Genomic DNA, 57,671 nt, shown 5'->3' on the forward strand with positions numbered 1-57,671 from the left:
GCGATTGTGGCAAGGATGGTTCAAACTACAAACCATCCTTGAAGGCTATGAGCTAGCCAAGTCTCTTGAGCTCTGAGATGTGATCAAGAGACAGGCTTTTACAGCGGGCTTTCGTCGTTCTGGGCGACTCAAATTAGGTGTTCGGTGATTCAAACTATTTATGATGGTATGTGGCGTGAGTTTTGTGTGGCGCTACAACATCAGCAATGCCATATCGACTCGAATATACATAACCCCGCCGATACCCGTCGAGGCATTACTGCACTGGCCTACATTACCGCCAACAGCCGCGCGGTGAGCGATGAAATTACGGCACTACTTGAGCAATTAAAACGCATTGAACCAAGTCAGTACTACTATCCAGCCAATGAACTGCACTTAACCCTGTTATCCATTATCTCTTGCATCGATGGATTTAAGCTATCAGACATCGAGCCTGCGGCCTATGCTGCAGGCTTTAGCGATGCATTGGCGCAATGCGAACCGATTGATATTGAATTTCGCGGCGTCACCGCTTCACCGGCCTGCATTCTGATTCAAGGCTTTCCAATTGGTGATGGTTTAGCGGCGCTGCGGGAGCAACTGCGGCGCAATTTCAAATCGTCTGCACTTCGCTCCAATATTGATAGCCGCTACAAACTGATGACTGCTCACACAACCGCGGTCCGCTTCTGCACACCTTTGCAGAATGCGACGCGGTTGCTGGATTGCTGCGAGCAGTTTCGAAATCATCATTTCGGCACGGCGAGGCTGAGCAATTTTGAGCTGGTTTTTAATGACTGGTATCAGCGTTGGTCGGTCACTCAATCATTAGCCAAGCTTACCCTTGGTTAATCTGGCAACGCGATAGCGGCACACTAGATAGTACGCAGCTGGGATCACCAGTAGCGTTAACACCAGCGAACTTACCATACCACCAACCATGGGGGCAGCGATCCGTTGCATCACTTCAGACCCTGTGCCAGTAGCGAACATGATCGGCAGCAAGCCGATAATAATTGTTGATGCCGTCATCAATTTCGGCCTTAACCGGAGGACAGCACCGGCTAACATGGCGCCACGTAAACCTTCGGTCGTCAACGCCAACTGTTTGTGCTGACAGTCAGTCAACCAATCCTCATAAGCATGCTTGAGATACAGCATCATCAACACACTGGTTTCAACGGCCACACCCGCCAAGGCGATAAAGCCAACGGCAACCGCCACTGAAAAATTGAGGTTGAGCCAGTAGAGCAGGCCGATACCGCCGATAAGTGATAGCGGCAGGGTCATTAGCACGATTAGCACATCACTGATTCGGCGGTGATTGAGGTACAGTAGCAACACGATAAGTGCCAATGTTAGTGGGACCACATAGGCCAGCTTTTGTTGGGCGCGTTGCATGTATTCATATTGACCCGACCAAGTGAGCGAATAACCCGGCGGCAGAGTGAGCTGTTGCTCAATCACTTGCTGGGCATTGGCAACGTAGCTACCAATATCAATTCCAGTGACATCTAGATAAGTCCAGCCGTTGATCCGAGCGTTTTCGCTCTTAATCATTGGGGCGCCATCTTCGAGTCTAACCGTCGCCACATCACCAAGAGCAATACGTTGACCGGCTGGTGTCACGATTGGCAGCTCAGCAAGTGTTTCTGGCGAATCGCGATATGACTGCGGGTAACGAATGTTAATCGGGTAGCGCTCTAAACCTTCGATCGTTTCAGCAATGGTGACACCGCCGACTGCTGCCGTCACCACCTGCTGAATATTGGCGATGTTTAAGCCATATCGAGCGGCTTTCGCTCGGTTGATATCGAGGGTGATATAGCGCCCGCCAGCGACTCGCTCGGAATAGACCGAAGCGGTGCCGGGCAGGGGGCCTAACAATGTTTCGAGTTGTTGGCCGATCTCTTGGATCACCGCGATATCGGCGCCGGCGACTTTGATCCCGACCGGCGTCTTGATACCGGTTGCCAACATATCAATGCGAGTTTTAATCGGCATTACCCAAGCGTTGGTTAGCCCCGGAAAATCGACCAGTTGATCCAATTCTTGTTGCAGCGATTCGGTCGTCACGCCAGGCCGCCATTGAGATCGAGGTTTGAGCTGAATAAAGGTCTCAATCATCGTCATTGGCGCCGGATCAGTGGCTGTGTCAGCTCGGCCAACCTTGCCAAACACATTGGCTACTTCCGGTACCGTGCGAATTAACTTATCGGTTTGTTGTAGCAATTCTCGGGCTTTGCCAATGGAGATGCCGGCATAGGTGGTCGGCATATACATTAAGTCGCCTTCATCAAGAGGCGGCATAAATTCAGAGCCAATTTTGTTGACCGGCCAAAAACCAATCACGGTAATGATAACGGCGATGAGCAACGTACTTTTGGGGTAGCTGAGTACCGCTTTGAGTAGTGGCGTGTAGCCTGCCATTAACAGCCTGTTTAATGGGTTTCGTGACTCGGCAACAATTTTGCCTCGAACAAAATAGCCCATCAGCACAGGCACCAAAGTAATGGCGAGTATCGCCGCTGCTGCCATGGCGTAGGTTTTGGTGTACGCCAGCGGTGAAAATAACCGACCTTCTTGCGCTTCTAGGGTAAATACAGGCAAAAAGCTGACGGTAATAATCAGTAGCGAGAAAAACAATGAAGGGCCGACTTCAATGGCTGACTGTGTCACCAACTGCCAATGATTACGGGCTTTTTCACCGTCTCGTTCAATGTGCTTGTGCATGTTTTCAACCATGACAATGGCACCATCGACCATCGCGCCAATCGCAATTGCGATGCCTCCGAGAGACATGATGTTGGCGTTCAGTCCCTGCCATTTCATGACAATAAATGCCGCCAAAATTGCGACTGGAATGGTCAGTACCGCCACCAAAGAAGAGCGCACATGAATTAAAAACAGTAAACAAATAATGGCGACCGCGATGAACTCTTCGGTAAGTTTGTGCCACAGGTTGTTCACGGCTCGCTCGATCAAACCGGAACGATCATAAACAGGGACGATTTCAACGCCATCGGGCAAGCTCGGTTTGAGTTGTTCGAGGCGCTCCTCAATGGCCTTAATCGTTGCTTGGGCGTTTTCGCCAAAGCGCATGACGATAATGCCGCCAACGGTTTCACCCTCACCATTGAGTTCAGCAACACCACGGCGCATTTGTGGGCCGAGCTTGATGTCAGCAATGTCCTTGAGTAACAGCGGGGTACCATGATTATTGACGCCAAGGGGAATATGGCTGAGATCGTCAATCGACTGGATATAGCCAGTTGCTCGCACCATGTATTCGGCTTCGGCCATTTCAATGACTGACGCCCCCACTTCTTGGTTTCCTTGCTCAATCGCGGTTTGGATCAGGCTCAATGGCAGGCCAAATGCACGCAATTTTTCGGGATCCACATGCACCTGATACTGTTTCACCATGCCACCAACGGTTGCCACTTCTGACACACCAGAAACCGCTTGCAGTTCGTATTTCAAAAACCAGTCTTGTAATGAGCGCAGTTGCGCCAAATCATGCTGGCCGCTGCGATCTACTAATGCGTAGATATAAACCCAGCCGACTCCGGTGGCATCAGGGCCAAGCTCCGGTGTGGCCGCTTGCGGTAACCGAGGGCTGATCTGACTGAGGTATTCCAACACGCGGCTACGCGCCCAGTATAAATCGGTGTCGTCGTCGAATATGACATAGACGTATGAGTCACCGAAAAATGAAAAACCGCGGACCGTTTGTGCTCCAGGCACCGATAGCATGGCCGTGGTCAGCGGGTAGGTGACTTGCTCTTCTACTACTTTGGGGGCTTGTCCTGGGTAGCTGGTTTTGATGATCACCTGGACATCCGATAAGTCTGGAATGGCATCGATGGGCGTTTGTTTTAACGACCAGATACCGGCGCCGATGAGCACTAGAGTCAGCAACAGCACGGTAACTCGATTGCTGATGGACCAACGAATGATGGCTGCGATCATTTTTGGTCTCCATGATGCTGACTATGGTCCATGTTTTTATGCTGACTATGGTCCATGTTTTTGTGCTGGCTATGGTCCATGTTTTTGTGCTGGCTATGGTCCATGTTTTTGTGCTGGCTATGGTCCATGTTTTTGTGCTGGCTATGGTCCATGTTTTTGTGCTGGCTATGGTCCATGTTTTTATGCTGGCTATGGTCCATGTTTTTATGCTGGCTATGGTCCATGTTTTTATGCTGGCTATGGTCCATGTTTTTGTGCTGGCTATGGTCCATGTTTTTGTGCTGACTATGGTCCATGTTTTTGTGCTGGCTATGGTCCATGTTTTTGTGCTGGCTATGGTCCATGTTTTTGTGCTGGCTATGGTCCATGTTTTTATGCTGGCTATGGTCCATGTTTTTATGCTGGCTATGGTCCATCCCCATGACGTGGATCGCTGTGATACTAAAGCCTTGCTCTATTTCGGTCATTTCGAAATGCATGCGAACGCCGGGCTTCAATTGCGATAAATCAACAGCTTCAGCAACCACAAAATCCATCACCATCGCAGGCATCTGCCATGCTTCAACAGCCTGATGATCGACGGTTGCAGTGCGCCGGCTGCGATCGACTGACGTTACCACGCCTTCGGCCCAAGCACTGACAGGCTTCGCTTCCTGATAAATCGACATACGGCTGAAGTCTGAGCTGATGCTTGATTCAGAATCCAGTAAAAACTGTGCTGAGGTAACAATTTGGTCGCCCGCTTCAACACCACCAATGATTTCAGCCTGATGCTGATTCACTCTGCCTAAATCAACCGCTACCGATTTAAACTTGCCATCACCGAGCGCTAGTACCAGTCGATCTTGATGGCCGGTGCGGATCACCGCTTCAGTTGGCACCACTAACTGCTCTCCGGTCGATTGAGTGTGGATACTGATTTGCGCAAACATGTTGGGCTTAAGCGTTTCGTCGGGGTTGGCAAAGCGCAAACGAACTTGAGCGGTACGATTGGTCGGCTCTAATGCCGGATAAATGTAATCAACCACGCCTTGCCAATTACGGCCAGGCAAATAGTCAAGTGTCATGGTTACCGGATCACCAATCTTCACCAAATTGGCTTGGCGCTCGAATACCTCGGCGGTTACCCAGACTTCATTTAATGGTCCTAACGATAAAATGGTATCGCCGGGCTGAACGAAGTAACCCTCTGAGACTTCGAGCATTTCAACGATGCCGGTTTGTGGCGCATAGATGGTAACAGTTTGTGATGCTTTGCCAGTTTTAATGACTTGATTAATTTGCCGCTCAGGTACGTGCAAAGCACGCAGGCGCTCTTTGGCCGCTTCGATCAGGGCAGGATCGACTTTGTCTAACGTCAGCAGTAGCTCTTTTTGAGCATTCACTAGCTCAGGTGAATACAGTGAAAACAACGGTGTGCCTTTTTCCACACGTTCGCCGGCAACTTTAATATTGAGCGTTTCTAACCAGCCCTCGACACGAGGGTGGATGTGGATCAGGGTGTCCTGATTAAAGCCGACATAGCCTACGGTGGTGATGGTGTCCGACAACCGCTTTCGCTCAACAGTGGCGGTGCGGACAGCTAGGTTATTTTCAACTTCGGGAGAAATCTTGATGGTGCCAGGGCTATCCGCCTGATCACCTTGTTCGGCGTAAACTGGGACTAAGTCCATTCCCATTGGCGACTTTCCGGGACCATCTCGGCGATAGTTAGGATCCATTGGTGCCACCCAATAGAGGGGCTGGTCTTGTTCTGATGATTGTGCTGGTTCAGCAGTATTTGCTTGCAATAAGTGGTAGCCGAGCACGCCAACGGCAATGCCAAATCCGGCTGAAAGAAACATCGAAACGATTCGATTCATTGTTAAAACCTCATAATTAAAAACACGTAACGACTCCCCATTGGAGTAAATGCAACGCGAGGTTCTAATTCAGTAATCGTTGAGTGGTAATAAACAGCGGCGGATAGCCGGAATTGGGTGGTTCGGTTTCGGGTTTGCCGCGGTAAAAACTGAGCATAGCGTTCATCACTAACATCAGTGATTGCGATGACCATAGCGCCAATGCAGCAAGCATCAGGCTGATAAAGGCGGCTCCGTGGCTGGTCAGCAATTTGGTCATTGGCTGATCGGCTTTATCAGCGCAGTGAGCTGGATCTTGCGCCATGGCTGTCGAATGATGGGGGGCTGACGATTGGTGGAAGGTTGATTCGGCGGCTTGTTGATGGTGCAAATGGTGCTGCGGCGATACTTGGACCTCAGCTTTTACTTGGTTGGATTGAGTGCAAACAAATCCCAAACACACCACGAACCACAGCAATAAAATCACCGCGGTTGGTTTCTGGTATTTGTGGATTAATGTTGGCGTCAAAGTTTAAGGCACCTGAATCAAAGACAAACTTAGGTTCGACTATAGTGTGCGCTATTTATCGCTGAGTAGCGAACAGAAAATGTAAAAAATTATGGTAAGTCAAAGAACAAGCAGCGATGACTAAGACAAGCCACCACTGCTAGCGATTACTTAAGGTTTGAGTAGCACCACAACGCTGCCGTCGACATCGGCTTCGTCGATGTAGCCCACTGCACCTGGGGTTGCTGCGACTGCAGCTTTCATGGCAACAGCTGAACTGTGCTCAGAAGGAGCTGATGCTTTACCGGTGAATACCAGTCGAGACCAGTATGACTTGAGCTGGGCATCACTCTTGCCCGTCACTTTCTGGTGAAACTCGGTCCGCAATGGGTTGCCTGCAGCAAGCTCATTGACGGTGACTGACATGCCGCCTGGTAACTTTTTCGATTTTGCCAGATAAATGGCTTCCGCTTGATCTTTACTCAACTGGTCGGCTGTTGCTGGGTTACCAATCATAACCACCGCAGCAGAGCTGACCTGGGTAATAACAGCTAAGGAGGCTGCCAACAAAATACGTTTAATCATCACTCTCTCCTTAGAAAATTACGTCGAATACAACAGAGTAAATGGCTGCATCGTCAAATTGTTGGTCCACGTACGGGATCGGGTTGCCGCCAATACTTGTGATACTGACATTGTCGCTAAATCCAGCCGCAGTGCTACCAAAGTCGTCAAGTAAAGTGGCATCAAACTTCAATGCCATCGCTGGAGCGAAATCCCAGCGTAAACCAAGTGAGTATGCGGTGCGCTCAGAATCGAGCGGATTGCGCAGGCCTAATTCTGGTGGGTATGCGCGTTTATTGTCGTCCTGTGTTTCCGAATTGGCATACATTACGTATGGGGTAAATACATCGTAACGATAGGCGAGTGACACGTAGTAAGAGTCGTAATCAGGGAATGCGCCATCAACTTCAGCACGAGTCCATTCGCCCATGAACAGCCAGTCGCCATTATCCCAGCTGGCACCAAAACCAAGGAAGTCGCCATCGTTATCATCCAACATTGGATCGTCGGATTCTAGGCTGGTGGTAGCGATCGATGTGCGGAAGCCAAAATTGCCGTAAGACAGCTCAACGGCCGTACCCATGATCTCTGTCATTTCTGTATCGCTACTAACATCAGATTGACCAACAAAGGGTTGCAGGGTGAGGGTAGCGCTGCCGATATCGAATGAGGTTCTTAGGTCAAAACCTTCGTAAGTCGAGCTAGGTACGTAGTTGTACACCTCGACTGAGGGGCGGGCAAATGGGTAGGCGTAGCCCACTTCTAAATAGTCGGACAGCATGAAGATCGGTAGGCGCAGTCGGCCACCGCGAACCATTACATCATTATCAAAGGTGTAGGAAATATAAGCCCACTCAACTTCTGGATCCCAGCTATCAACGCCGCGGCCGACCAGCTGGACGACAGCTTGGGCTTGGTCGTTAATATCAAAAGACATTTGCAGGGCGACCATGCTATCTGGTGCAAAGTCAATTTTGTCATCTTCGAAACCGCCATAGCCATCGGTGTCGTAACTGACCGTATATTCTAAATCTTCTGTTGCGATACCGAAGCCAACCGAGGCAAAGCCATTAATGGTGAAACGGTCAAGCAGATCACTGGAATTTTGTTGTGCTTGAAGAACTGCGACTTGTTGTTCGAGTTGTTTAATGCGCTCTTGATCCGATGCCTCGGCTGCCACTGCAGGCAAAGAGCAGCATGCTAAAGATGCAAGAGTTGCCGTCATCAGCTTATTAGTTGTCATAGTTTCGTTCTCTAGTGGTGTGTTTAACAGGCCCCATTAGCCAGTGGGGCCTAAGTTCGGACTAAACCTTAAATTGGCCAGTCACGGAAGTGAGTTTTTGCGTCACCGAGCGAATTGCTTGGCTGATTTGATCCAGCTCTGATGTACTTGTCGTCGCCTGATGAGCCATTTGTTGAATTTCGTCAACTAAATCCTGAATTTGTTGTGATGTCTGGTGTTGTTCACCTGTGGCCGTCGCGATCTGGTCATTCACTACGGTAATGGCCGCGACTTTTTCGGTGATAGTTGCCAGCGATTGACCGGCCGAAGAAGATTGTTGAACACTGCTGGTGGCCATTGAATTGCCGCGATCCATGGCTTGTACCGCTGATTTCGCTGTGGTTTGTAATTCTTCCAGTACCGATTGAATTTCGTGTGTTGATTCTTGAGTGCGCGAGGCGAGGGTACGGACTTCATCGGCAACCACTGCGAAGCCGCGGCCTTGTTCGCCAGCTCGAGCAGCCTCAATGGCGGCGTTCAATGCCAATAGGTTGGTTTGATCGGCAATGCCGCGAATGGCCTCAAGAATGTCACCGACATTGTTGGTGTAACCCTCTAAGTCGGCAATGACCCGAGCAGTTGACTGCATCTCAGTGGCAAGCAAATTAATCGATTCAATGGTGGAGTTGACCACGGCACTGCCTGATACCGCCTCTTGGTCGGCTTTGGAAGCTGCTTCAGATGCGTCTGAAGCGTAATCTGCAATGTGTTTTACCGAGCCAAAGAGCTCATTTAACGCGTGAGTGGTTTGGGTTATTGCTTGTCCTTGCGAGCCAATTTGTTCGTTTGTTTCGGTGCTGGCTTGGGCCAATTGATCGGCGACGCGGCTCAGCTCGTCAATAGTGCTGAGCGCTTCACTTAAGCTCTGCTGCATTTTATCGAGGAACAAATTAAAGAAGTGCACCAGTTTCGCCATCTCATCACGACCGACATATTCCAGTCTTACGGTCATGTCACCGTCACCCTCCGCAATGTCGCGCAGTGAGCGGGTCAATTGTTTTAGGTTGGTCGATATCTTGGCGCTAATCACCAAGGTAATGGCAACAATTACCAAAATGGCGATGATGCCGGTGATCAAGGTCGTTTGCAGACTGGTCTCGCCGCGCTCATTGAGTTCTTCGATTAACGCATCGAATTTAGCTTGGCTTTGTTGCTGGAAATTTTCCAACAAGCCCTGCAGCTCATTTAACTTATTGGCGGTTTCTGCGGCTTTCGCGCCAATGGTTGCAAAGTCTGCCGTGCCGTCAATCATCGAGGCTGCGATGGCTCGCGATTGCTGGTAGTAGTCTTTGGCTTGTTGTTCTATTTGCGATACTTCATTCGCCCTGTAGGTGACGAGTTGTTTTTGGCTGGCGAACGATTTTAGCAAGGCATCAAATTGTTCATCTGTCACCTGTAGCGATTCTTCATCGCCGATGGTGACCGCGGTGTTAAGCCCTTCAGCAATCCGTTCGAGCTGTACATTGTTAAATGTAGCGCGCTCTAAAACGGGGTAATAAATGGTGCTGACTTCGTGAAGAATTTGATTGGAACGGTTAGCCGCCGAAGCACTAACAAACATTAAAATTAGGAATCCGATTAATGCGAAGATACTAATCAGAAAGATTTTATTTCGAACAGAGAGATAGTTCAGAAACGTCATCAAGGGCTCCGGTCACCAGCAATCCTTGCTAAATATTTGTTAAAGGTATGATGTTTAACGCGGATTCTAGCATGTAGTATTCATTACCCCTAGTTAAATCTACGTTAACGCACTGTTATCGTTAGCTTATAGCGTAGAACTGATTTTTCATTTATGGAAATAAAGTTATCGGCGGTATTCAATAGTTAGACATGTAGCAACTTTCACTCTCGGCTTATTTACTTTTAGTTGAGAATAGTTGCTAAAAAGATGACGTTTGGTGCGCTTTGTTAGACTAATTGTTTGACGACTAATATTAATTATTAATGGTGGAATGTAGTTATTTTGTGGCTTTTATGTGAGCTTCTCTTTTGGTCTGACCAGATAAAAATGCCTTATCGCTTTCAACATGGAATCAATGGGGAATAACGAATAAGGCAAAAGGTTGGGGTAACTATTATTTGCTTTGGTTTTGTTCGAGTTGGTTGAAGAAACGCAGTGTTGTAGCGATATGGCGATTCCAATAAGGCCATTCATGGCCGCCGGAATAAACACTAAATTCGTGCTCAATATTGAGTTCAGATAAGTGTTTCGATAGTTCCATGTTACTGGCGAATAGTGAATCTTCCTCACCACAATCCATTCGCAGCGGCGCAACCTTGGCTCGATTGCGGCTAAACCAATGCAGCAAGTCGGCTTCATTGGCATCTGCGCATTGGTAATCACTCACCGGATACTCAACAAACTGTTGCAAATCGGCCAGTGACGTCACCGATGAGTGCGCTGACAAGCCAGCGAATCGCTCAGGGTATTTAGCACCGAGCCGCAAGGTGCCGTAGCCCCCCATAGATAATCCGGTCAGATAAACGCGGCTGTTGGTGGTCACGCACTGGCAATGCTCAACGGCCGTATCAATCACGTCATCAACAATCCAGCGCTCAAAATTACCTTGTGGCAGAGGTAGATAGGCTGAGCCTTCCCAAAGGCCGCCGTCAGAGGGCATCACCAACACAAAATCACCCAAGCCTTGTGCTTTAAGCTGTTGATAGACTTGATGAACGCCGCCTAAGCGCATCCACACCCAATGTGAACCATAAACGCCATGCAGCAGCACAACGATAGGTACGTCGGTTTTGCCGCTTGCCACCGAGTTGTAAATACTGATGTCGCAGCGGCCTTGAATGTGGCTGCTGTTGACTGTGATGGTCGAGACATTGGCTTCGCTATATGCCGTATCCGACACTTCGAGTCGCTGGATCGCCATAGCTAGTCCTGCCCTTGATCGAATACCACAACACCCTTGGCTATCCGTCCGTTCAGCATGTCATCAAAGGCTTGCTCCATTTGCTCAAGGGTGTAGGTTTTGGTCACCAGTTCATCGAGCTTCATTTGTTTGTTGTCATAAAGGCTCAGAATGCGGCTGAAATCGCGCTCTGGATTGCACATGCCATACAGTGGGTTGATGTACACCTTGTCCCATTCGAATAGCTCGCAGTCAAAGTCAATGCGCTGTTCAATGCCACTGACTTGTACTGCCGTACCGGCGCTACGAATGAGAGTTAATGGTGCCGAGCCAAGTGCAGGGATGGCGGTGCACTCAAAGGCATAGTCAGCGCCGCGATTGTCGGTAAGAGCTTGTACTTGTTGTTTGACATCGATGAAATCCAAATCGCCTTTGTCGGTAATGACACCGTGAGTTGCACCAAACTCTTTCGCTTGTGTGAGCCGCTCCTCATTAATGTCGATGGCAATAATTTTGGCTGCACCGGATTGTTTGGCCGCTTGGATCACGTTTAGGCCTACGCCGCCACAACCGATTACGCACACGCTACTGCCCACTTTGACATTCGCTGCATTGACCACAGAGCCCCATCCTGTCATCACCCCACAACCGATAATTGAGGCTGATTCAAACGGAATGTCGCTGTCAATTTTCACCACGGCTTGAGTTTTTACCACGGCATATTCGCTCATGGTGCCCAGGTGAAATGAGCGCTCAATCGGACTGTCGTGGTGATGGCTACTGTCAAGGTGAGCATGGCCCTTTAAGTCACAGCCGCACACCGGCGAGTTGTTTTCGCAAATGTGCAGATTGCCTTCGCGACATTGAAAACATTCGCCACAGGGAATCGCCCAGTTGAGAATAACCTTGTCGCCAACGGCAAGCTCGGTGACATCTGGGCCGATCGCATCAATGATGCCGGCACCTTCATGGCCAACAATAAACTCTTTATCCCAGTTTTGAATACTGTCCCAATCGGTGTGGCAGATGCCGGCTGCCATGATTTTGATTCGGACTTCACCGGCTGCCGGTTCGCCTACGGTGATTTGTGAGACTTTGTAGTCGCCTCGGCCATTCGAAATAAGCGCTTTTACTTGTTTCATGTTTCTCTCGTTGGTTGGTCAGAGGTATTGTTATTCAGCCGTTGCATTTTCATTTGCAGGTCATTTACCCTGTCAATGTTGTTGGCCATTTAATGTTTCGGGTGTTTATGAAAGACGTCTATTGCGAACCTTTTTGTATTGAAAAAGGTCACCAATTTGAAATTCATCACGTCAGTTATAAAGCCCATGATCCGTATTCCTGTTATTTCCATTTTCATGAAGTTCACGAATTTATTCTGTTTGACGATATCGATGGTGATTATTTTTATAGTCAGGGCCGTTCAAAGTTGGCCAATGACGATATCGTTTTTACGCCGGCATTAGAAAATCATGATTTTGAAGTCTCCAATGCCGCAAAGTCTTGGTATATCTTGCAAGTTGAACCTGGCTATTTTCAGGCTAATGGCCTTGACCAATGGCAACTGCTATTTAAGCAAGGCGTTCATTTACGGTTACCACAACAACACATTGCTGAGGTCAAGCAGCTGGCTCGTTGGCTGCTTGAAAGCTATCAGCAAGATCCGTTAAGCGAAAAAAGCACGACATTGCTCAAGCTGTTGATCATCTGGATCGCTGAACATGGCCAACCGGTAAAGCGCGATGTGATTGCGCCGATGCACCACATTGCCGGATTCGATAAACTCAAGCCGGTGATGCTGAAATTTCAGCAAGACAGTGCAACCTATTTGTCAATGACCGAAGCCGCTGCAATGTGCCACTTATCGGCTTCTCACTTTTCTCGTTTATTTAAAAAAATATATCGTCTTAGTTTTTCCGAATATTTACTGCGTTATAAGTTGTATAAAGCAGCACGATTATTAAGTTCTGGTCACCAGTCCATTGGTGATATTAGTGATGCACTTAACTTTTCAAGCACTTCACATTTCATTGCCCAATTTAAAAAACAGTTTTCAGTGACGCCGCTGCAATATCAGAAAAAAATTCAGATGCGTTTATCCGACTCCAAATAAACGCCAACAAAAAGCACTAGCTGGTCAAATTTGCCAGATTCAGTTCGACACTGGCATCGACAATATTGGCCTTGTTCAGTGCCTGCTGAGTTTTGATGAGCTTGGTACCTAGCACATAAGCTTTGGCATGGTTGACGGCATCGACTGCAACGAGTTGGTCTTGTTTGAAGTACCAGACTGAGAACTTGTTGGGCTCCGGCTCTTGTCGTTTGATGGCTTCGTCGTGGTCATCCGATAAGCCAACCATTTGTAACTTGACGTCATATTGATCGGACCAAAACCAAGGGATTGCATCGTAAACCTTGGCTTTGCCACACAGGTGAGCGGCAGCGACTTTGGCCTGATCGACTGCGTTTTGAACCGACTCTAAGCGAATCTTCCGGTCATAATGGGGGTTGTGATGGTAGCTGCAGTCACCAATGGCATAAATCTCAGGATTGCTGGTTTGGCCGTACTGATTCACTTCAATGCCGTTATTGAGCTGGATCCCAGCTTGCTCTGCTAAGACTGTATTGACCCGCACGCCAACGCCAATGATGATTAAATCAGCAGCTATTTCACTTCGATCCGAGCAGCGAACAATATCGCCATGGGGGCCAGGCTGAATGGCCTCAACCTGTTTATCGGTGGCGATGTTAACCCCGTGTTGCTGATGCAACTCAGTGAAAAATTCTGACATCTGGGCTGTGGTGACGCGGGCCAGAATGCGGCTTTCGCGCTCAATTACCGTGACATCTGCCGCCATTTTTCGAAGCGATGCCGCTGTTTCCAAGCCGATGTAGCCGCCACCAATGACCGCAACACGGCAACGGTTTTGCGCTGCCAACTGGTTGTAGGCGTCGCGAATACGATTGACGTCTTCGGCGTTGCGCAGAGTAAAGACGTGCTTCGCAGAATTGAGTCCGCTGATTGGTGGCACAAAAGCGCGGGCTCCGGTCGCCAAAATTAACTTGTCGTACCCGAGTTGTTCACCGCCGCTTAGCGATAACTGTTTGGTTGTCGCATCAAGCCGCTCAACGACAACGCCTAACTTGAGCTCAATGTTGTGTTGCTGATAACTGACGGCGGGTTTGAGCAAGTGGCTGCTGATGTCATCATCCGACGTCAAGTAGGCTTTTGACAGAGGCGGCCTGTGATAGGGCAGGTTGCTGTCGCCATCAATGAGGACGATTGGTCCGCTCCAGCCTTCTTTACGCAGAGCGAAGGCGGCATTGACGCCGGCATGACTAGCACCAATGATGACGCAGGTTTGGTTTAGATCATCAGACATAACAAGATTCTTCGTTGAGACGGTTGTTGTTTTTTGTTGTCGGGATTAACCGGCAACGGTAAGGGTGACGCCGTCGAGTTGCTCGCTGATCTCGATTTGGCAACACAGACGGCTGTACTCGTTTGCATTGTCATCAAGCTCAAGCATGTCCTGCTCAATTTCGCTGGCGGCACCTACTTTGGCGACGTCTTCGGGAGCTACATGAACGTGGCAGGTGGCACATGAGCAAACACCGCCGCAGTCACCATCAATACCGGCGATATTGTTGCTGACCGCCAATTCCATTACCGAGCCTTGCTCAGCTTCTAAGGTCACCGATTCGTTGTCTGGGGTAATAAACGTAATTTTTGCCATGATCGTTATCGCTCTATGTTGATTAATTGGATGGGTCTAGTTGCCAGTGAAAGTGACATTGAGGCTGTGGAAGCCGACTTTGCGCTGGAATTGCTGCCAATCCTCGATGTTTTCTTGACAGTCGTGGATGTCAATTCGGGCGACTTTCGCGGCCAACTGAGTCAGTAAGATCTGCAGAATCTGGCGAGCGTGGGTCGCGCCCAAGCAGTTGTGGTGGCTAAAACCGAATGCCACATGAGGATTGACCTTGCGATCCAGTTTGACCTCGTTGGGTGAGTCAAACACGGTCTCGTCTCGGTTGGCCGAGGCCCAACATAAGGAAATGCGGCTGTCGGCTTTGGCTGCGTGTTGACACACTTGCGAGTCTTCGGTCACCACGCGGCCCATATGGGTGAGCGGCGAAAAATAGCGCACTAATTCTTCTACCGCTTTGCCGGTATTTTCTGGGTGTTGCTGGATGTAGCGAAGCGATTCTGGATGCTCAGCAAAATAAGCGATGGTATTGGTGACCGCATTGATCACCGTATCGCGACCGCCGGCGAAGGTTAAAATCATCACTCCTTTGACTTCTTCTTTGGTCAACTTGCGACCTTGAAAATCACTATTAAGCAGCACGGAATATAAATCGTCTGTTGGATTTGCCGCTGCTCGCTCGATTTGTTGATCAATGTAGTCGTACAAGATGTTGGCTTTAGAAGCATCTAAGGCACTGTCTTCGCTGCGAAATACATGGGTGCCCCAACTAATCCAGGTGTCAGATTCGGCAAATGGCGTATTCAATAGCAGGGTTAGCGCTCGCGACTGCAGGCATAAGGCAAACTCTTCGACCACTTCAACCCGATCTTGCTGGATGACATCATCAATAAGTGAGCCGATGATGTCGCTGAGCTGGGCTTGGTACGCTGGCTCCAATGGCCGTTTAAACCAAGGCTCGACGACGGCGCGGTAATCGCCATGGTCAGGTGGGTCGACCTCAAACGGAATTTGTCGGGTATCGCGAATGTTCACTTCGGAAGGGACAACAATTCGACCCGCTTCGGCGCCAGATTGAAATTTTTGCCATTGATGGGCACACTTGCGGACGTTCTTTAAACCCAGCACCATAGTGACTGGATCGTTTTGGTCATCGATGGTGCTGACGCCATCGGTCTGGCGGGCTTGCTCAAAAGGATCTGGAAATTCGCTGCGGTTCATCGTGCCCCTCGTTATTTTTATTTCTTGATCTACATCATTTAAATGTCATTTTATTGGCGAATTTTTCACTAAAATAGGCTTTTTTCGGCCAAAAATATCATCTATATGCTCTATCTGGCCTTAGTGTGAACTGCCGCACTTGTTTCTGATTGTTAACAAAGTTGGCAGTAGGTAGTTGGCGAAGAGGAGATTTGGAAGTAAGAGCAATCGATATCACAATAAAAAAGCGATGCGCTGAGGCATCGCTTTTCGGTTGTGACGAAGGGCTGAAGAAAACGTTATTTGAATTTAACCGCGGTGCCGCTGACACTGACCATCATCATGCCGCCTTGCTGGCCGACGACTTCGTAGTCGATGTCAATGCCGACGATGCCATCGGCTCCGAGCGCCTTGGCTTTTTGCTCCATTTCGTCAAAGGCGATTGCGCGGGCTTTGCCCATTTCTTCTTCATAAGCGCCAGCACGGCCGCCAACAATGTCACGAATGGCGCCGAAAATATCTTTAAAGATATTGGCGCCCAAAATGGCTTCACCAACGACCACATCGAGGTAGTCGCTTATCTCTTTACCCTGAACAACCGAAGTAGTGGTTTTCAGCATGTCAGACTCCGTTCTATCAATTAACTGATTGAGTCACTGAGCTTAGCCGTAAGTTTGCACCGCGTAGTCATAACATTGTTTCAAAATGCGAATTGCGCGACTGTCGTCAGCATGGCTTTCGCTCAAACTTTGAATGCGCGCCATCATTTGCTCTAAAGTCAGCCAATCCGAGTCCGGCTCGAAGATCCGCTGGCGGCAAAACTGCAGCCATTGTTGCTGCTCTGCATCGGATAGGGTCGATGGATAATTGCGGGCCTTATATCGAAACAGCAGGGTATTGAGCCTTGGATCATCAAATAAGGTATCGAGACCAGCGAGTTGTTCGGGTTGTTGTTGGTGCAGCCAATCCATCTGCTGTTTGTCTGGGTTGCTAATAAAGCCATCGTAAAGGGCAATATCGGCATCGGCTGGTGGCCGCTCGGCGGCTCCTTGGCGCTCCAATTCTAGCCACTCAGTTAGTTTGGCGAGTAGTGGATGCCAGTTCTGTTGCAGCAGTTTGAGCCGTTCTAAGCACGCATTGCGGTCGATGCCGATGCGCTCAGCATCTTCTGGGCGCAGGGTTTTAGCCGGCGCAATTACTGGACACTTGTTCGATTGCACCCACTTTAATGGGATCGGCTGCAGGCCTTGCTCTAACAATTGCTGCCGCGGCGTGTATAAGCGCTCCTTGATGGTGGCCGCATCCAACTCTAACAAGGGGGTGATGTCCATGGTCAGATTGATCATCAAGAACTTGGTTTTTTGGCGGCTGTCTTGCAGTACCGGCATCACCCAAGCACAGCAGCCTTGGGCTGGTGAAATTCGGCCACTGATATGCATTAGCGGTTGTGGGCCGCTCGGGTGAGTCATGGCATCGTTAATCATTGCCTCAATGGCTTGTTTGCCGCGATTATCAAAAAAGTACTGGTAGAGCTTGGGTTGCTTGTCTTTTATCAGCTTCGCCATGGCGATGGTGGCATGGACATCGGATAAGGCATCGTGGGCATTTTCGTGGGCCAGACCATTGGCCTGAGTCAGCAGCTCCAGCTTAAAACTAACATTGCCCTCATCATTAGTTGGCCATTCGATACCTTCAGGACGAAGGGCGTAAGTGGCCCTCACTAAGTCGATCAGATCCCAGCGGCTATTGCCGTTTTGCCATTCACGACCATAGGGCTCCAACAGGTTGCGATACAAGCTATGACGGGTCACTTCATCATCAAACCGAATGGTGTTGTAACCCAGCGAGCAGGTGCCGGGTTCGCTCATGTGTTGCTGAATTTTGCGCATGAATTCGCATTCAGGCAGGCCTTTTTGTTGGGCGATTTGCGGTGTAATGCCGGTCACTAAACAAGCCTCGGGCGCTGGCAGATAATCAGGTGCTAATTGGGCAAATAGCTCAATAGGGCGGCCAATTGGATTGAAATCGGCATCGGTACGAATGGCGGCAAATTGCACCGGACGGTCGCGGCGAGGGTCAACGCCCCAGGTTTCATAGTCGTGAAACAAAAAGGTTTGGCTCATGGCTGGCTTTTGATCGATCAGTGATGAGTGGATAGCAAGGTGGCGATGAGTGTAACACGGCGGCCACGACATCGCCGCTACCTTACTTTGACGGCAGTGCTGTTGTGTTATTTAAATTGGCTCTAACTCTGTAGTTACCGTCAACCGGACGTGTTTGTTGAACTTGCTATTAGTCAGATAACCACAGTGGCCTAGCATTATTCGAGCTGGGAAAATTCAAGCCAGTTGTAATTCATCAAAAATCCTTGTTGGCCGGTGAACTTAACATATAAGTCATGCTGGCCCTGTTTGCTTGTTGCTTGGCTAACAAACGACTGCCATTGGTCCCAACCACCGGTGTCGGAGACTTCAACTTGAGCGATTGGAGTTGTGTCCATTGAACCTTGATACAGCAATATGGTGCCGCCAACGCCATTGCTTGCTGCTCTGACGGTTAGCCGTAATTCGCCACCGTCGCCAAAATCGATATTGTCGTACCTCAAATAATCGCCTGAATTGATGTAGCCAATTTGTTCGGTGCCGTTGGCGACAGGCTCTACCACCACGCCATCACTGACTTGAAAGCTCGCCGCTTCAATGCGCTGATGAATGCTACGAGCGGGAACCGGCTTTTCAAAAACAGCACTAATGCGATCGCCGTTGGCAATAATGGGGAGCTGATTGACGGAAACATCATTGATTTTCCAGCCGGTAAATATCGAACCGTCAGCTGGCTGAGCCTCTAGCTCGAGTTTGTGAAGGTCATTAATAGTGAGCAGCGGCATGGGCTCGAAGTGCTGATAATCGTGGCCATTGATGCGCACAGTGCCCTCGCCACGGCCTTCGATGTAAAACTGCGCCGTGTTGGGAACATCGAAGCGGATCCAATTTAAGTCAAACAACGGTTGGTCGTCAGTGGCACTGGTAAAACTTAAATGTAAGTTTTGTTGGCCAGTCACTGCGGTTAATAATTTGCCACGCACGGTTTGCCATTGCGGCTTGCCTTTGTTGGCTGGCACGTCGATGCGGCCGATTAACAAGCCTTCTGCATTGTCTAAGCGAATATTGATCGTGCCGCTATGATAATTGTTATTGATTCGAGCCGAGACGGATTGATAGCGACGCTGTTCAAAATCAACACCAGAGTAGGTCAGCCAGCTGCCATCGGTAATGCCGGTGACGTACATTCCCGCAGGCTCGTGCTCGCGATGAATTGGTGTTTGCAGGCCGGAGCTGGCATCAAACCGATCCACTTGAATCATCTCCGCCGCACTTCTGATGCCGATCCCTCGTCGGGTCGGCTGCACCTTTTGAATGCTGCCATCGGTATTGAAGAACAGCTTGTCGGCAGCCATTGAGCGAAGTGACGCATCAAATGACAAATCATGGTGGTGGTAAAACAAATACCATTGGCCTTGGTATTGAACGATGGAGTGATGATTAGTCCAGCAATCTGGCCACATATCCATAATCACACCACGATAGGTATATGGGCCAAGTGGTTTGTCGCTGGTGGCGTAGGCGATTTCTTCGTTGCCATGTTCGTCAACTGGGTAGGTTAGGTAGTAAAGGCCATTGCGTTTAAAAACAAAGGGGCCCTCTTTGTACTTTTTGGATAGGTTGCCAATAATGACCGGCTCTTCGGCGCCTTCCATCATATTGTCTTTGAGCCGCATGGCTTTGATTTCGTGATTGCGAGCCCAGAACAAGTATGACGTGCCATCGTCGTCAATCAGCACATTCGGATCGATGCCTGCGGTGCCAGCAATTGGCTGCTGCATCGGCACGTAAGGCCCAGTGGGTTGCTCCGCAATCGCAACGCCAATTTGGTCCTGAGCTGGGAAATAGAAGTAGTACTTACCGTCTTTTTCAACCGCATCTGGCGCCCACATTTCAAACGAATTGGGTTCGATCCAACTGATTTGATCTTGATGCAGGATGACGCCGTGATCCTTGAAATTCATCAGATCTTGGCTTGAGAACAGGTGGTAGTCCGGCATCATAAAGCCGTGCAGGCCTCGCAGGCCGTCATGTTCAACGATGTCGTGGGATGGAAACACATACAAGGTATCGCCAAACACCCGAGCGGTTGGATCGGCAGTGTAGATATGGGTGACTAGCGGGTTGTCCGCCGTAGAAATTCCGCTCCAGCACAACCCAAGTGCGGCGACAACGGACGGTAAAGTTCGATTCAGCATAAAACCACCTTGTTTCTTCCTTTGCTTGATTTGACCTTATGAGGATAATTGTTAACGGTAAACCATTCACTATTTAATTGGTTTGATGCGTTTCGTCAGAGCTAAACCGTGACTTGATTCATGGAACTGTGGTTAAAACCCGATCCTATGGAGCTTGCGCACCGGAGATTTGGCCGATGATCGTCATGGCTGTGATCTGCGCCATTCAAATTGGCCAGAAGCGGTTTCACGCAAGGTTGGGGTTGTTATGTTTGCGAGTAATCACAGTAAACCTTGGCTTCACGCCAAAATTCTTAGGGCGAACTATCCGTGTCATTTGATAAATTTGTTGTTTTAGCAGCAGTTATGTTGACCAGTGTTTACTCCGTTGGAGTTGAAGCAGAAGCAACAGGTTGGCGATTGATCGATGATTTTGAAGATCCCGCTTCGATGAATCATTGGATTAAAGCCGACACCGATAATCAAACTGAGCCGCATGTACCCAATCCACAAGTTACTGAACGTCGACAGCAAGCTAATGGTAACCACTACCTGCTAAAGAAACCTGCAGCTGACGGCGTGGTCGGCAATCGCAAGGCATTGACCTATAAAAAGCTGCCTGAGCCTGTCGAAGTGGGCGAAATCTACACCTTTTATGGTCGTTTCCAAGTCGAGAGCTTTCCCAATAATCATATTTTCGGTTTGTCCGATTTAGCGCCCAAGGGTATTGAACAACATGCTTACAACGCCTTTGAACCGAGCTTGAGAATTACTGATAAGGCCGAGTCGAATGGTGATAAAAATGACGGCACCCTGATGGTCAAGCTTGGCAAAGGCTATGACAAGGTGGTCAACCCTGAGACCGGACAACCCGCTCAGCCGCTTGCGCCTGGCGTTTGGTATCAGGTGTGGATGGTGATGGACAACCGACCTCGAAATGAAGGCGGTCAGCGCTACGATGTGTTCCTAAAAGGCGGTGAATTTACTCAGCAAACCAAAGTATACAGCGGCGCAGACTATCGGATGAAACGGCAACAACCACTGATCTACTTTTTAGCCAACTGCAATACCGGGCCGGTGAAAAAGCCATATGGTAACGGTGGGGTCCGTTATGACGATTTGTACTTGGTTAAAGGTAAAGTACTGAGTTCACCTTTCGTGCAATAGTTTGGTTTGTAGTTTTGACTCTTTCGTGTTCAGGGCAACACTGGCGCAGGTTTAGATTGTTTACGCTGCCATTGCGATAGTGCAGCGGTCATCGGTTTTTCGGCGAGCCAATATGCAATCACACCAATCATTGTTGATACTAGGGTGTAAGCGATGAATAGTGGAATGATTGACCACATCGATGCTGAATAAAGTCCTAATTTGCTTGCGATAACATGTAGAGCGGGCAAACTCAGTACATGCGTTAAATAGATGGAGTAAGAAGCGTCGCCAAGTAGCAGCAAAAGGCGATTATTACTGGTGATGTTACGATTTAGCACAATCGCCATGAATACCAAAAGCATTGGCAATCCAAAAGATACGAACCGATCCATATCCCGCAGCACATAAAGGCCAGCAAAACCCACTAATAGCAAACAAATCGATGTGGCATTGCTAACCGGTATCTTTGCTCGGTAAAGGTATGCCAGCACAACTCCTAAGCTAAATTCGGTTAACAACGGGGAGGTGAAAAAGTCTCTCATATAGCTGCTTTGCCCAGGCAACAATAGACCCAGCAGCGTAGATAACAATAAAGCGGTAGCAATGATCTTTGGCGTGTGAGTTGCGGTGGTCGCTATCATTAAACCAAACAAGACATAAAAGTACATTTCGAACGACAGCGTCCAGCCTGTGTAAACCACTGGGTAATCCTCTAGCGATATGAATAACAAGGATTTTATGGTGTGAAGCAAGTCGAAGCTATGGGTGGAGAATGCACTGGGGAACAGAAGCAGTAAAGCCGCGTAAGCCAAGGTCGTGAGCCAGTACATTGGGACGATTCGGATGATACGCTTGGTCAAAAATTCAGTTGTTGTTTGGTCTGGTTTATTTAGAAACGTGTGGGTGATGATAAAGCCACTAATGATAAAAAACAGATCAACACCACTGGCGCCCAATTGAGCGACAAACCAGTCTTGTTCGACTTTGATCGCAGAATGGTAAACGACTACATAGAGCGCGGCTAATCCCCTCAAGACTTGGATACTATTGATCATTCGATATTCCCTTCATCACGCTCGGGCGTCCTTAAATCTTTGGTCTGATGATATAAACCGAATGAAAAATACTCAAGTTAGCGCTTCTCGTTGTCATGTACCGGAGAAATCATACTTTTGCTTGCCATAGCGCTATTTTGATAGCATGCGCGACTAGTTTTTATGTCGTCGCATATGCCCGCTACTGTGGGCTGACTCGTTAGCTCAAAGGTAGTTGCTTCATGGCGCAATCAAGCCAATCGTCAGGCTCCAGTTTTAATCAGCAAATCGACCAGTGCATGCTTGCCGATCAAGGTAAGTTGCGCGGCCGTTGGCATGGTTTGAAAAAGATCCGTGATGACAACAAGCGCGAGCAGGTGCGAATCAAGATCCTTGCTTCGGTTGAAGAGTCGATTTCGCGCCGCCAAAGGCGAGCTGAGAATCTACCTCAAGTCAGTTATCCGGAGCAATTACCGGTTAGCCAAAAACGCGATGAAATCGCTCAGGCGATTGTTGATCATCAGGTGGTGATTGTTGCCGGTGAAACCGGCTCGGGTAAAACCACCCAGTTGCCTAAAATATGCGTCGAGTTAGGTCGTGGCATTGGTGGTTTGATTGGTCACACCCAACCTCGACGTTTGGCTGCTCGCAGCGTCGCCAGTCGAATTGCAGAAGAAATGGGCAGTAAGATCGGTGAGCACGTCGGGTTTAAGGTTCGCTTCTCGGATCACACCAGCGCCGATAGCTACATCAAACTGATGACCGACGGTATTTTGCTGAACGAAATTCAGCAAGACCGATTACTGCGCCAGTACGACACCATCATTATCGATGAAGCTCACGAGCGCAGCCTTAACATTGATTTCATTCTCGGCTACCTAAAAGAGCTGTTGCCAAAGCGCCCTGATCTCAAAGTCATCATCACCTCGGCGACCATTGATCCGGAACGCTTCTCCAATCATTTTGACAAGGCGCCGATTATTGAAGTGTCAGGTCGAACCTATCCGGTTGAATTGCGTTACAGGCCGCTAGCTGAGGAAGATCAAAGCCGAGATTTGCACGATGCCATTGTCGGGGCCGTGGATGAGCTCTGTGCCGAGGGGCCGGGCGATATTCTGATCTTCATGAACGGTGAGCGCGAGATCCGCGACCTAGCCGATACCCTAAGCAAGCAGAATTATCGCTCGACTGAGATCTTGCCGCTTTACGCTCGGTTGTCCGCCGCCGAGCAGCAACGGGTGTTTAAACCGGCTCAAGGTCGACGTTTGGTGATTAGCACCAACGTTGCTGAAACCTCATTAACAGTGCCGGGTATTCGCTACGTCATTGACCCCGGAACCGCGCGGATCAGCCGTTACTCGGTCCGCTCTAAGGTCCAGCGGTTACCCATCGAGGCAATTTCGCAGGCCAGCGCCAATCAGCGCTCAGGTCGTTGTGGCCGAGTTGCTGAAGGTATTTGTATTCGCCTCTACAGTGAAGAAGATTTTGCCGCCCGAGCAGAATTCACCGAGCCGGAGATTTTACGAACCAATTTGGCTTCAGTGATCTTGCAAATGGCGATGCTCAACTTTGGCGATATTGAAGCCTTTCCGTTTGTAGAAAAGCCCGATACCAAAACGGTCCGTGATGGTATTCGACTGCTTGAGGAAATCGGCGCCGCCGAGTTTTCTGGCCGCGGTGCGGTCAAGCTAACCAAACTCGGGTTCAAACTGGCGCGCTTCCCGGTTGATCCACGTTTGGCGCGAATGCTGGTTCACGGCGCAGAGAATAATGCAGGCAAAGAGTTGGCGGTGATTTGTGCGGCGCTAGGAACTCAAGATGTGCGCGAACGACCATTGGATAAACGTTCGCAGTCTGATCAGTGCCATGCCCAATGGAATGATAAAAGTTCTGATTTTATTGCCATGTTAAACCTTTGGCAGGGACTCGAAGAGAAGCAGCGTGAACTGAGCAATAATCAGTTTCGCAAGTGGTGCCGCAGCCAGTTTATTAACTACCTGCGGGTCCGTGAGTGGCAGGATGTCTATCAGCAATTAACTACCCATTTGGCGGAGATGGATTTCAAACTGAACGACGAGCCCGAAGGCTATGCCCAAGTTCACCAGTCGATATTGTCAGGCATGCTCAGCCATGTCGGTGAACTCAACAAAGACCGTGATTATCAGGGCGCTCGCAATCGGGTGTTTACCTTCTTCCCCGGTTCGTCATTGGGTCGCAAACGACCGAAGTGGGTGGTTGCCGCTGAGTTGGTCGAAACATCGCGTTTGTATGCCCGCTATGTGGCTGATATCGACGTCAGTTGGTTGGAGCCATTGGCCCAGCACTTGGTGAAGCGTAGCTACTCAGAGCCGGTATTTGAAGAGAAGCGCCAAGATGTGGTGGCCAGCGAAAAACAAACCTTGTTTGGATTAACCATTGTGCCGAGTCGCAAGGTCAGTTTTGGTCGTATCGATCCGGTAGCAGCGCGAAACCTGTTTATCAAAGAAGCTTTAGTAGCCGGAAAACTTCGACTAAACGCGCCGTTCTTCCAGAAAAATCAAAACCAAATTAAAGCCATTCAGCAGCAAGAAGCGATGATTCGGCGCCGTGATTTGTTGATTCACGATGACGAACACGCCGATCTGTACGCCGCTAAATTGCCAACCTCTGTCTACAACAAGGTGACGCTGGCGCAGTGGTTAAAACAAGATGCCAAAGCCAACAACAAGTTGCTGGAGCTGAGTCGTGAGCAGTTGCTCGCCCGCGATGAAGATGACTTAAATGAATCGCAGTATCCGCGTCAGTGGCAGTTTGGCAATGTCAGCCTGCGGATGGATTACCAGTTTGAGCCGGGCGAAGCGCAAGATGGCACTATTGTCCGTATTCCGCTGTCGCTGTTGAATCAGGTCGAAGAGCGACATTTTGATTGGCATATTCCAGCACTACGCGAAGAGCTGCTGACGGCGATGATCAAAGGTCTGCCCAAGCAGCTGCGCAAGCAATTTGTTCCGGCACCTGACTATGCTCGCAAGGTGGTCAATGAAATTGATGAGCAGGGCGACTTTATTAGCGAAGTGACTCGAGCGTTGCGCAAATTTAGTGGTCAACGGCTAGACGAATCAATCTGGGAGCAGAATGAGGTGCCCGATCATCTGAAGATGAAGTTTCAGGTGGTCGATGACAAAGGCAAACCGGTGGCACTGGGCACTGACCTCACCAAGCTTCGCGAGCAATTGCAGGAACGTATTCAGGCCAGTTTGAAGAAGGTGGAAGCCGAGCAAGTGAAGCAAAGTTCATCGTCGCAATGGTGTTTTGGTGACTTGGCAGAGCAACTTCAAATTCGTCGCGATGGTTATCAGGTCGAGTTACACCCGAGTTTGGTTGATGATGGCAATGAAGTGAGCTTGCAGCAGTTTGATGAGCTATCACTCGCGCAAAGCCAACATCATGCTGGTGTGCGACGGTTGGTGTTGTTGAGTATTCCATCGCCGCGCAGTTATCTGGTAAAGAATTTGCCCAACAAAGCCAAACTAGCGATGTATTACAACCCGCTTGGCCAAGTCAATGATTTGGTCGCCGATCTGATTGATGCCGCAGCCGATGCGTTAATTGAAGACAGTTGGTCGGTACGAACTGAAGCGAAGTTTAATGCACTACGCGATCATATTCGCGCCCAGTTGAACGAAACGGCTGGTCAAATCGCATTGCAGGTGGAGCGGATCTTAACCATTGCTCACAAGCTCAATCGTGGTTTGAAAGGCAAAATGCCGTTTGAGCTGGTGAACTCCTACCAAGATATTCAACAGTGCTTAAATGGTTTGATTTTCAAAGGCTTTGTCGCGGCCAATGGAGTCGGCAAGCTGGATGATATTGAGCGCTACATGAAAGCCTTGTTGCGTCGCTTTGAAAAGCTAGCGGAGAACCCAACCAAAGATCGGCAAAGTATTCTGCTGATAAATAAGCTTTCTAGTCGCTATCAAGCGCTTGCTGACAAAGCTGTTGTGCGCCGCAAAGCGGCGGCCGAGCTTGACGCGGTGAAGTGGCAAATTGAAGAGCTCAAGGTATCCATTCATGCGCAACAACTGGGCACCAGTGGCCCTGTATCAGAAAAGCGAGTGGCGGCAGCCTTAACGGAATTGGAAAAAATTCGCTAATCGCCCTGCAAAAAAGCCGAAATAGCGCCATGCTACATCTGGCTCAGTTGGTTGCGATGATGTTGTCACAACCGGCTCTCAAGGAGGGGCGCTATGTCTCAAGCTGCATTCAAAGGTTATATTTCCGGCTTAGTGCAAGGTGTCGGTTTTCGTTTTCATACCATGCAAAAAGCCCAGCAACTGTATTTGAACGGCTATGCTGAAAATCTAGCTGATGGTCGGGTCTGTGTGTATGCCGAAGGAGAAATGAATCACCTGCAGAACTTAGTCGATTGGCTTGAAGAAGGGCCACCCTCGGCACAAGTCTCTACCATTACGGTCGAATGGCAAGACCAGATCGGCATAGAAGGGTTTGATATCCGTTAGTGTAGGTTTCAACTACCAGCTGATCGCTTGTCCTCGCTCATCATAGAATCCGCCCGTTTGCTCAATGCCCAAATTAGCGATGGTGGTGGCGATGATGGGCACCACCTGTTCAACAGATGTCGGTGCTTCGGCGCCCCCCCATATCCGTTTGAACCCAACCAGGGCTCAATGCTGCGACAACGACCTTGCGCGCTCTAAAGTGCTCGCTGAGGCGCTTGGTCAACATGTTCAGCCGATCTAACCGTTAATTTAGCCAATTATCAACGTGATATTTGGCTAGACTTGAACTCGGTCACGGGGCAGTAATCGTTGTCATTTTATCGAGCCCAGTGGCAACGAACTGGCAATTTGGTCAGATAGATAATTCAATCATTCGGAGCAATATGATGTCATCAACACGTTTAGTTTACTTGGCCCTAATGTTGCTGGCGGTCACTGGCTGCAGTTCAAAGCAGCTTTATCATAGTGCTCAGTCAAATCGTTTAAATGCTTGCCAGAACTTACCCGAGCCGGATCGAGGTAGCTGCTTGGCGCAGGTTCACCGCGAATCTTACGAGGAATACCAACGTCAACGCCAGGCCGTGCTCGATGCACAAAAGTAAACATAGAAGGAGGTTAATCTAACCAATTGTGGTGTTTGTCAATTAAATTGGTATTACATTGGTTGTTTTTTCTGTCAGTCCTATTTTTGGTTTTGGTTCTGCGGTAACGTTTGCCCAACATGCTCTTTAATGGAAGTCGAGCATGGAGCTGTCAGGGATAAATTACAGCGCTGAACTGGGCTCGATGAGCCGCATTCAAATTCCAATTAATTCACAACGCGACAAGCTTGTGCAAATAAAGGGTTCAGACACATGTACCGATTGTCATCAACTAGTTATCTAATGGCCGCTGTTGGTCTTACCGCTTGCGTTTCTGCTGGCTCGATTGCCGCTGTACCGGCCGATAAATTTGATCTTAGCCAGTGGAAAATCACTTTGCCGATGGATGCCGATGGCAACGGTAAGGTTGATGAGATTGACGTTAAAGCAATCCAGAGTTACCGGCACCCTGATTATTTCTACTTGGACGCCGATGGCAACATGGTGTTTGCGGTGCCTAATAAGGCAACCACCACAGCAACGTCATCGAACACTCGCAGTGAATTGCGTCAGATGATTCGCGGAACTAACAAGAAGATTAAAACCAAGGCCCCAGGTAATAACTTTGCCTTGGCCGCACATCCACAAGCTTCTGAGTTTGGCGCCATTGGCGGCAAGATGGAAGCATCGTTGAAAGTTGACCATGTCTCGTTAAATGCCGGTTATCCAGATAAGCGGCCAGCATATTCGGTGGTTGTTGGTCAGATCCATGCGGGTAAAGATAAAAAGCTGATCGCCGAGGGTGATGGTTTTGGCTATGGCAACGAGCCTATCAAGATTTACTACAAGAAGTTTCCTCACCATGACAAAGGTTCAGTGTTCTGGAACTACGAGCGCAACTTGCCGAAAGAAGATCCAAACCGTACCGATATTGCTTACCCAGTTTGGGGCAATACTTGGGAAAACAAAGATGAGCCAGGTGCTCAAGGTATCGCGCTGGGCGAAGAGTTCAGCTATGTGATTAATGTTTATGAAAACACCATGTACCTGACATTCACTGCTGAAGGTCACCCAACTGTTGAGTATGCGATTGATTTGTCGAACAACATTGATGCTAACGGTAAGGTTGATGAAAAAGACCACCCGCAAGGCTATACCGGTGATTGGAATTACTTCAAAGCAGGCGCTTACAATCAGTGTTCGACCAAAGATGCCCCAGGCGATTGGTACACCAAGTGTCCTGGCACTGGCGATTGGCAGAAAGACAAGGCCGACGGCAACTACACTCAGGTTACCTTTACTAAATTAAAGTTGAGCCCGGCGGAAAAGCCAGTTCAGTAACTTCTGAGAAGATTCAGACAAACCGGCCAACTGGCCGGTTTTTTTGTGGCTCTGATTTGCGAGTAAGCAACCAACAAGTGTCACTACTCGGTGACGCTCAAGTCCATCCATGGAGCGCTCTACATCCGGCATCCATGCCGGCTGAAGCACCTCACAGCGACACTTGCTGCCTGCTTGAAGTATCGCTTACTTATTTAGCAATCGGGATAAACAGTTCACCAACAAGCTTCTGCTGCAGGACGCAGCAGTAGAGCCATCATGGATGATTTCACGGCGTCTTGTCGGGGTATTGTTTATCTCGGTTGAAACGCTATAGCTAACATGCATCGCTAAACGAAGTTAACCGCAAAACTTGAAAGCGGTGAGTTGTTTATTACCGACGAAGACCTTCCGCAGCATGGATGCTGCGGCAGAGCTCATATGGACATGTTCACAGCGTGTCTGAGTTGGTAATAAATGACTCATTGCTGATGCTCGGAACCTGATTGGTGAGAGCCGTCAGCAAGTATCTCTATTCGGTTATCTCTTCTCATTAAGCGATAAAGAGCGCAAGTCAACGTTCAGACGCCGTGAATACTTCCCTGTAGGCTCGTCGCTGGCTTCCATGCCAGCGACGCTTCACTCTAGCCTTGCTCTCTTCAACGCAGCGAAAGTGCAGTGACTAGTTAGATCATGCCGGATGAAGCACCTCACAGCGACACTTGCTGCCTGCTTGAAGTTTCGGTGGGCTCATTTAGCAAGCGGGATAAATAGTTCATCAATAAGCTTCTGCTGCAGGACGCAGCAGTAGAGCCATCATGGATGATTTCACGGCGTCTTGTCGGGGTATTGTTTATCTCGGTTGAAACGCTATAGCTAACATGCATCGCTAAACGAAGTTAACCGCAAAATTTGAAAGCGGTGAGTTGTTTATTACCGACGAAGACCTTCCGCAGCATGGATGCTGCGGCAGAGCTCATATGGACATGTTCACAGCGTGTCTGAGTGGGTGATGAATGACTCATCGCAAATGCTCGGGATCTGATTGGCACGACTAGCCAACAAGCATAAAAAAAGCCGATCAGAGACCGGCTTTATTGCTATCGAGAAACTCGATTATTTTTTAGCAGCAGCTTTTTTCTTAGCTGGTGCTTTTTTAGCAGCTTTTGCTACCGCATCAGCACTGTCTTCTGCTTCTTGGTACGGACGGCCGTAGAAAGAATCAAGAAGAACTTGCTTCAGCTCGCTAACTAGTGGGTAGCGTGGGTTCGCACCAGTACATTGGTCATCGAACGCATCAACCGCCAGTTGGTCAACTTTAGCCAAGAAGTCAGCTTCAGAAACACCGGCTTCTTGAATAGACATTGGAATACCCAACTCTTTCTTCAGATCTTCCAACCAAGTTAGCAGGGCATTCAGCTTCGCTTCAGTGTTACCTTCGCGGAAGCCTAAGTGCTCAGCAACTTCTGCGTAGCGAGCGCGGGCTTTCGGACGGTCGTACTGAGAGAATGCAGTTTGCTTAGTTGGCGTGTTAGTTGCGTTGTAACGAACCACGTTAGCCAGCAACAAGGCGTTTGCCAAACCGTGTGGAATGTGGAATTCAGCACCCAGTTTGTGAGCCATTGAGTGACACACACCCAAGAAAGCGTTAGCGAACGCGATACCAGCGATGGTCGCAGCGTTGTGTACTTTCTCACGAGCGATTGGGTCGTTCTTACCATTCTTCACAGAGCTTGGCAGGAAGTCTTTCAACAGTTTCAGAGCTTGCAGCGCTTGACCGTCAGAGTATTCGTTAGCCAGAACAGAAACGTAAGCTTCCATCGCGTGAGTAACCGCATCGTAGCCACCGAATGCTGCCAGAGAAGCAGGCATATCCATCACCAAGTTAGCGTCAACGATAGCCATGTTTGGCGTCAGCTCGTAGTCAGCCAATGGGTATTTCTGGCCAGTCGTATCGTCAGTTACAACGGCGAACGGAGTCACTTCTGAACCTGTACCTGAAGTGGTAGTGATACATACCAACTCAGCTTTAGTACCCATTTTAGGGAACTTGTAGATACGCTTACGGATGTCCATAAAGCGCATAGACAGATCTTCGAAGTCAGTTTCTGGGTGCTCGTACATAACCCACATGATTTTCGCGGCGTCCATTGGTGAACCACCACCAATCGCAAGGATGACGTCTGGCTGGTAAGTGCGGCAAACTTCTGCACCTTTCTTCACGATAGTCAGCGTTGGATCCGCTTCAACTTCATAGAAAGTCTCAACTTCCATACCTTTATCTTTCAGGATGTTGCGCAGATCATCAGTGTAACCGTGGTTGTACAGGAAGCTGTCAGTTACGATCAGAGCGCGTTTCTTGCCTTCCAGGTCATCCATAGCAACTGGCAGTGAGCCACGACGGAAGTAAACAGACTTAGGTAGTTTGTGCCACAACATGTTTTCAGCTCGCTTCGCAACAGTTTTCTTGTTGATCAGGTGCTTAGGACCAACGTTTTCAGAGATGGCGTTACCACCCCAAGAACCACAACCCAGAGTAAGAGAAGGCGCTAGGTCGAAGTTGTACAGGTCACCAATACCACCGTGAGAAGATGGTGTGTTGACCAGAATACGAGCGGTCTTCATTTTGTCGCCGAAGTAGGCAATACGATCTTCGTTGGCGTCTTGGTTGGTGTACAGTACAGATGTGTGACCAACACCACCGATATCAAGAACAACAGCTGCTTGGCGAACTGCGTCTTCAAAATCTTTGGCTTTGTAAACACCGAGAGTTGGAGACAATTTCTCGTGAGAGAATTCGTCGTCATAAGATGCTTCAAGGCCTTCACCAATCAAGATTTTGGTGGCTTTAGGAACAGTTACGCCAGCTAGCTCAGCGATTTTGTATGCTGGTTGACCAACGATTTTAGCGTTCAGCGCGCCGTCAATCATCAGCACTTTACGTACTTTATCAGCATCGGCTTTGCTCAATACTGCAGCGCCGTAGCGAGCGAAACGCTCAAGAGTCGCATCGTAGACGTCTTCAACGATAATGGCCGCTTGCTCAGAAGCACAGATAACGCCGTTATCGAAAGTTTTAGACATCAAGATAGAAGAAACAGCACGTTTAATGTCGGCAGTTTCATCAATAACAACAGGCGTGTTACCAGCACCAACACCAATCGCAGGCTTACCAGAAGAGTAGGCCGCTTTCACCATGCCTGGACCACCAGTTGCAAGGATCAACGCGATGTCGTCGTGCTTCATCAGGGCATTTGAAAGCTCAACAGAAGGTTGGTCGATCCAACCGATGATGCCTTCTGGCGCGCCAGCTTTTACCGCTGCGTCCAACACTAGCTTAGCAGCATAGTTGGTCGCGTTTTTCGCACGTGGGTGCGGCGAGAAGAAACAACCGTTACGAGTCTTCAGGCTGATCAGGGCTTTAAAGATTGCAGTAGAAGTTGGGTTAGTCGTTGGCACGATGGCGCAAACAATACCTACTGGTTCGGCGATAGTGATAGTGCCGGCTTCTTCGTTTGACTCGATGACACCACAAGTTTTGTCATCTTTGTATTTGTTGTAAATAAACTCAGATGCAAAGTGGTTTTTGATCACTTTGTCTTCCATCACGCCCATGCCGGTTTCTTCGGCGGCCATTTGAGCCAGTTCAATACGGGCAGTTGAAGCAGCGAGAGAAGCTGCGCGGAAGATTTTGTCGACTTGCTCTTGCGAGAAAGAAGCGAACTCTTTTTGGGCAGCTTTTACGCGTGCGATTGCCGCATTGAGTTCTTCTACGTTTGTCACTTGTGACATTGTGTAACTCCGTTAAGTTTGAAATTTCTTGCCTAAACCAGCTTGCTTTTTTTAGGGTTCCGAAGAACGATTCTGCGCAAGTATAGTAGATAGTTATAAACTTGGTTTAAGCCTGAAATCTCTGTGGGTTGGCGCCATTATATGGTTATTGGCATGACCAAATTTGATGTTGATCAAGTGAAATTAAATTACAGAAATCGGCGAGCATGCGCCAAAAAACTGTACATTGATCACGCAAATCCGATCCGCGAGTTTCAATTCAGAAAGTTATAACGGCGAGCGCAACATTACCGAAAAGTTTATTAATTTCAATACTAAAATTAATAAATATTGATCTGGCATTATAAATAGTTATTGATGAGTGCAGTTTTTCGTCAAAAAATTTCAATCGCTGGTTTCCCGATCGGCAGCTACAATGCGCTCCTTCTTTATATGACCCGCAACAGGGGACACAGTTATGGCGTTTGATACCGCCCTTTATTTGCAGTTTTTTATTGGCTTGATGGCTATCTTGAATCCATTTGGGCTGCTGCCTGTGTTTATTGGCCTCACCAGTCACCAAAGCCATACCGAGAGAGCTCGGACCAATACCGTTGCGATCTTCACTGTAGTGGTGTCTCTGGTCACTGTGCTGTTGGTCGGTCAGCTGATTCTGCAAATCTTTGGTATCAGTATTGCCAGCTTCCGGATTGCAGGCGGTGCCATGCTGGTGATCATTGCTATGAGTATGCTCAAAGGGCAGTTGAGTGATGTGCGCCGCAACCCCGATGAAGTCAGTGAATCAGTCACTCGCGAATCGATCGCGGTGGTGCCGTTGGCAATTCCTTTGATTGCTGGCCCTGGCGCAATGACCACGGTCATTGTTTACTCGGCTGAACACCCTGATTGGCAGCATTTGCTGGGGTTTGCCACGGGTATTGTGGCGTCGGCAGGGATTTGTTGGGGCGCGTTTCGGGCAGCGGCACCCTTATCTGACTTTCTCGGGCAAACCGGCATCAACATCATTACTCGTATTATGGGCTTGATCATGATGGCGATGGCGGTTGAGTTTATGGCGCAGGGTTTAAAAGATATTTTTCCGGTACTTGCGTCCTAGAGCCTGTTGATCTTTGGGGTGTGTTTTTGCAGCAATTTATTGGTGATTTAGGCAAGGAAGCGATTATGAAGTTGACTGGCCGTCAATGAATAATCGCTGACGCGGAATAAATTGCCAATAAACGCTGCCCGAAGGGTTCGTCAAAATGCTCATTTCGCTACGTCGCTCGCTATTTGTATAGATTGCTATACGGCATAGCTCGCTTCTTGCTCAACAGAGCATTTTGAACGAACAAAATTCATACACCAAAGATCAACAGGCTCTAGTGCCAGGCTAGCCCTAAGCAAATAACTCTCCGTACACCCGCTGAGCCGATTGATCCGTCAACGACGATATCCAATCGGCGATCACCCGCATTTGACCGTTATTTGAGCTTTGTTGGCGCCATTGGTCTCTTGCTTCCATTGGCAATAGCCGCCCAGGATCAGACGCAACCGCCTCAAAGATAGCCATGATCATTTGCTGACCTTTGTATTCGGCAGTTTGTACCTGATGAGATTGGATCACTCGCTCCAGCACAAAGCGCTTAAAAATTGCCAAGGCTTGATTGGCTGATGCCGGTAGCTGGGCATTGTAGGCCAGCAGTGGTTCGGCAAAGTCCGAGTTGCGCTGGATCTCAATGGCGGTGATGAAGTAATTCACCAGCGCGCCAATGGCGTTTTTGCGAACATAAGTAAAGGGACTGAACAGCTGCTCGCTAATCGCCATGATGTGGGTAGTCAGCCACTGGTCGTCAATTTCCATGAGTGCCAGCTCTGCTTTGAGCCACTCATCTCGGCGCACCATGTTGAGAGTGATGGCATCTTCCAAATCATGAATGCCATAAGCAATATCATCAGCCAACTCCATAATTGAACAATCGAGCGACTTGTGGATCGCCTTGCGATGGTTATCTTGCCGATCGCTGCTGCGGGTAAACTCATGGCGATCGGCTCGAGATAACGGCTGCAATAACCAGTCAAACCAGCGTTGGTCACAGTCGTACAAGGCTTTGGCTGGATGCCATTGGCTGGTATTGAGGTTGCGGCCACTGATCGCTTGGTTATCCGGCATCATGGGTTTGTGAACATTAGCCATCAATACCGGATATTTCACCAGCCCCAATAAGCTGCGCCGCGCCAGATTCATGCCGAAATACTCGGTGTAAGGCTCAAGGGTGGTGACGATACGAAAAGTTTGGCCATTGCCTTCGAAGCCGCCATGATGACGCATCATATAATGCAGCGCCGTTTCGCCACCGTGGCCAAACGGTGGGTGGCCCAAATCATGGGCTAAACATAGCGTCTCAATCAGTTCGACAGGCCCAAGTAGCGTTTTCAAGTCAGGGTATTTAGAGCTGAGTTGCGCGTGAATGCCGGAGCCGATTTGACTCGCTTCCAGTGAGTGGGTCAGCCGAGTGCGGTAAAAATCAGAGCTACCGACGCCGTGAATTTGGGTTTTTGCTTGTAAACGGCGGAATGCTGCGGAATGGAGCACTCGGGCACGATCGCGCTGATAAGGCGAACGATGATCATCCCGGCGCTCTTTATTTTCATCGGAACGACGTTGACTCCAGTCTTGGTTCACGAGCTATTCTCAATCGTATTGCTATTGCCGCCAGCTTCGCATAGTCCTTGAATTGCAACAAGTATCAGATGGCCGTAATCAGCCTTTTTACTCGGGAGGATTAACCTCGAGAAAACTGATTTTTCGGCACTTCTAGCGGAAAGGATCAAGCTGATCTTGATGACGCTGGCGCCATCATCATTGCAAACTGCTGCTAAACTGCTTGGTATTGGCGCGCCAAGCGCATTCTCACCTGTAAACGCGAGCACCGTTTAAATGACCATTGTAATTCGCCGAACTCTGATGCTGCCCGTTGTCATGCTGTTGATGATGATGCCAACCAGTCACGCCGATGAGCTAAATGGCTGGCAGCAAGGCGCAACATTAAACCGGATCAAAAGCTTTGTGGCGGCGGTGACCGATCGCCAGTCGCCAGATTTTGTGCCACCAGAGCAACGCGTCGCAGTGATTGATAACAATGGCACCCTGTGGGCTGAGCAACCGGCATCGCCGCAATTGTTGTTTGCGCTGCATCAGGCGCAGCTAATGGTCAAGGATAACCCTGAGTTGATCAGTCAGCCGGTGTTTAAAGCGGCGAATGACAACAACTTGGCGCTGTTGCGAGAGCAGGGCATCGAGGGACTATTGCAACTATTTATCGCAACTCATGTTGGCTTACCGATTGTTGAATTTGATGCGCGGGTTAATCGTTGGATTGTTGAGGCAAAAAACCCATTATCGAAGCGTTTGCACACGGATATGACTTACGTCCCGATGATGCAATTGTTGGCCTATTTGCGTCAGCATGACTTTGACATTTGGCTTGTCACCAGTGGTAGTGCTGGTTTTGTTCGCGCTTGGAGCGAACGTGTCTACGGGATCCCGCCGGATCGGGTGATTGCCAGTGAGCTTAAAACCGAATATCGGGTGCTTAACGGTCGTCCCAGTCTGATCCATATGCCGGAAGTGGGTTTTATTAACACCGCTGGTAACAAAGCCGTTGCAATCAATGAGCGCATTGGTCGCCGGCCAATTCTAGCCATTGGCAATGCCGATGATGACATTGCGATGCTGCAATGGACTGCCGCTGGCGATGGCCGTCGTTTGGCGATGTTAATTCACCACACCGATGGCGAGCGGGAATGGGCTTACAACAAGAGTAAGTACGCATCGAGTTTGGAGCGAGGGTTACAACTTGCGGAACAAAGCGGTTGGCTGGTTGTTGACATGAAGGCAGATTGGCGCCAAGTGTTTAGCTGGCAGTAATGCTGGCAAGCATTACTGCCATAGTTCTGCGATTACTGACGGTAGCTTTCAAGGAAGCGGCCGATCCGCGCAATCGCCTCTTGCAATTCTTCTGCGCGTGGCAAGGTGACAATGCGGAAGTGATCGGTGGTTGGCAGATTAAAGCCTGAACCTTGCACTACTAAAATCTTTTCCTGAAGTAGTAAATCCAATACGAACCGCTCATCATCATGAATCGGATAAACTTCCGGATCGAGTTTTGGAAAGACATACATTGCGCCTTTCGGACGGACACAACTGACACCCGGAATATCATTTAGTGCCTTCCAAGCAACATCCATTTGCTGATGCAATCGGCCTGTCGGCAATACCAAATCGTTAATACTCTGATAGCCACCTAACGCCGCTTGCACTGCATTTTGGCAGGGTACGTTGGCGCATAGGCGCATCGACGCCAGTACGTTGAGCGCTTCAATATAACTTGTTGCACGCCGCTTGGCGCCGCTAAGCACCATCCAGCCGACCCGAAATCCGGCAACGCGGTAGGACTTTGACAGGCCATTAAAGCTAACAAACAAAACATCATCGGCGAGTGATGCCAGCGCGATATGTTCGGCATCGTCGTAAATGACTTTGTCGTAAATCTCATCGGCGAACACAATTAAGTTGTGTTCGCGAGCTATCTCGATAAGGCCCTGTAAAATATGGCGCGGGTAGACGGCGCCAGTTGGGTTGTTGGGGTTGATCACCAACAAACCACGAGTGCGAGGGGTGATTTTGGCACGGATATCGTCCAGATCTGGATACCACTGCTCGCTTTCATCGCAGTGATAGTGAACCGCTTTACCGCCAGCGAGGGTGGTTGCCGCCGTCCATAGGGGGTAATCAGGTGCTGGGATCAGCATTTCATCGCCGTCATTGAGCAGCCCTTGCATGGCCATCACGATCAACTCACTGACACCATTACCCATGTAAATGTCATCAATCTCAACGCCCATGATGCGCTTTTGTTGGCAGTATTGCATGACTGCCTTGCGGGCAGAGAACAGGCCTTTGGAGTCGGCATAGCCTTGCGCTTGTGGCAAATTATGGATGACATCAATAATCAGCTCTTCCGGCGCATCAAAGCCAAACGGGGCGGGATTACCAATATTCAGTTTGGTGATCCGGTGGCCGTCGTCTTCAAGACGCTTGGCTTCTTGCAAGGCTTGGCCACGGATCTCGTAACAAACGTGGTCGAGCTTGCTGGAATGCTGATAAGAACTCATGTGTTCAATGTCCTTGTTATCAAATGAAAACTAGATAGATTGCCTGATTCGACTGCTCACCATATCACTGAGAAAGCGTGTCAGGAAACGTTTTTTGGCCTTCGTCCAAGTGTAGCCATTAGCTGGGCACGATATTCTGCCCATCTGCGGTTCATCCGTTGTTATAATCCGCGCTCTTTAACCCTAATCGCGCAAGGTAAACCAGATGTTGTTGGTAGCGGATAGCAAACGATTACAGTTTGAGCTGATGTCGGCTAAAGATGCCGAGTTGTTGTTTCAACTTGACCAAGATCCGCAGGTCATGCGGTTTATCAATGGCGGTAAATGCACCACGCGAGAAGAAATCGCTAAAGTGTATGTGCCTCGTATGGAGTCGTACAGCAATCCAGCAAAAGGTTGGGGGATATGGAAAGTTTGCTTGAAAGCGAACGGTGAATTCTTGGGCTGGGTGCTGGTGCGGCCGATGGATTTTTTCACCGATACGCCGCAATACAACAATTTGGAGCTTGGTTGGCGCTTTCATCGCAAAGCGTGGGGCCAAGGTTATGGCACCGAAGCGGCGCAAGCTATCGCTAATGCGGTCATCGGCTTGGGCGAGGCAAAATGGCTCACCGCGATTGCTCTGGAAGATAACCATGCGTCCATTGGTATTATGAAAAAGCTTGGCATGAGCTATCTAAAAACCGGCATTCATCGCGATCCCTTGGGCGATGTCGAGGTCGTTTATTATCAGTGCAGCGTTCTGTAGCGCGCCATATTATTTCGAATAAACAGAATGTTAATCGAGTTGAGTCGAATTCATTTGGCAACCGTATAAGACCCGACATGTTGACGGAAGTGGCTTCAGAGCAGGAGTGGTATGAAGGTTTGCAGACAGGTTGTAGGGCTCTCGCTAGCCTTGATGGTGATCCAAACAAGCATCGCGGCACAAACCGAGGTATCTGAGACCAAGGTTGAAGTGATTACGGTGACCAAGAGCCGCGAGCTGGTATTGCAAAACCAACCCGGCGACCGGCAAGTGACGCTCGATGGCGACGTCCTGTCGTTGGTCAAACATCAGCACATTCAGCAATCAATCAATCGCTTGCCGGGGGTTAATTTAGCGCGCGGCAATGGTCAGGAATATCTGCCAGCGGTTCGATCGCCCATACTCACAGGAGCGGGTGCCTGTGGCAGTATTCTCTCGGCTGTTGATGGCATTGCGCTGCGAGCCGCTGGATTTTGCAATATCAACGAGCTGTTTGGGGCGCCAACTGAATTTGCCGACCGCATTGAGGTGATGCGCGGTGCCGATTCGGTGCTCTATGGGGCCAATGCCATGAATGGCGTCATTAACGTCATCACGCCGGCTATTTCGGTGGTACCAGAGCAGGCCGTTCGCCTCGAATACGGTGCTTATGATTTCAAACGAGCGGTGTATTCCCTTGGTGGTGGCGAGGCGCTGCCAGTGCGGATCGATGCGGTGGTTACCTCTGATGGGGGCTATCGCCATAGTTCTGGTTACGATCAACAAAAATTCAACGTCAAATATCAAAGTACGGTGGGCGATTGGGATTATGTCACCACGCTAAGCGCGACCAATTTAGATCAAGACACAGCGGGCTACATTAGTGGCTATAAAGCTTATCAATCAAAGCAGCTGAGTAAATCGAACCCGAATCCAGATGCGTTCCGAGACGCCCAATCGGTGCGGCTGGCCAGTCAGTTCGAGACGCTTGATAGCGCCGGTGCGGAATGGACATTGATGCCCTATCTGCGCTTTGCCGACATGCGTTTGCTGCAACACTTTCTGCCCGGCACGCCGGTGGAAAAAAATCGCCACTACAGTGCGGGCATCCAAAGCAGTTATGTTGTTGCGCTAAGTGCGCAATTGGAATGGGCTGCCGGTGTCGATGTTGAATTGACTCGCGGCTCCCTTAAACAAACCCAAGCGCAACCCACTCAAGGCTCGGAGTTTTTGCAACAAACCATCCCTGCCGGCAAGCAATACGATTACCGCGTCGATGCCAGCCAAATCGCCGGTTTCACCAATTTATCTTGGCAAGCGTCGGAGCAGCTGACATTAGCACTGGGCGCACGACTTGAACGCATGGAGTATGACTATGACAATCGCATGCTCGATGGGCGGGTCAAAGAAGATGGTAGCGAGTGTGGTTTCGGGGGCTGCCGTTATAGCCGGCCGGCAGATGATCGCAACAGCTTTACCAACCTTTCGCCCAAGTTCAGCGCCATTTATCAATTAAGCCAGCAATCCGAGCTATTTTTGAATGTGTCACACGCGTTTCGGCCACCGCAAGCGACCGAGCTGTATCGACTGCAACGCGAGCAAACCATCGCCGATTTGGATTCAGAAGAGCAGCGCTCAGCGCAATTGGGATACGCTTATCAAGGGCCGCGATTAGCGGCAGAGGTTGTCGCATACATTGCCGACAAGTCTCATGTGATCTATCGCGATTCCGATTTTTTTAACGTTGCTGACGGCAACATGCTGAGCCATGGCGGCGAACTATTATTGCATTACCTGATTAATGATCAGTGGGATGTGCGGGTTGCGGCTAATGTAGCGCGACACCGCTATCGCGATCACCGCATCGTTAATGATGTTGATATATACAATAATGAAGTCGACTCAGCGCCACGTCATTTTGGCAATGCACAATTGGGTTATCGGTTTGCTGAACAAGGTCGCATCGAGCTGGAGTACCAGTATCAAGGCGCTTACTTCACCGACGCTGAAAACCGCCATCGCTATCATGGCCACGAACTGTTTAACTTCTACACATCGTGGGGATGGCAAAATCTAACGCTGTCGTTGAATGTGTTTAACTTGCTTGATGAGCGTTATGCTGAACGAGCGGATTACACCTCGTTTAGCGGCGATCGCTATTTCCCAGGACAACCACGTTCCGCCTATGTCTCTCTGGCGTGGCAACTATAGTCGCTACAGGTTAAACCATATGTGGTATTAATCGCGAACTAGGGTGATATCGCGGGTTGGGGTGCAGCAGCAAGGAAGGATCTCGCCTTTGCGAATAAAGGCGATGGGTTGATGTTGATATTCGACCTCACCATCTAACGTGGTGGTGCGGCAGGCGCCGCAATAGCCGCTACGGCATTCATAATGGACTGCCACTTTGTGCGCTTCCATGGCTTCAAGCAAGCTATCGTGTTGTTGCGGATCAAATTGAAACGCTTGCTGGCCTTGGATAAATACCCAAGGCCGTTTGCCGTCCGTCTTATCTGTCACAGGGTAAATTCAGATAAATCGTCAACATCAACCGAGTTGTCGATTTGGCCGACCAAATAAGAGCTGACTTCAACTTCCTGTGGCGCCACTTGTACCGAGTCTGATGACAACCAGGTGTTGATCCAAGGAATCGGATTTTCACTGGTTTCGAAGGCTTTTGGCAAGCCAACCGCTTGCATTCGTACGTTGGTAATGTATTCAACGTACTGGCACAAAATGGTCTCGTTAAGGCCGATCATCGAGCCATCTTTAAACAAGTAGCGGGCCCATTGTTTTTCTTGCTCGGCAGCAAAGCGGAACAGCTCCGTTGCCTCCGCGTGACATTCGATGGCAATTTCAGCCATTTCTGGATCATCTTCACCTGACGCCATGATGTTGAGCATGTGCTGTGTGGAGGTCAGGTGTAAGGCTTCATCGCGGGCGATCAAACGAATGATCTTGGCGTTACCTTCCATTAATTCGCGCTCGGCAAAGGCAAAGCTGCAGGCAAAGCTGACGTAAAAGCGAATGGCTTCGAGCACGTTGACTGACATCAAACACATGTAGAGCTTGCGTTTCAGTGAGCGCAGGCTGATATCGATAGTTTCGCCGTTAGCCAAGGAGTGCTGGCCTTCGCCATACTCTTGGTACTGGCGAGTTGCATCAATCAGGTCATCATAGTAACGGCTGATGTCTTCGGCACGCTTGAGAATCTCTTCATTCAACACAATGTCATCAAAAATCGTCGAAGGATCTTTGACAATATTGCGAATGATATGGGTGTAGCTGCGGCTGTGAATGGTTTCGCTAAAAGCCCAAGTTTCAATCCAAGTTTCTAATTCAGGGATGGAAACCAATGGCAGCAAAGCGACGTTTGGCGAACGGCCTTGAATCGAATCAAGCAGGGTTTGATATTTCAGGTTGCTGATAAAAATGTGTTGCTCGTGAGCGGGCAGCGCTTGATAGTCAATGCGATCTTTACTGACATCGACTTCTTCTGGGCGCCAGAAAAAGCTCAATTGCTTTTCAATGAGCTGCTCGAAGATGGGGTACTTTTGCTGGTCGTAACGCGACACATTGACCGGATTACCAAAAAACATTGGCTCTTTTAACGCGTCATTTTGTTCACGGCTAAACGTGGTGTACTTCATCGAACGGAAACTCTCACAATCAAAAAACAATAAAACGATGGCGGCTCACAAGGAAAATGGAACCGCCGCAACATTAAATCTTACAAGCACCGCCGGCGCAGCCATCATCTTCTGGCTCTTGCGCGTCGGCTGCACCATCACGGGTGTTGTGATAGTACAAGGTCTTGATCCCTAGCTTATACGTGGTTAGCAGATCTTTGAGTAATAATTTCATCGGCACTTTGCCATCTGGGAACATCGCCGGATCGTAGTTGGTGTTGGCAGAAATCGTTTGATCGATAAATTTCTGCATAATACCAACCAGTTGCAAATAGCCATCGTTGCCACCCATTTGCCACAGTAGCTCGTAGTTGTCCTTGAGTGTTTCAAACTCGGGCACAACTTGCTTGAGAATGCCGTCTTTACTTTGTTTGACGCTAACGTGGGCGCGCGGTGGCTCAATACCATTGGTGGCATTGGAGATCTGCGAGCTGGTCTCGGATGGCATTAGCGCACTGAGTGTTGAGTTGCGCAAACCATGTTCAACGATGCTGGCGCGTAAGCCTTCCCAATCCAAATGCAGTGCTTCATCACAAACCGCATCCAAATCTTTCTTGTAGGTGTCGATTGGCAACTTACCCTGCGAGTAGGTGGTTTCGTTAAACTTCGGACAAGCGCCTTGCTCTTTCGCCAGTTGGTTTGACGCCTTGAGCAAGTAGTACTGGATGGCTTCAAAGGTTTTGTGAGTCAGGCCGTTGGCACTGCCATCAGAGTATTTGACGCCATTTTTCGCCAAGTAATAGGCGTAGTTAATGACACCAATGCCCAAGGTGCGACGACCCATGGTGGCGTTGTAAGCCGCTTTGACTGGGTAGTCTTGGTAATCCAATAGGCTATCAAGGGCACGTACCGCAAGATCCGCTAAACCGTCCAATTCATCAAGCGATTTAATCGCGCCAAGGTTAAATGCGCTGAGGGTACACAGGGCAATTTCGCCTTCGTCGTCATCAAAGCTGTTCAGTGGTTTGGTTGGCAGGGCAATTTCCAAACACAAGTTCGACTGACGAACGGGGGCGTATTCTGGGTTGAATGGACTGTGGGTATTACAGTGATCGACGTTTTGCAGATAGATGCGACCGGTGTTGGCGCGCTCCTGAGCAAATAACGTGAACAACTCGACAGCCTTAATGGTCTTCTTGCGGATCGACTCGTCAGCTTCGTACTGCACGTAAAGCTGCTCGAATTTTTCCTGATTTTCGAAGAACGCATCATACAAGCCTGGGACATCCGATGGGCTGAACAGCGTGATGTTGCCACCTTGCAGCAGACGTTGATACATCAACCGGTTCATTTGTACACCGTAATCTAGGTGACGTACGCGGTTTTCTTCAACACCACGGTTGTTTTTCAATACCAGCAGATCTTCAACTTCTAAGTGCCACATTGGGTAGAACAGGGTGGCGGCACCACCGCGAACACCACCTTGCGAGCAGCACTTCACGGCTGTCTGGAAGTGTTTAAAGAATGGCACGCAGCCAGTGTGGAATGCTTCACCACCGCGAATTGGGCTACCAACGGCGCGAATGCGACCGGCGTTAATACCAATGCCTGCGCGTTGCGACACGTATTTTACAATGGCGCTGGAAGTTGCATTGATCGAATCGAGGCTGTCGCCGCATTCAATCAATACACAGGAGCTGAACTGGCGAGTCGGGGTGCGCACACCGGCCATGATCGGCGTTGGCAGAGAAATACGAAACGTAGAAATGGCATCGTAGAAGCGCCGCACATAATCCAGTCGTGTGGTCTTCGGGTAATGGGCGAATAAACACGCCGCCACCAGAATGTAGAGGAATTGCGGGCTTTCATAGATTTGTTTGGAAACGCGATCTTGCACCAAGTACTTGCCCTCGAGCTGCTTCACGGCAGCGTAGCTAAAGGTCAAGTCGCGTTGGTGATCGATGAACAATGACATCTCATGGAATTCATCTTCGCTGTAATCTTCGAGCAAGTGGCTGTCGTAGCGACCGGTTTCAACCATGCCCTTGACGTGATCAAACAGTGCTGGTGGCTCATATTGGCCATAAGCTTGTTTGCGCAGGTGGAAAATAGCCAACCGAGCGGCGAGGTATTGATAGTCAGGCGCTGATGTTGAAATGAGGTCAGCGGCCGCTTTGATCATGGTTTCATGAATATCAGCGGTCTTAATCCCCTCGTAGAACTGAATTTGCGACTTGAGTTCAACCTGTGACACCGACACTTTGTCGAGTCCTTCTGCGGCCCAGGTAATGACGCGATGAATTTTTTCCAGATCCAGTGGTTCTTGCTCACCGTTGCGTTTGGTGACGAGGAGTTGAGTATCCATGTATTTGAGTCAGCCTCTCTCCGTGTGCCCAACGACTGTCTATTTGTTAAGCACATCTAGTGTTATTTTGAATTCGAAGCACAACATAATGTGCTTCTGGATCAAATTCAACACCCATATGTGTATTGCTTTGGGGCCTCAAATTGGTGCGATTAGGGCTTGATTTTAACGAAAGCCTTGGCGCTAAAGGGGTTGCGATGCGCCATCATTAAAAACGACAAAAATTGTTTTATGTCATTTTTTTTATCTGCCGCACGGAACAAAAAAATGCGCCGAAAAACTGTATTTTTTACTTGACAAGATTGTTGCTATTTTAACCAGTTGAGGATTTCAGTCGGGTGCTCGACCATACCGTCCGCGCCCCAGTCGTCAATCTTATCCTCCACGTCGATATAACCCCATTTCGCCAACAAGGTGGTCATGTTCACTTTGTTGCCAGCTTCCATATCTCGTTCAGCATCGCCGACATAAATAATCTCACTCGGTACCATTGCAATAGCTTCTGCTGCTGTGGTCATCGGTAACGGGTGGGGTTTCGCAACGCCACAGGTATCGCCGCTGATCACCACCTTGCATTGGCCGAATAGGGGATAATGCGGCAGCAAGGCATCGGTAAGGAATGCCGGCTTATTGGTTACGATTCCCCAAGGAATCTGGCGTTGGTCCAGCTCATTGATTAGCGAGTCAATGCCGGGGTAAACAAGGGTGCCGCTGGCAATATCGTCGGCATAGAAATCAAGCAGCATTTGCCGCAATGGCGCAATATCGAACTGCTCTAGGCGATCACCCAAGGCTCGCCGAAGTAAGCCAATAGCGCCATGAGAGGCAAAGTCACAAACATGCTCATAGTCACTAACCGGCTCGCCAACGGCCGTTAGCACTTTATTCAGCGCTGTGACTAAATCCGGAGCGGTGTCGAGTAGTGTCCCGTCGAGATCAAATAAGACAGCTTTAGTCATGATCGGAAGTGGCCTCCGGCTTTTGCAGCGCAACCATATAATTTACCGAGACATCATGGTGGAGTTTGAATTTGTCGGTCAGCGGGTTGTAGCGAAAGCCTGAAATGGCGCGGCTGTTTAAGCCAAATTGGTCGGTCATCGCCAACAGTTCTGAGGGCTTGATGAACTTGCCGTGCTCATGGGTTCCTTTGGGCAACCAGCCTAACACCTGCTCGGCTGCGACGATGGCCATCAAGTAGCTTCGCTTGGTGCGATTTAGCGTTGATAAAAACAACCAACCACCGGGTTTTAGCATGGTATTGCAGGCACGCAATACTGATAGCGGCTCAGGCACATGTTCGAGCATTTCCATGCAGCTAATGACATCAAAGGTTGCAGGTTGCGCTATGGCTAATTGCTCTGCCGTTTGCTGTTGATAATTGATGGGCAGCTGCGATTCGAGTGCGTGAAGCTTGGCAACTTGAATTGACGCGGCTGCCATATCAATGGCAGTGACGTCCGCACCTGCTCGCGCCATGCTTTCAGATAGCAGTCCGCCGCCACAGCCAACGTCGAGCAATTTTTTGCCAGCCACTCCCTGACTGTGCAGCTCAATAAATTGGCTGCGCAGCGGATTAATCTGATGTAGTGGCTTTGATTGCCCTTGTGGATCCCACCATGTTGCGGCCAAAGCCTCAAATTTGCTGATTTCCTGTTGATCGACGTTATTCACTTCGGACTCATTTTTAAATTGCGAGGCTTGGCATTATAACGATCCGTGATGATCACGGTAGCGCTATAACTTGTTTTATGTAAGATCGACGACACTGCACTAAGGAATAACGACGCCATGGATACGGTCAACCAGTTAGCTCCAAACCGTTTAGCAAACGCCAAAGCATCCGCTTACATCTTACTGACATCAATCATTGCACTGGCGATGACGCTTTACTTCTGGCCAACGCCACACCCTGATTTATACCAAGTAGCCAACCAAATGGGATTACAGGGCCCAGAGCGCGAGCGTTTTGTCATGCTAGTGGAGCAAGCGAGGCATCAAGCGAAGCAAATACCTGCCGCTGACTCGGTGACGAGTGACAGCAAAAAACAAATCAAACAGCAGTTATTGAGCGAATTGGCTCAGTTTTTAACACCATACCAATTAGATGTTTTTGAGCGTCATTGTGAGCAAAAGCGCCGTGAATTTGCCCAAGTGCCGCTTTAGTGAGCGAATGTTGTACCCAGCCAGTTAATAGGGAATCTGTTCATGAATAAATGTATTTGCGTCGCCGCTTTAATTGGCGTGCTCCTTAGCTTGAATGCTCCGGCGTTTGGTTACGATGGCAGTCTTGCCGGATTTAAAGCACATGTTGCTGAGTTTGCGCCACAAACGCCGATCCCAGAACAACTGACTACCACCGAGCTCAATGGCGCAACCATTCGTTATGGTATTTGGCGTACAACAAAAGCTCGCAAGGGCTTGGTGGTTTTCGCCAGCGGCCGAACCGAGTTCATCGAAAAGAATTTGCCAGCCTATACCGAGTTGCTGGCAAAAGGCTTTGATGTGTATACCTTTGACTGGCGGGGGCAGGGACTGTCGGAGCGCCAGCTGCGCCATTCCGAGCCGGGTCACATTGAGGACTTCGCCATTTATCTGGCTGACTTGGATGCCTTCATTCAACAAATCGTCCAGCCAGAACAGCAAACCGGCATGAAGCTATTGATGGGCCATTCGATGGGCGGCCATATTGGCTTGCGTTATTTGCAGCAACATCACAATGTTTTCGATCGCGCGCAGTTTTCATCACCAATGATGGGTATTAAAGCCAACACTTGGCTAACGCGGCAGTTTGTCGGATTTCTTCATTGGGCAGGCTGGGGCCAATCCTGTGCACCGGGCAGCCAGCCTGTCTGGAAAAGCTACCTTGACCAAGATGCCTGCTCGGCAATCAAAAGCGGCATCGTGTCGTTACCAGAAAAGCCCGAGCGCGCATTGCTTTACTCCAACAATCTCAATCATCTGGCCCAAGCAAGCTGTTGGGTTGAACAGAGCTTAGCGCACAACCCGAAACATCACTTAGGATTAGGCTGCCCAACCATTGACTGGGTCAAGGCGGCATTCCGTTCGATTGAGGATGCCAAAGGCCACCTCGACCAAATTAAAATTCCAGTGGTCATTGTTGGTTCTGCAGACGATAAAGTGGTGACCTTTTCAGCCCAGCAACAGGCCTGTAGTAGTATGGGCAATTGCTGTTTGTGGCAAACAACCGGTAGAGAAGACAAACCGGCAGCCCATGAAATTTTGATTGAAATCGATGATTATACCAACCAGTACTGGACGGCTTTTGATGCCTTAACCCATTCCTCGGATGCCGGTTGTGCCTGTGCCGAACTGCGTGACCGCTTTAGTCATCTGCAGTGTAGTAAAGAAGATGACTAACCATAGATGATATTTACCAAAGAGAAGGCCGCTGATCACAGCGGCCTTCGTCATATCTAAAAGCAATACTGAATTATTGCTGCGGTGTTTTCGGTAGCACCTTGTTTAGGACAAAATATCCGGCCACGGCAGCGATTAGTGAGCCGAGCAAAATACCCAGTCGTTCATCAAAGCCATAGTCGCCAGCTCCTGCTTCAAATGCCAGTGAGCTGATGAATAAACTCATGGTAAAGCCGATACCGCACAAGATCGATGCTCCGAAAATCTGCATCCAGGTGACTTTATCCGGCAGCTTGGCGCCACCGATGACAGTTGCCAGCCAGCTGAACAGCATGATGCCAATTGGCTTACCGAGCACTAAGCCAAGGGCAATGCCGACAGGCACGGCATGCAGTGTCTGCTCCATGGTTAAACCGAGAAGCGGTAAGCCGGCGTTGGAAAAGGCAAAGATCGGCAAAATAATGAAGGCCACGGTGTGGTGGAGGTTGTGTTCCAGCTCTTTTGCAGGCGAGTAATCCGGGTTATTTGGATCGCGCATTGGGATGAAAAACGCCAACACAACTCCGGCTAACGTCGCATGAACGCCCGATTTCAGTACTGCCCACCAAAGAATAAAACCTATCGTTAAGTAGATTGACGAGTTCACCACCTTCATGCGGTTGAGGCCGAATAGTGCCGCTAACGAGATCCCAGCGACCACAAAGGCTGTGGTGGATAGATCACCGCTGTAGAACACCGCAATAATGAGAATGGCGCCAATGTCATCAAGAATCGCCAGTGACAATAAGAAGATTTTCAATGCCAATGGCACGCGTTTACCGAGCAAACTCAACACGCCCAGGGCGAATGCAATGTCGGTTGCCGCTGGAATGGCCCATCCGCCCATCGCTTCGGCATCACCCCAGTTCATCATGGCGTAAATGCCCGAAGGCACCAAAATGCCGCCAACTGCAGCAAAGGCTGGCATGATGATTTTGGAGGTTTCGTTAAGTTCGCCTTCCATAAATTCACGTTTTAATTCGAGACCCACGTGAAGGAAGAAGATTGCCATCAGGCCATCGTTAATCCACAAAAGGAGAGGTTTAGCGATATCCAGCTGGCCAATTTGAATGGCCAGCGGCATAGCTAAAAGGCCTTCTCGAAACCCAGCTAACGGTGAGTTGGCGACAATCAGTGCTAGCACCGTTGCGACCACGAGAATAATCCCGCCAGCCGACTCCAGCTTGAGAAAGTTCGTTATGTTTGAATTTTGCATTACTGGTCCTTCAATGTTTCCATTTAATTATCAGTCTAATAGAGGAAAGCTGAATATTCGATGAATTGTCGATGAACAAAGACTAGAACAATAATGACAGTCGAATGAGGAAATCAAGGACAATCGAATTCGGGTCATAAAAAAAGCTTCCCGAAGGAAGCTTTTTTTTATGTGTTATTTATTGGCTTGTGCTAGCTAATGATGGCCGCCAGTTGCAGGCGCAGCATCTAAGATACTGTGGTGAGTGAGCCATCCGGCATCGTACATCCAGTCGGTCACCGGCATCAGCAGGAACTCGGTTGCCAACAAACTGACGATAACCAATACGATGGTATACGGCAGTGCCATCCACACCATGCGACCGTATGACAAACGAATCAACGGCGCAATGGCCGAGGTCAGCAGGAACAAGAATGCCGCTTGGCCGTTTGGAGTCGCCACGCTTGGCAGGTTGGTACCGGTGTTAATGGCAACCGCCAGCAGGTAGAACTGATCTTGGTCAATCACACCTTCTTTCAAGGCATCAACCATTTCGGTGATATAGACGGTGCCAACAAAGACGTTGTCACTAATCATTGACAGCAAACCGTTGGCGACAAATACCCCGAATAGCTGCTCGCGACCATCAAACGACAACACATAGCTGATCACTGGGGCGAACAAATCTTGCTGAATGATAACCGCGACAACGGCAAAGAATACGGTCAACAATGCCGTGAACGGCAACGCTTCTTCAAACGCATGACCAAGGCGATGTTCTTCGATAATGCCGGTGAAGGCGGTCGCCAGTACGATAACCGACAAGCCGATTAAACCGACCGAAGCAAGATGAAGGGCGAGGGCAATCACTAGCCAAACACCAATCAGGCCTTGAACGACCAGCGCTGCATTGTCTTTGGCAGTGCGTTCTTCATCACTTTTCTTGTCAAATTCCGCGAGAATCTGATGAACCGCTGGCGGTAGTTGCGCGCCATAGCCAAACCAGCCCAATTTCTCCAACGCGAAACAGGTGAGGAGACCGAAAATCAGTGTCGGCACAGTAATCGCTGCCATACGCAAATAGAACTCAATGAAATCCCAATGGGCAGCTGCGGCAATGATTAAGTTTTGCGGTTCACCCACTTGGGTACATACGCCACCTAAGGCCGTACCAACGCCAGCGTGCATCATCAGATTACGCAAAAACGCGCGGAATGCTTCGAGCTCTTCGCGATGCTGCTGTTTTAGCTCATCGTCAGTGGTGTGGTCATGATCGTGCTCGGCTTGCTTGCCCGACGCGACTTTGTGGTAAATAGCGTAGAAGCCGGTCGCTACGGCGATGACCACCGCGATCACGGTCAGAGCATCAAGGAATGCCGAGAGAAATGCCGCTGCAAAACAGAATGAAAGCGACAGTAAGGCTTTGGAGCGAACCTTAACCAGCAATTTTGTGAAAATATACAACAATAGTTGCTTCATAAAATAAATGCCGGCAACCATGAAAATAAGCAACAAAATGACTTCGATGTTGGCTTCGATTTCATGCATCACCACATCTGGCGATGCCAGACCAATGATAATTGCTTCGATCGTTAGTAAGCCACCGGGTTGCAATGGATAGCATTTTAGCGCCATCGCAAGGGTGAAAATAAATTCGACAATCAGCAGCCAACCCGCGACAAATGGGTCGACGCTAGCGACAATGGGGTTAACCACCAAAAACAGCAGAATGGCCTGCTTATACCAGAGCGGTGCATTGCCCAGGAAATTCGCAAAGAAGGCCTTTTGAATGGAACTTGCCATAGTAGAAGTCATCCTAATTTGTAATATATTTGTTAAATTGTGGGGCTGATCCGATTGTATCTTATCCTTACAATAAACCGGTTTAATTTTCGTAATTTTTCAACAGGAATAGCCAAGTTAGATCACGTAATGGTTAATTTTTAAACAAATTGCCAGCAATAAAAGATGTCGTTTAACGGCTTGTTGCTGTGTTAGCTGCTCTGGTATGATGAGTCGATTTTATGCTGACATGGGTGGAGTAGGCTTGTCTCATTTAGACCGCAGAGGAAACGTGGATGATCAAAGTGTCATCCAGGCAAAGAACCCCGCAGAATTTGCCGAAGAGTATATCGTTCGTTCGATATGGAACAATCGTTTCCCGCCGGGAACTATTTTGCCCGCCGAGCGAGAGTTGTCGGAATTAATTGGTGTGACTCGTACGACTTTGCGAGAGGTGCTGCAGCGCTTAAAGCAAGACGGTTGGATCACCATTCAGCACGGTAAACCGACCCGAGTGAATAACTTCTGGGAGACTTCCGGCCTGAACATTCTGATGACGCTGGCGCGCCTAGACCAAGATGGCATGCCCGATCTGGTTAAGCATCTGCTGTCGGCTCGGACTAACATCTCTGCGATCTACATGCGTGCGGCAATTAAAGCTGCGCCGCAAGCCATTATCGATGCCCTCGATCAAGCGCTCAATACTGAAGATGACGGCACCGCGTTTGCCAATGCTGACTATGAATTGCATCAAACCATGGCGCGCGAGTCAGGCAACCCGATTTATGTGTTGATCCTCAATGGCTTCCGTAACCTGTCGATGCGTATTGGTGGCCATCACTTTAGCTATCCTGACAGCCGTGAAGCCGCCCGCGAGTTTTATCGCAAGCTGAAAGATATTACTGAAACCAAGCGCCATAACGATGCGGTTGTTGCCGTCCGCGAATATGGCCGGCAAAGTGGTTTATTGTGGCAGGCTCACCAACAAGAAATCCCGTCAGATTTAGTCGAAAAATAACGCCTGCTTGCCCTAACCCCAGTTCATGAACAGGGACTGGGACAGACAAAAAAGCCGTCATCATGACGGCTTTTTCGATCGTGGCAAGCGAGCAAATTAGAAGGTGTAACCTGCGCTAACCATGTACACGAACGGATCAATATCAACGCTAACTTTCGATTTCAGTTCGCCTACTTTGAAATTGGCATCGGTGGAAATGTCGATGTAGCGGATTTGGCCATTCAAGTGCCATTTTTCGTTCAATTTGTAATCTAAGCCAATTTGCGCCGCCCAACCAAATGAACTGTCTAAATCAAGTGAATTAAAGCCCTGATCTTTACGGCTGCCTTTGAATTGCTCATCAAAGAAGATGGTGTAGTTCAAGCCGGCACCCACGTATGGGCGAAACTTAGATTCTGGGCCACCGAAGTAATATTGCACGGACAGTGTCGGCGGCAGGTGGCTAACTTCAGCAAGCTTACCATCACCTAAACCAAGCGCAGAGTTTTGCAGGTTAACGTCATGGGTAAACGGGGTTGCAGCCAACAACTCGATGCCCCAATTGTTGTCAAACATGTAAGCGAAGTTGAGGCCGATCTGAGTGTTGCTATCGACACCAACGGTCATACCGGTGTCACCCAAGCTTTCAACATGAACATTGCCAGAGCTGTCGTCTGGCGAAACGTGGACAATACCACCGCGGACAATAATATCACCGGCTTGATGCGCCAGCGCTGATGATGCTATTCCAAGGGAGGCCAAAGATACCGCTGCAGCAAGAATTGTTGTTTTCATTATGTTATCCATTTGTTTTTAAAGTGCAGGCAAATTGTCGTTGCCTTGCTGCCTTCAAAAACTGATCTAGATCAATTGAAAACGCGACTGATTCTCAAAACTGTGACGATATCCCCGTTGGTTATTTTTTTTAGATATTTGATTTATTGCGCTGTTCATTATCGCGGTTTGTTGCATCAGCTTTAAGCGCAAACTCAAGCTGTTTTTGCTGACTGATTTGTTGGTACGCCAAGCGATATTTTTGTGCTTTGCTGATGTCAATCGGACAGCCAAAATGGCCGTGTTGAAAGAGACTACTTAAAATCAGCATGGCTCTTGCTGAGCCATTCTCCGCCTCTTTAGTCAGTCGCTCAGTGGCTGCTTGCGGGTCACTGTCGAATCCGCCGATACCACGGAGTTGGTATAACGACAGATCGATTCTCGCGTTGACCAACTGTTGCGCTTGTCGGTAACGTTCGACGGCTTGTTGCCACTGTCCTTGATCGGCGAATTGTTTCGCTTGCCGATAATGAGAGTACGGCGAGATATCATCCAGTTGACGTTCTGCTGCAGCGTCAGCTGAAACTAGCGTCAATGCAATTAGTGCGATTCGTAACATTGTTATACACCTCAACTAACAACTTTTTGGCAACATTGCTCGATCAGGTTAATAACAATTAGGCGTCAAAGGAAGCCGAAAATGTGATTTGAATCACTGAGATACCGGTTTCACATTTTCAAGTCATTGATTCTTGGTGAAAAAATAATTTCACAAAAAATCATATTCCGTCATTTGAGCTCAAGAGTAGTCAATTCGTTTTCTCATTGATTTGACTTCGCTTCGCTGCGATTTTCGCTCTAAACGTTTTCGTTGTGACGCTTTGGTTGGTTTTGTCGCGCGCCGTGTTTTGATTGGCTTGGTGGCACGGAGGATGAGGTCTTTGAGCCGCGCAAGGGCATCTTCCTTGTTTTGCTGCTGTGTTCGAAATTGCTGTGCTTTGATAATGACCTCACCGTCTTTGGTAATGCGCTGGTCGTTACAGCTCAGCAGTCGCTCTTTGTAGTAGGGAGGCAGAGAGGAGTTGGCGATATTGAACCTTAAGTGGACAGCGCTCGAAACTTTGTTGACGTTCTGGCCGCCGGCACCTTGGGCACGGATTGCGGTTAATTCAACTTCCCAGTCAGCTAGCGATACATTGTTCGAAAGGGTAATGAAAGTGGCCATGTTGGTTTAGCTGCACATGTTGGTTTAGCAGCAGTAGTGGGCTTAGTTGGTGCTCAATCTGCTGGTCGGTATCAGGAGCACAGCATCATAGCATTTTGCTCCTGATACCGTCCTGATTTACTTGTACTTGACCGAGCAGCCGTAAGGCTTGGTCAGAGGCTGAGATACTGCTTTACCGGCAGCTAACTCATCCATGGCTTGGGTCAGGTAATTGGTTGCAGTGGCAATATCTGCCGGATCGGTCGATTTAATGCTGTCAATGGCGCCCGCGTATGCCAGTATGCCGTCGGGTTGAATGACATACATATGAGGCGTGGTTTTGGCTCCGTACTGCTTACCAACCTTGCCGTCAGGATCAAACAACACATGTGTCGGGGCCGCACCACGATCGGTCGTCAGCTTATTGGCTGCGGTCGCATCAACGTAACCTTGTTTGCCCGGTGCAGATGAAATAATCGACAACCAAATTGCGCCTTGGCCAGTATATTTCTTTTGCAGACTTTGCATGTTGTCACTGCTGTAATGCTTTTTAACGAAAGGGCAGTCGTGATTGGTCCATTCTAAAATGACATATTTACCCTGATAGTCACTTAATTTGACGGTCTCGCCAGCAGCGCTCGCTAGTGCAAAGTCGGGGGCTGCTTGATTGATTTTAACGGCTGCATGGACCGACATGCTCAAGCCCGCAACGGCGGCGGCAAGCAGCCATTGGGTAACTTTCTTTAACCTTGACATAGTTTGCTTTCCTTTGTTGTTTGGGTAGATAAATCTCTTCGTGACAAACGGTTACTGCCCTAAAAGATGCTGTTCAACGTATTCAGCCATGGTGCTTGGTGACAATATTTGAGGTAGCACTAACGCCTCGCCATCTCGATTATAGAGCACGTACAGCGGCACCCCAGCATGGTTAAAACGATCCAAGTATTCGCTAATGGCGGCATCACGATGGGTCCAATCGCCCACCACATAATGAATGTTGTGATGCGTAAACAGCGCGGCGACTGACGCTTGGCTAAAGGTGACCCGCTCATTAACCTTGCAGGTTAGGCACCAGTCTGCCGTCATGTTAACGAAAACGGCTTGGCCTTGGTTCAGGTGCTGACTTAACAGTTGCGGCGAATAGGGCTGGCCGATGGCGCCGATACCCGCATCATCTGATGCGGGTCGCTGAGTTACCAGTAAAGCCGAGGCCACTGCAACGAGCAATATGGCAATTGCTGATTTGCGGTAGTGGCGAAGCTTAAGCCACCAACAAAAACTGAACAGCAGCAGTATCGCCAATACCAGCAATACCCAAGTTGGATCGTGTTGTTGCAGTAGCCACAGTAACCACAAGGCGGTGAGCAATAGTGGAAAGGCTAGCGCTTGTTTGAAGGTTTCCAGCCAAGGGCCCGGCTTCGGCATTTTGGCAATCAGTTTCGGTTGCAGCGTGAGGGCCAAAATCGGCATCGCTAAGCCCAGCCCAAGGGCCATTAAAATAGCAAACATACTGAATAGGGGAAGCGTCAATGCTACGCCCAAAGCCGGAGCCATTAACGGCGTCATGCAAGGGCTGGCGACCACCACCGCTAAACAACCAGACAGCAGCGAGGCTAAACCATCACCGCGCGATAAACGCTCGCTACCAAGCGACATCCAACTGCCTGCAACTTCAAATGCACCGAGCAAACTGGCGGCCGTTAACACCATCAACACACTTAGCACGGCAAGAAAAGTTGGATCTTGTAACTGAAAGCCCCAACCGATGGCTGCGCCTGCTTGCTTCATCAGGGTTAATACCAGCGCGAGAATCGATAAGGATGCCAAAATCCCCGCGGCGTAAAGCATGCCGTGCAGGCGAGCTTGAGATGCGGCTTTGCCGGATAACTTAACCAGACTGAGGGCTTTTAACGACAGAACGGGAAACACGCAAGGCATTAAATTGAGCAACGCGCCACCGACAAAAGCCATCAGCATGAGCATGGCGAGTGACTGTTGCGCTTCATACGAAGCGGAATCAGCAGCAGACGGACTGGTCAATAACGTGCTCTGCTGAGCCTTGATTGCCAAACCCTGCAGTGAACCATCTGTCTTCGGTGCTGCCAGGACAATATCTGTGGCAGTCGGTAATTGGTAAAAGTAGTCACTGGTGGCAATGTCGGTTTGCCAGAATGTCTCGCCCTGATCGCTGGTCAGCTGTTGCCAAATTGGTTTCGCTGCTGCCGCAATCAGCTGCTCATCGGCCGAGAATAATTCAAGTGATGGCGATAAAGGCAGCGCATCATCCTCGCTAGGGATAAGCTGAAAACGGATCTGGTCGCTATCAGTAGGATGCAGGTTGAAGCGAAGTTGGCTCGAGTGAGCAAGACGCGGTAGCTGAGCTCGGGTGTGTGCGAATAAGTCGACAAAAGGGCTGAGAGTGGCTTGCTCGGCTAGCGGTACTGAGAGTTTGAACGTGCCATCACCGGGAATACAGCTTTCCTTGCAAACTAACCACGAAGCGCTCAGTTCAATAGTGATTTCATTTGCCGTTAAAGTGCTTGGCAATTCAACGGCGACCATCAATAGCGAGTCGTGGTAGTAGCCGAAGTTAGTGATGTCCGATATGACAATGCGTTGTGGTGTCGGCCAGTTGATGGCGCCCACTTGAAGCGCTGTTGATGAGTCGCCGTTGGCTTCGGTTGCGACAACGGTGAAACTAAGCTCCGTTGGGATGCCACTGTCGCCCGGATTTTTCCAGTAGGTATGCCAGTGGCTTTCCGGCCGCATCGCGAGACCAAGCCATTGTGTGGTGCCGGGCGCCCAAACTGAATGCTCGGCTACCAGCTCTACTTCAATATGGGGATGTTGTTGCGGCCCCGAGCTGTAGGCTTGGGCTGGCAGAGCCAAACTCAATAAACAACACAGTGCCAACAAATGTAGGGTTAATCGTTGCAATAACATCAACGCAGTTACCTGTTTTTGAACAGCAGACAAAGTGGCGCTGAGCATCCATTAAAACTCAGCACCCACACTGGCATACAACATAGCAATGTATCCGATCAATTACCAAGCTAGATAAACCATGAAAAACAAATGGTTAAGGAGTTCTAGTCGAATACAGTGACAACCTGCCGGCTAATTGCAACTAACTCGCCGTAACTATCGTAGATATCCGCTTCGGTATGGCCATAACCATCGGCTGCTTGCCGAGTGCTGGCCTGATAGGCAAACCAGTTATCCGGATTCATGGGGCGATGAGGGTGGATAAACTCCACATTCCAACTCATGGTGCTGGCGGGTGCAGGCCACTTGAGCATTTGCAGTATGGTTGGTGGCCAAGCATCGATTAGCGCAATTAAGTGGGCGTCGGTTAGCTTTGTTGGCGCTTTTTTAAAGCGCATCCAGCCGCCAACATGATGACTTTTGCGACCGGTAAACGGCCACCCGCCATCGCACTTGGCTAGATCCATATGACGCAAAAACTTAGGGGTAACTTTCGGAATTTGCGGGATGAAGTTGGCTTTTGCTGGCGCCATCATGTTGTGTTTACGCCGGTCTTGCACCGCAATCTTGGAGGGGCGGGCAACACCAAATGCCGCTTGGCACATGACCGCCGTGTTGCCGTCTTGAATGATTCGGGCGACTGCTTGCGTGGCATTGCGGCCTTCTCTGAGGATTTCCGCCTCAATAGTAAAGGGTTGCTCCGGGTAGATTGGCCCAATAAAACTGGTGTTAAACGAGCGAAGCATGCGCGGCGATGCTAACTGATTCTCGATTGCGCGGTAAGCCAATGAGGCTGACAAGCCACCAAATAAGGTTCTGCCCTGCGCCCAATCTCGGCTGACAGTCAAGGTCGCTGGTGTGTTGT

The 57,671-nt window shown here is 49.3% G+C and carries 45 protein-coding genes (1 of these 45 running past the window's edge); 14 read left to right on the top strand and 31 right to left on the bottom strand.

Annotation, left to right across the window (positions count from 1 at the left end; all coding sequences use genetic code 11):
- The first annotated feature begins 144 nt into the window (after positions 1-144).
- Positions 145-834 (top strand): 2'-5' RNA ligase family protein, encoded by a 690-nt coding sequence (locus tag IC617_RS16255; protein ID WP_191146044.1) that lies wholly within the window; start codon positions 145-147, stop codon positions 832-834.
- Here the strand turns inward: IC617_RS16255 and IC617_RS16260 are convergent.
- The 8 genes from IC617_RS16260 to IC617_RS16295 form a co-directional block, all read right to left on the bottom strand.
- Positions 811-3,954: an efflux RND transporter permease subunit gene (locus tag IC617_RS16260; protein WP_191146045.1), complete on the bottom strand. Its 3,144-nt coding sequence runs from the start codon at positions 3,952-3,954 to the stop codon at positions 811-813. The genes IC617_RS16255 and IC617_RS16260 overlap by 24 nt on opposite strands.
- Positions 3,951-5,816, bottom strand: coding sequence for an efflux RND transporter periplasmic adaptor subunit (locus IC617_RS16265; protein ID WP_191146046.1), 1,866 nt, complete (start codon positions 5,814-5,816; stop codon positions 3,951-3,953). Before IC617_RS16265 ends, IC617_RS16260 begins: the two co-directional genes overlap by 4 nt.
- A gap of 64 nt (positions 5,817-5,880) precedes the next feature.
- Positions 5,881-6,324, bottom strand: coding sequence for a hypothetical protein (locus tag IC617_RS16270; protein ID WP_191146047.1), 444 nt, complete (start codon positions 6,322-6,324; stop codon positions 5,881-5,883).
- 150 nt (positions 6,325-6,474) lie between these two features.
- On the bottom strand, positions 6,475-6,888 hold the full coding sequence (locus tag IC617_RS16275) for a phosphate ABC transporter substrate-binding protein (protein WP_191146048.1): 414 nt from the start codon (positions 6,886-6,888) through the stop codon (positions 6,475-6,477).
- Positions 6,889-6,898: 10 nt separating this feature from the next.
- Positions 6,899-8,110: a porin gene (locus IC617_RS16280; protein ID WP_191146049.1), complete on the bottom strand. Its 1,212-nt coding sequence runs from the start codon at positions 8,108-8,110 to the stop codon at positions 6,899-6,901.
- 61 nt (positions 8,111-8,171) lie between these two features.
- The gene (locus IC617_RS16285) at positions 8,172-9,710 is read right to left on the bottom strand and encodes a methyl-accepting chemotaxis protein (RefSeq protein ID WP_191146050.1); all 1,539 of its coding nucleotides are present in this window, start codon (positions 9,708-9,710) and stop codon (positions 8,172-8,174) included.
- A 517-nt stretch (positions 9,711-10,227) separates the two neighbouring features.
- Positions 10,228-11,034: an alpha/beta hydrolase gene (locus tag IC617_RS16290; protein ID WP_191146051.1), complete on the bottom strand. Its 807-nt coding sequence runs from the start codon at positions 11,032-11,034 to the stop codon at positions 10,228-10,230.
- A gap of 2 nt (positions 11,035-11,036) precedes the next feature.
- Positions 11,037-12,155, bottom strand: a complete 1,119-nt coding sequence (locus IC617_RS16295; RefSeq protein WP_191146052.1) for a Zn-dependent alcohol dehydrogenase — start codon at positions 12,153-12,155, stop codon at positions 11,037-11,039.
- Positions 12,156-12,247: 92 nt separating this feature from the next.
- Between IC617_RS16295 and IC617_RS16300 the strand changes: the two genes are divergently transcribed.
- A complete protein-coding gene (locus IC617_RS16300) occupies positions 12,248-13,126 on the top strand; it encodes a helix-turn-helix transcriptional regulator (protein ID WP_224746082.1) in 879 nt (292 codons plus the stop codon).
- Between the two features lie 16 nt (positions 13,127-13,142).
- On the opposite strand, the gene IC617_RS16305 is transcribed toward IC617_RS16300, so the two are convergent.
- The 6 genes from IC617_RS16305 to IC617_RS16330 form a co-directional block, all read right to left on the bottom strand.
- Positions 13,143-14,396 (bottom strand): NAD(P)/FAD-dependent oxidoreductase, encoded by a 1,254-nt coding sequence (locus IC617_RS16305; RefSeq protein ID WP_191146053.1) that lies wholly within the window; start codon positions 14,394-14,396, stop codon positions 13,143-13,145.
- 45 nt (positions 14,397-14,441) lie between these two features.
- The gene (locus IC617_RS16310; RefSeq protein ID WP_191146054.1) at positions 14,442-14,750 is read right to left on the bottom strand and encodes a 2Fe-2S iron-sulfur cluster-binding protein; all 309 of its coding nucleotides are present in this window, start codon (positions 14,748-14,750) and stop codon (positions 14,442-14,444) included.
- Positions 14,751-14,786: 36 nt separating this feature from the next.
- Positions 14,787-15,944 (bottom strand): cytochrome P450, encoded by a 1,158-nt coding sequence (locus tag IC617_RS16315; RefSeq protein ID WP_191146055.1) that lies wholly within the window; start codon positions 15,942-15,944, stop codon positions 14,787-14,789.
- A 278-nt stretch (positions 15,945-16,222) separates the two neighbouring features.
- Positions 16,223-16,543, bottom strand: coding sequence for a heavy metal-binding domain-containing protein (locus IC617_RS16320; RefSeq protein ID WP_191146056.1), 321 nt, complete (start codon positions 16,541-16,543; stop codon positions 16,223-16,225).
- Positions 16,544-16,585: 42 nt separating this feature from the next.
- A complete protein-coding gene (gene sbcB, locus IC617_RS16325; RefSeq protein WP_369410422.1) occupies positions 16,586-18,118 on the bottom strand; it encodes an exodeoxyribonuclease I in 1,533 nt (510 codons plus the stop codon).
- Positions 18,119-18,243: 125 nt separating this feature from the next.
- Entirely contained in the window at positions 18,244-20,223 is a 1,980-nt protein-coding gene (locus IC617_RS16330; protein ID WP_191146057.1) for a carbohydrate-binding protein, read from the bottom strand.
- 345 nt (positions 20,224-20,568) lie between these two features.
- Between IC617_RS16330 and IC617_RS16335 the strand changes: the two genes are divergently transcribed.
- The gene (locus IC617_RS16335) at positions 20,569-21,369 is read left to right on the top strand and encodes a hypothetical protein (RefSeq protein ID WP_191146058.1); all 801 of its coding nucleotides are present in this window, start codon (positions 20,569-20,571) and stop codon (positions 21,367-21,369) included.
- Positions 21,370-21,398: 29 nt separating this feature from the next.
- Here the strand turns inward: IC617_RS16335 and IC617_RS16340 are convergent, their stop codons facing one another.
- Positions 21,399-22,406 (bottom strand): acyltransferase family protein, encoded by a 1,008-nt coding sequence (locus tag IC617_RS16340; RefSeq protein WP_191146059.1) that lies wholly within the window; start codon positions 22,404-22,406, stop codon positions 21,399-21,401.
- Positions 22,407-22,627: 221 nt separating this feature from the next.
- Here IC617_RS16340 and hrpA point away from each other — a divergent pair, with 221 nt between their 5' ends.
- The 4 genes from hrpA (at position 22,628) to IC617_RS16360 (ending at position 28,806) form a co-directional block, all read left to right on the top strand.
- Entirely contained in the window at positions 22,628-26,518 is a 3,891-nt protein-coding gene (hrpA, locus tag IC617_RS16345; protein WP_191146060.1) for an ATP-dependent RNA helicase HrpA, read from the top strand.
- Between the two features lie 93 nt (positions 26,519-26,611).
- Positions 26,612-26,884: an acylphosphatase gene (locus tag IC617_RS16350; protein WP_191146061.1), complete on the top strand. Its 273-nt coding sequence runs from the start codon at positions 26,612-26,614 to the stop codon at positions 26,882-26,884.
- 383 nt (positions 26,885-27,267) lie between these two features.
- A complete protein-coding gene (locus IC617_RS16355; RefSeq protein ID WP_191146062.1) occupies positions 27,268-27,486 on the top strand; it encodes a hypothetical protein in 219 nt (72 codons plus the stop codon).
- 252 nt (positions 27,487-27,738) lie between these two features.
- Positions 27,739-28,806 (top strand): polysaccharide lyase family 7 protein, encoded by a 1,068-nt coding sequence (locus IC617_RS16360; protein WP_191146063.1) that lies wholly within the window; start codon positions 27,739-27,741, stop codon positions 28,804-28,806.
- A gap of 1,095 nt (positions 28,807-29,901) precedes the next feature.
- On the opposite strand, the gene adhE is transcribed toward IC617_RS16360, so the two are convergent.
- The gene (gene adhE, locus IC617_RS16365; protein ID WP_191146064.1) at positions 29,902-32,577 is read right to left on the bottom strand and encodes a bifunctional acetaldehyde-CoA/alcohol dehydrogenase; all 2,676 of its coding nucleotides are present in this window, start codon (positions 32,575-32,577) and stop codon (positions 29,902-29,904) included.
- A gap of 457 nt (positions 32,578-33,034) precedes the next feature.
- Between adhE and IC617_RS16370 the strand changes: the two genes are divergently transcribed.
- Positions 33,035-33,673: a YchE family NAAT transporter gene (locus IC617_RS16370; protein ID WP_191146065.1), complete on the top strand. Its 639-nt coding sequence runs from the start codon at positions 33,035-33,037 to the stop codon at positions 33,671-33,673.
- Between the two features lie 279 nt (positions 33,674-33,952).
- Here IC617_RS16370 and IC617_RS16375 read toward each other — a convergent pair whose 3' ends face one another.
- Complete coding sequence (locus IC617_RS16375; protein ID WP_191146066.1) at positions 33,953-35,239, bottom strand: anti-phage deoxyguanosine triphosphatase; 1,287 nt, start codon at positions 35,237-35,239, stop codon at positions 33,953-33,955.
- Positions 35,240-35,494: 255 nt separating this feature from the next.
- Between IC617_RS16375 and IC617_RS16380 the strand changes: the two genes are divergently transcribed.
- The gene (locus IC617_RS16380; RefSeq protein WP_191146067.1) at positions 35,495-36,484 is read left to right on the top strand and encodes an HAD family hydrolase; all 990 of its coding nucleotides are present in this window, start codon (positions 35,495-35,497) and stop codon (positions 36,482-36,484) included.
- Positions 36,485-36,516: 32 nt separating this feature from the next.
- On the opposite strand, the gene IC617_RS16385 is transcribed toward IC617_RS16380, so the two are convergent.
- The gene (locus IC617_RS16385) at positions 36,517-37,731 is read right to left on the bottom strand and encodes a pyridoxal phosphate-dependent aminotransferase (protein WP_191146068.1); all 1,215 of its coding nucleotides are present in this window, start codon (positions 37,729-37,731) and stop codon (positions 36,517-36,519) included.
- 205 nt (positions 37,732-37,936) lie between these two features.
- Between IC617_RS16385 and IC617_RS16390 the strand changes: the two genes are divergently transcribed.
- Together IC617_RS16390 and IC617_RS16395 are read left to right on the top strand one after the other, a co-directional pair.
- On the top strand, positions 37,937-38,479 hold the full coding sequence (locus IC617_RS16390) for a GNAT family N-acetyltransferase (RefSeq protein ID WP_369410423.1): 543 nt from the start codon (positions 37,937-37,939) through the stop codon (positions 38,477-38,479).
- 111 nt (positions 38,480-38,590) lie between these two features.
- Positions 38,591-40,669 carry a TonB-dependent receptor gene (locus IC617_RS16395; protein WP_191146069.1) on the top strand — a complete coding sequence of 693 codons (2,079 nt, stop codon included), beginning with the start codon at positions 38,591-38,593 and terminating at the stop codon, positions 40,667-40,669.
- A gap of 27 nt (positions 40,670-40,696) precedes the next feature.
- On the opposite strand, the gene yfaE is transcribed toward IC617_RS16395, so the two are convergent.
- From yfaE to ubiG, 5 genes are all read right to left on the bottom strand, one after another.
- The gene (gene yfaE, locus IC617_RS16400; protein ID WP_369410424.1) at positions 40,697-40,978 is read right to left on the bottom strand and encodes a class I ribonucleotide reductase maintenance protein YfaE; all 282 of its coding nucleotides are present in this window, start codon (positions 40,976-40,978) and stop codon (positions 40,697-40,699) included.
- Positions 40,975-42,108 carry a class Ia ribonucleoside-diphosphate reductase subunit beta gene (gene nrdB / locus IC617_RS16405; RefSeq protein WP_191146070.1) on the bottom strand — a complete coding sequence of 378 codons (1,134 nt, stop codon included), beginning with the start codon at positions 42,106-42,108 and terminating at the stop codon, positions 40,975-40,977. The genes yfaE and nrdB overlap by 4 nt, the downstream gene beginning before the upstream one ends.
- Positions 42,109-42,181: 73 nt before the next feature.
- Positions 42,182-44,452: a class 1a ribonucleoside-diphosphate reductase subunit alpha gene (nrdA, locus tag IC617_RS16410; protein WP_191146071.1), complete on the bottom strand. Its 2,271-nt coding sequence runs from the start codon at positions 44,450-44,452 to the stop codon at positions 42,182-42,184.
- 308 nt (positions 44,453-44,760) lie between these two features.
- Positions 44,761-45,411, bottom strand: coding sequence for an HAD family hydrolase (locus IC617_RS16415; RefSeq protein WP_191146072.1), 651 nt, complete (start codon positions 45,409-45,411; stop codon positions 44,761-44,763).
- Positions 45,404-46,123, bottom strand: a complete 720-nt coding sequence (gene ubiG, locus IC617_RS16420) for a bifunctional 2-polyprenyl-6-hydroxyphenol methylase/3-demethylubiquinol 3-O-methyltransferase UbiG (protein ID WP_191146073.1) — start codon at positions 46,121-46,123, stop codon at positions 45,404-45,406. The genes IC617_RS16415 and ubiG overlap by 8 nt, the downstream gene beginning before the upstream one ends.
- Before the next feature lie 117 nt (positions 46,124-46,240).
- Here ubiG and IC617_RS16425 point away from each other — a divergent pair, with 117 nt between their 5' ends.
- On the top strand, positions 46,241-46,615 hold the full coding sequence (locus IC617_RS16425; RefSeq protein WP_191146074.1) for a hypothetical protein: 375 nt from the start codon (positions 46,241-46,243) through the stop codon (positions 46,613-46,615).
- 42 nt (positions 46,616-46,657) lie between these two features.
- Positions 46,658-47,830: an alpha/beta fold hydrolase gene (locus tag IC617_RS16430; protein WP_191146075.1), complete on the top strand. Its 1,173-nt coding sequence runs from the start codon at positions 46,658-46,660 to the stop codon at positions 47,828-47,830.
- A gap of 73 nt (positions 47,831-47,903) precedes the next feature.
- On the opposite strand, the gene nhaA is transcribed toward IC617_RS16430, so the two are convergent.
- The gene (nhaA, locus tag IC617_RS16435; protein WP_191146076.1) at positions 47,904-49,085 is read right to left on the bottom strand and encodes a Na+/H+ antiporter NhaA; all 1,182 of its coding nucleotides are present in this window, start codon (positions 49,083-49,085) and stop codon (positions 47,904-47,906) included.
- A gap of 195 nt (positions 49,086-49,280) precedes the next feature.
- Positions 49,281-50,867 (bottom strand): sodium/proton antiporter NhaB, encoded by a 1,587-nt coding sequence (gene nhaB / locus IC617_RS16440; RefSeq protein WP_191146077.1) that lies wholly within the window; start codon positions 50,865-50,867, stop codon positions 49,281-49,283.
- A gap of 229 nt (positions 50,868-51,096) precedes the next feature.
- Here nhaB and fadR point away from each other — a divergent pair, with 229 nt between their 5' ends.
- Positions 51,097-51,864, top strand: a complete 768-nt coding sequence (gene fadR, locus IC617_RS16445) for a fatty acid metabolism transcriptional regulator FadR (RefSeq protein WP_191146099.1) — start codon at positions 51,097-51,099, stop codon at positions 51,862-51,864.
- A 96-nt stretch (positions 51,865-51,960) separates the two neighbouring features.
- On the opposite strand, the gene IC617_RS16450 is transcribed toward fadR, so the two are convergent.
- The 6 genes from IC617_RS16450 to IC617_RS16475 form a co-directional block, all read right to left on the bottom strand.
- Positions 51,961-52,638 (bottom strand): OmpW family outer membrane protein, encoded by a 678-nt coding sequence (locus IC617_RS16450; protein ID WP_191146078.1) that lies wholly within the window; start codon positions 52,636-52,638, stop codon positions 51,961-51,963.
- Between the two features lie 130 nt (positions 52,639-52,768).
- A complete protein-coding gene (locus tag IC617_RS16455; RefSeq protein ID WP_191146079.1) occupies positions 52,769-53,236 on the bottom strand; it encodes an SEL1-like repeat protein in 468 nt (155 codons plus the stop codon).
- A gap of 180 nt (positions 53,237-53,416) precedes the next feature.
- The gene (gene arfB, locus IC617_RS16460) at positions 53,417-53,842 is read right to left on the bottom strand and encodes an alternative ribosome rescue aminoacyl-tRNA hydrolase ArfB (protein ID WP_191146080.1); all 426 of its coding nucleotides are present in this window, start codon (positions 53,840-53,842) and stop codon (positions 53,417-53,419) included.
- Between the two features lie 117 nt (positions 53,843-53,959).
- Entirely contained in the window at positions 53,960-54,577 is a 618-nt protein-coding gene (locus tag IC617_RS16465) for a thioredoxin family protein (protein WP_191146081.1), read from the bottom strand.
- Positions 54,578-54,628: 51 nt separating this feature from the next.
- A complete protein-coding gene (locus tag IC617_RS16470; protein ID WP_191146082.1) occupies positions 54,629-56,764 on the bottom strand; it encodes a protein-disulfide reductase DsbD family protein in 2,136 nt (711 codons plus the stop codon).
- 146 nt (positions 56,765-56,910) lie between these two features.
- On the bottom strand, positions 56,911-57,671 hold the 3' portion of the coding sequence (locus tag IC617_RS16475; RefSeq protein WP_191146083.1) for an acyl-CoA thioesterase. 55 nt of this gene lie beyond the right edge of the window; only the last 761 of its 816 coding nucleotides appear in the window; the start codon falls outside the window, past its right edge — the gene reads right to left on this strand; it ends in the stop codon at positions 56,911-56,913.

Origin of the sequence: Neiella litorisoli, from assembly GCF_014773395.1 — a bacterium.
Taxonomy (GTDB): Bacteria; Pseudomonadota; Gammaproteobacteria; order Enterobacterales; family Neiellaceae; genus Neiella; species Neiella litorisoli.

Bases quoted from the DNA above. Each gene is read 5' to 3' on its own strand.
- IC617_RS16260 (WP_191146045.1), bottom strand. From the start codon at position 3,954: ATGATCGCAGCCATCATTCGTTGGTCCATCAGCAATCGAGTTACCGTG.
- IC617_RS16265 (WP_191146046.1), bottom strand. From the start codon at position 5,816: ATGAATCGAATCGTTTCGATGTTTCTTTCAGCCGGATTTGGCATTGCC.
- IC617_RS16275 (WP_191146048.1), bottom strand. From the start codon at position 6,888: ATGATTAAACGTATTTTGTTGGCAGCCTCCTTAGCTGTTATTACCCAG.
- IC617_RS16280 (WP_191146049.1), bottom strand. From the start codon at position 8,110: ATGACAACTAATAAGCTGATGACGGCAACTCTTGCATCTTTAGCATGC.
- IC617_RS16285 (WP_191146050.1), bottom strand. From the start codon at position 9,710: ATGTTTGTTAGTGCTTCGGCGGCTAACCGTTCCAATCAAATTCTTCAC.
- IC617_RS16290 (WP_191146051.1), bottom strand. From the start codon at position 11,034: ATGGCGATCCAGCGACTCGAAGTGTCGGATACGGCATATAGCGAAGCC.
- IC617_RS16295 (WP_191146052.1), bottom strand. From the start codon at position 12,155: ATGAAACAAGTAAAAGCGCTTATTTCGAATGGCCGAGGCGACTACAAA.
- IC617_RS16300 (WP_224746082.1), top strand. From the start codon at position 12,248: ATGTTTCGGGTGTTTATGAAAGACGTCTATTGCGAACCTTTTTGTATT.
- IC617_RS16305 (WP_191146053.1), bottom strand. From the start codon at position 14,396: ATGTCTGATGATCTAAACCAAACCTGCGTCATCATTGGTGCTAGTCAT.
- IC617_RS16310 (WP_191146054.1), bottom strand. From the start codon at position 14,750: ATGGCAAAAATTACGTTTATTACCCCAGACAACGAATCGGTGACCTTA.
- IC617_RS16315 (WP_191146055.1), bottom strand. From the start codon at position 15,944: ATGAACCGCAGCGAATTTCCAGATCCTTTTGAGCAAGCCCGCCAGACC.
- IC617_RS16320 (WP_191146056.1), bottom strand. From the start codon at position 16,543: ATGCTGAAAACCACTACTTCGGTTGTTCAGGGTAAAGAGATAAGCGAC.
- sbcB (WP_369410422.1), bottom strand. From the start codon at position 18,118: ATGTCGTGGCCGCCGTGTTACACTCATCGCCACCTTGCTATCCACTCA.
- IC617_RS16330 (WP_191146057.1), bottom strand. From the start codon at position 20,223: ATGCTGAATCGAACTTTACCGTCCGTTGTCGCCGCACTTGGGTTGTGC.
- IC617_RS16335 (WP_191146058.1), top strand. From the start codon at position 20,569: ATGTTGACCAGTGTTTACTCCGTTGGAGTTGAAGCAGAAGCAACAGGT.
- IC617_RS16340 (WP_191146059.1), bottom strand. From the start codon at position 22,406: ATGATCAATAGTATCCAAGTCTTGAGGGGATTAGCCGCGCTCTATGTA.
- hrpA (WP_191146060.1), top strand. From the start codon at position 22,628: ATGGCGCAATCAAGCCAATCGTCAGGCTCCAGTTTTAATCAGCAAATC.
- IC617_RS16350 (WP_191146061.1), top strand. From the start codon at position 26,612: ATGTCTCAAGCTGCATTCAAAGGTTATATTTCCGGCTTAGTGCAAGGT.
- IC617_RS16355 (WP_191146062.1), top strand. From the start codon at position 27,268: ATGATGTCATCAACACGTTTAGTTTACTTGGCCCTAATGTTGCTGGCG.
- IC617_RS16360 (WP_191146063.1), top strand. From the start codon at position 27,739: ATGTACCGATTGTCATCAACTAGTTATCTAATGGCCGCTGTTGGTCTT.
- adhE (WP_191146064.1), bottom strand. From the start codon at position 32,577: ATGTCACAAGTGACAAACGTAGAAGAACTCAATGCGGCAATCGCACGC.
- IC617_RS16370 (WP_191146065.1), top strand. From the start codon at position 33,035: ATGGCGTTTGATACCGCCCTTTATTTGCAGTTTTTTATTGGCTTGATG.
- IC617_RS16380 (WP_191146067.1), top strand. From the start codon at position 35,495: ATGACCATTGTAATTCGCCGAACTCTGATGCTGCCCGTTGTCATGCTG.
- IC617_RS16385 (WP_191146068.1), bottom strand. From the start codon at position 37,731: ATGAGTTCTTATCAGCATTCCAGCAAGCTCGACCACGTTTGTTACGAG.
- IC617_RS16390 (WP_369410423.1), top strand. From the start codon at position 37,937: ATGTTGTTGGTAGCGGATAGCAAACGATTACAGTTTGAGCTGATGTCG.
- IC617_RS16395 (WP_191146069.1), top strand. From the start codon at position 38,591: ATGAAGGTTTGCAGACAGGTTGTAGGGCTCTCGCTAGCCTTGATGGTG.
- nrdB (WP_191146070.1), bottom strand. From the start codon at position 42,108: ATGAAGTACACCACGTTTAGCCGTGAACAAAATGACGCGTTAAAAGAG.
- nrdA (WP_191146071.1), bottom strand. From the start codon at position 44,452: ATGGATACTCAACTCCTCGTCACCAAACGCAACGGTGAGCAAGAACCA.
- IC617_RS16415 (WP_191146072.1), bottom strand. From the start codon at position 45,411: ATGACTAAAGCTGTCTTATTTGATCTCGACGGGACACTACTCGACACC.
- IC617_RS16425 (WP_191146074.1), top strand. From the start codon at position 46,241: ATGGATACGGTCAACCAGTTAGCTCCAAACCGTTTAGCAAACGCCAAA.
- IC617_RS16430 (WP_191146075.1), top strand. From the start codon at position 46,658: ATGAATAAATGTATTTGCGTCGCCGCTTTAATTGGCGTGCTCCTTAGC.
- nhaA (WP_191146076.1), bottom strand. From the start codon at position 49,085: ATGCAAAATTCAAACATAACGAACTTTCTCAAGCTGGAGTCGGCTGGC.
- nhaB (WP_191146077.1), bottom strand. From the start codon at position 50,867: ATGGCAAGTTCCATTCAAAAGGCCTTCTTTGCGAATTTCCTGGGCAAT.
- fadR (WP_191146099.1), top strand. From the start codon at position 51,097: ATGGGTGGAGTAGGCTTGTCTCATTTAGACCGCAGAGGAAACGTGGAT.
- IC617_RS16450 (WP_191146078.1), bottom strand. From the start codon at position 52,638: ATGAAAACAACAATTCTTGCTGCAGCGGTATCTTTGGCCTCCCTTGGA.
- IC617_RS16455 (WP_191146079.1), bottom strand. From the start codon at position 53,236: ATGTTACGAATCGCACTAATTGCATTGACGCTAGTTTCAGCTGACGCT.
- arfB (WP_191146080.1), bottom strand. From the start codon at position 53,842: ATGGCCACTTTCATTACCCTTTCGAACAATGTATCGCTAGCTGACTGG.
- IC617_RS16465 (WP_191146081.1), bottom strand. From the start codon at position 54,577: ATGTCAAGGTTAAAGAAAGTTACCCAATGGCTGCTTGCCGCCGCCGTT.
- IC617_RS16470 (WP_191146082.1), bottom strand. From the start codon at position 56,764: ATGTTATTGCAACGATTAACCCTACATTTGTTGGCACTGTGTTGTTTA.